We start from the raw sequence: 57,671 nt of genomic DNA, 5'->3' as shown, positions 1-57,671 counted from the left end.
AAAGCTTCAAAATAAAATGGTCGGGCAACTTCAAAAGGGTGAACTACGACCTGCATAACGTACTTGGTTTTTATGCACTACTGATAGCCTTAGTGCTTGCCCTTACGGGGATGGTATGGGCCTTTAAATGGTTCCAGGCCACTGTCTATGTAGTAGCATCCCGCAGTATTACACCGCCACAGCATAAAGAAGTACAATCAGATACTTTAGCACTGCCACTGGCCGGCAGCAATCCGCTGGATCTGGCTTATGCGACGGCAGTACAGCAGTTCCCCAAGGCCAAACGTATCAGCGTATTTGCCAGGGCGAATAGTAATACCGCCACCATCCGCATGTCTGCCTATTGGGGAAAGGAAACCTATTATGATAGGGATGATCTGCAATTTGACAAGAACACAGGCAAACTGCTCTTACACGAAACAGCGAAAGACAGGAACGCAGGTGAGAAACTGATCGGCATGAACTACGATATCCATGTAGGTGCCATTGCCGGCCTGCCGGGTAAGATCCTGGCTTTCTTCGCAAGCCTGATCTGTGCCAGCCTGCCTGTAACCGGCTTCCTGGTTTGGTGGAATAAAGGGAGGAAGGAAAAAGGTAGTAAACATCATAAGAAAAGAAAACAGGAGCAAGCTGCAAGTAAGTTGTATGTTAACAATAGCGGCGGATTAACAACGAATATTCCACCTGTCCGGAATAACTAACAAATACTTAAATATTATAAAATAGAAAAGCGTCTCCTCAATGGGACGCTTTTCTTTTGTTCGTGTTCTTATTGGGGTTAAGTCGTGGTATGACAGGCCGGATGGTGACAGGCAGCTCCTGCGCTTTATAGACAGTCGTAATTATTTTTCGGATGGCTCTTTTGTCGCACCTGTCGAAATATGCTTGTATGAATGCGGGGTCCATAATAGTAGGTATTAAATGTGATGAATAGCTCTATGGGCATTGTGTTAAGTCAAAGGTAGACAGCAGCGCAAGCCTCTACAATGGGAAATAACCGGGATCCAGGGAGGGCATTTTCCCCGGGTATATAAGTGGGATGCCCCATGTTTTATACTTGTGTGCTGTAAATCGATCGCAGGAAGTTATCTTGCTCTTATCAATCACCCTCACAACACCCCACAACATGAAAAAGAGCACTTATCTGTTTAGCATTGTATTACTGTTTTTCTTTGGTTTGATAGCTTGTCAGCAGCAGCAAAAATCTCCCACTACATCTGAAGCATCAGCTCATTCAACTGATATCAATGATGAGATCCGGCTTATTTGTGTAAACAAGGGCTTGCCCGAACGAGGTGCAACACTGCCTTATGGGCTGGCGGAGAAGTGCTTTAAGGAGTATGATTCCGTCATGAAAAAATACTGTTTTCTGCATGACACCGGCGAGGTGAGACGTGAAAATGATCCGCGTAATTTACCCGGAACTGCCAGACGGCGCCAAGTGGACTCGTTTCGCGTGATTACACGATCAGAAAGCTTTCTGGGAACGGATGTCATATGCTGGCTGGCTAAGCGTAGCCTGCTGGCACCGGATACGAGTAAGATAGTGACCGAACTGCGAATGGGCATGTATACTGAGGACTTCCTGGACAATGCTGCCTCTATATATGGAAAGGATCCGAAAGAATTAAAGAAGGATAAATTAGGAAGGGTAACAGTGTTTCTGGTACCTTATACCAAGAGCGGGAACAAACGGCTTCCACCTTCGGAGGTCTACGACTTCGGAAGTTTACAACCTTAAAATAAAAGGGTCTTTTGTGATGCTTGCCAATCACAAAAGACCCATATCTTTTACGTATATTGTTAATCCTGCACTACGGCCTCAAATACCTCCACCTTCTTCTGTAATTCTTCTGCCGGTGTACCTGTTAGATCAGCTGCTTTCTCCACATCAATGATCTCTTCTGCCAATAATCTGCATATCATCCTGTCAAAACGATACGTTTTCTCCTGGCCCGTATACATCCCTAACCCTATCTCATCAACATTATCTGCCAGCAGTTTAAAAAAGGCATTGGCATTTTTGCGGTCGATGATCTCTTTGAAGATCGCCTGTTGCATGATAGCCCGCATAGGTAGTCCGTACTGCTCTTTGATACAGATCAATTCCCCCGGCGCGATGGCCATCCGTTTGTTGCCTATCAATGTTTCCAAAGCATCCCCCGGCAACAACATCGCTGCTGCAAAGGTCTCACAGAGCTTATGCCTGTCTGCTTCTGCAGAGATGTTTAGTGCCAGCTGCCCCAGTTCATACATGGCTGCAAAACGTTTAATATCTGCCGGGCGATCCTTATGCAGCACTATCACTGGAATCTTTCCCACATAGGTGCTTAAACCATCAAAGATAGCCGGCGATGCTACCTGGATCACGCGTACGCCTTTCCCTTCCAGCATTTCCGTTACATTATGCAGCGCACCCCATCCCAGGTCCCATTTGTTCAGCAGTTTGGCAGCAACATCCACAGCTGCCAGTTCATCAGGCACCGGAATAGGCTTTACTGGGTTGGTGAACCTGGACCTGATATTGAGCAGGGTTTCTACCTGCAGATAGTGCTCCAGTATGTCTTTCACCTGTTCTTTGATACTCTCCAGCTGTTTGACAGGCAGGTTGCCTTTGCGCTCAAACTCGAATGCAGGCAGTTTGAAGATCGGCTGAGTGTCGAAATAGCTAAGCTTTACCGCTAATGTTTTTGAGAGAATCTGTAATATTTTGCGGGAAGGCAGCATAGCGCCTGCCTCGTATTTGCTCAGCGCCTGTTTGCTGACCATATGATTACTTTGATTAACGAGGTCCTGTAAGGACCAGCCTTTGATCTTGCGTGCCGCTTTTAATCTCTCTCCGAAATATTGCATAAATTAAAATTTAAGGGGCATCGATCTATTGTTGCCTGGTGAGCTCTGCGAGAGCCGTTTTAAATAACGTGTCTTTTGTTAACAGAACAGAACGATTAACCGGTTTGGCGGCAAACTTATAATTATTTGTTCAAAGAGAGAACGTACATCCGTAAATACTCAATAGGGACAGGTTGAAGATAATTTGAATATCTTTAAGTAAATACAACTTGCTGATGAAAAACCTGCATAATCTGTTGTTATGTGCAACACTGGGGCTTGTCGCCTGCAACCCGGGGGCCGGACCAGCCGGTACAGCCGAAGATTCTACCGCTATTAAAGCCATCGATTCAGCCGGATTGGCGCAGGATATTTCCGTGCTTGCCTCCGACGAATTCCAGGGGCGTAAACCCTTTACTATCGGCGAAGAGAAAACACTGGCATACCTCATAAAACGTTTTAAAGAAATCGGTCTGAAGCCAGGTAATGATACCAGTTATCTGCAGGAAGTGCCCATGGTGGAGATTAAATCCGTACCGGAAGGAGACCTGCGCATCACCGGTAAAAACGGTGATCTGCAGCTCAGTTACCTCGACCAGTACGTGGCAGGTACCAAACATGTGCAGCAACGGGTGGCTATCAATAACTCGGAAATGATATTTGCCGGTTTCGGTATTGTGGCGCCTGAATACAACTGGAACGACTATGCAGGACTGGATGTAAAAGGCAAAACGGTGGTCGTAATGGTCAACGATCCCGGTTTTTACGATAGCACCCTGTTCAAAGGCAAGACCCATACAATGACCTATTATGGCCGCTGGACTTATAAATTCGAAGAAGCTGCCCGGCAGGGTGCTGCGGGTGTCCTGATCATTCATGACGTATTACCTGCCAGCTATGGCTGGACGGTGGTGCGCAGTGGCTGGTCAAAGCCTAAACTGGACCTGCAAACCCCCGACGATAACAAGAGCCGCGCTACCATCGAAGGCTGGCTGACCCAGGAATCTGCCAAAAGGCTGTTTCAACTGGCAGGAGTGCCAGACAGTGTCATGAACCAGGCAAAACGCCCCGGTTTTAAAGCCGTGCCTTTAGGCGTGAATGCCTCCCTCGCATTGCAGAGCAAGATTCGGAAATCAGTGTCCCACAACGTGGCAGCCCTGTTGCCCGGTACGGAAAGGAAAAATGAGTACATTATCTACTCTGCCCACTGGGATCACCTGGGGATAGGAGAAGCTGTAAGAGGCGATTCCATCTACAACGGAGCGCTGGATAATGCCTCCGGTGTAGCTGGCCTCCTGCAACTGGCAACGGCCTTTTCCAGGCTGAAACAGGCGCCTAAACGCTCTGTGTTATTTCTGGCATTGACAGGAGAGGAACAGGGGCTGTTAGGCTCCGAATATTATGCCTCGCATCCTGTCTTTCCCATAAAATCGACCGTGGCAGATATCAATATGGACGTATTGAACTACTTCGGACGTACGAAAGATATTACCATCATCGGCAAGGGACAATCTGAGCTGGACGACTATGCCGCCCGGTCAGCAGAGAAACAGGGCCGCTTCCTGGTGCCGGAAGCCAATCCTTCCGGAGGCTGGTTCTTCCGCTCCGACCATTTCAATTTTGCCAAAGTGGGTATCCCTGCCTTATATCCCGGCAGTGGCGACCAATCCCTGGCCCACGATTCAGCCTGGGCGCCCGATCATAAGACTGTCTACGGACGGGATCATTACCATTCTCCATTTGATCAGATGGACAGCAGTTGGGAATTGTCCGGAATGGTGGAAGATGTTCGTTTCCTGTTTGATGTTGGTTTGACGTTGTCAAATGAGGATAAGTTCCCGCAATGGAAAGAAGGTTCTGAGTTCAAGTCGAAACGCTAGTGCTTAAACTACGATATAAAAATCCGGAAGTAGCCCCGTGTTGCTTCCGGATTTTTATTCGACCACAATGCATGTAGCCTGGCGATCGCTCATAGTCTGCCTCTTACTCATGCGTTCCCACCAGCGGTTGTATACAAAACGGGGGCTGTGCCAGGAAGTCATAGGCCTTATTCCCATAATGAAACAAGTTAGGATGTTGCCTGGCAGAAAATCCTTTTTTAATCGCAATATGCAGATCCGTATAACTGTTGATCTCTTCCTTTAGCACCTCCTGCACCTTGGCGGTGAACATACCATTACCCCATACTTCCATGGCCAGTTCATCATCCTGACAGGCGCCAAACTGCACCACATAGGCAGCTATATCCGCAGGACCGGCACTGAGTTGCGCCTGTATGCCATCATATTCACTTTTATGTGTGTTGTAGGTGCGTATTAAGACATCCAGCGGCGCTACACGGGCGCGGGTGTAGGTAACAGGATCCAACGTTGTTGTAACTGCTTCTGCTGCTTTAGCTACAGAACCAGAATGACAGCTATCAGAAAAGATGAGTATACGTACACCTGGTTTGAACTTACTGAAGCATTCAAATAGTTCGTCATCGATCAGCTGCCGGTCGTAGAGGCACCAGGTTTCATCAAAACCATCCATCTCCCCGAAGTTGTTGGTTTCATCCTGGTTGGCGTCTATGATAGATCCGCCGTGTCCTGAATAGGTAATCAGTAGTATGTCGCCCGCTTGCAACTGATCGGCCGCCTGCTGTAAGTGTTGTAACACATTGAGAGCAGTGGCGTCTTTGGTGAGCAGCGAATGGATAGATTGAAAGCCTGCCTTTTCAGCAATGGCCTTATATACTGCCACATCATTCTCGCAGGCGAAAAGTTCTCCATTCCAGCCTTCATAGCTGTCGGGGTTCACTGCATTCAGGCCGATATGCAACGCATAACTTTGTGGTGTCATTATTGAATGCTTTTTAGTTTGTTAATATTCTTAATGCTAAACTGCTGTGGTTTTTTCTTTACATTTTTGATACTGTCAGCGAAAGTCAGAATATGATTGATGGTCTTTCGCACCACATTCGGAGGGATCTGCAATCTGCTGGCAAGATCAGTGATATTAAGATCATCGTTCAGCTTATCAATGTAATACAGCAGTGTGCTGACCGTCTGGGATTTCAACAGCTTTTCTCCTATTTCTTCCGGCGTTATTTCGTCGCCAATGATCCTTTCCACTACATTGAAAATACTGTCTGTCAGTGAGCCTGCCAGCGTAGCATCCTGCAATTGTTTTTTGCTTTTGGGAAGGGGCGCCGGCAGATACGATGTCCACACCATATCGCAGTACAACTTATCAGTAATGTCTTCCAGAAAGCTGTCTTCCGCAATGATATCCGGATGTTTGATAGATGCCCTGATCACAGCACGCATGCCGGCCAGGAACATACAGGGCTCACTAAGCGTGACTTCCGGAATGGGGTCTTTATAATACTGTGCCGCCATTACCTGTAAGGCTTTGACATCAGGTGTATCCTCACCGAGGAGGGCCGGAAGATCCTGGGCAACGTTTCGGAACAGCAGCTCATTGTCAGTATCAGGACTGCTGAAATAGACATATGCGGCCAGCAGACCTTTCATGGGAGAAGTCCACTGTCCCTGCTCAAACTCCAGCAATACTTTTTCCGGCAAATGGTAAATGCCATTATGGAACTTGTGACGGAGTCCATCAATACGGTAATTGCCTTCATCATTGTTGATAAAACCATCTTTGCGGGGAGCTATAAAGACGCTCATGGAAGGGAAGATAGGACCATAACCGAAAGTCAGGAAGACCTGTGTCTGCCAGTATTTGTCTGATAGTCCCTGCAGGCTGTCACTGCTTTTAAATACCTGCAGGGGAATTTCCCTGGGGGGAATGTCATGGGCTTCTCCCTCATCATTTTCAAACTTATGCCCGCTGTAATGCAGGTAATAAATACCCACCGGCAGTACTGCATGAAAGGCCATCCAGCCGGTATCAGTATCTTCCCGGATATTGCTGCCCTGCAGCTGATATAATAGCTGCCGGTTTTTATCCAGCAATGAGAAGCCATCTCCCAGTGAATGCTGGTCAGTATTCAGTTCTTTCCGTTTATCCAGGTCTGTATACCGGAAAAAAAGAAATATGGCGCCACCTTCGGTCGTGTCTGTCTGTACGGTAGGCTCCAGACTATAATGTTCCGCATTGTGGGTATAATACTCGTGTGACGACTCAAAACGGTCGGCCACCACAGAAGAATATACAGGCGGTGTAGGGATCTCAAAACGGGTATCCTCCGTCAGCCGTACATGCTCTTTGATGATGTTGCCATCCAGTTTGAGCGTGATACTGTAAAGGCCCTGTGGCAACGTCAGATCCAGCTGTTCATATCCCCTTGCAATATCTTCGAGAAAACCGTTATACACTGTGAGATGTGCAAAGTCAGACATCACGCCAACGGCGGCAACGGTCAGTTTAAAGGTAGGGGTGTTAGAATTCATATATCATAGTTTTAAGGGTACCATCGATGGTGATAAAGGAGGATCTTTTGGAGATTTTATCTGTTATCTGGTGATAACCTTTGCCCAGCGGTATCAGCCAGGACTCACCGGCCTGCACGACGCCCGATTTGATATTACTCAGGTCGGGGCCGTCCAGCGAAATGTCTCCGCCGGCCTTGAATTGTATCGTTAACACGGTGCCGGGCGTTCTGCCGGTTTTATGGATCACATAATCCAGACCGTAACTGTTATTACGGATATCAGAGCGTACCGTTTGTGTATGGTTCCTTTCTTTGGCATATGTTTCCGTCTTCTCCCGCACATAGTCGAGGAAACTGGTGATAGTGATATCGCCGCTGTTGTTCACCGCGCCACCGTTCAGCGCTTCCAGCAAGGCCCTGGAGAAATAACCATGTACCTGCAGATTGCCATTTGCGTTCATCATACCTTCCCATGCAGGATTTTCATACTCTGAAGCATACATTACCACTGCCATCGTATTGGCGCCGCCGGGTCTTGGTCCGCCGAGCATAGAATGCAAAGGTTTGGTGTTGATCTTCCTGTCGCGGCAGCAGTCCAGGAAGAAATACACTTCCCTGAAAAGATCCTTCTCCACCAGTAGGTCCAGGTAGGCCTTAGACGAAAGGGCGGCATTATAAAAGCTGGGCGACCATATAGGCAGGCACATACCATTCACTTCCCAATTGGCCCCAAAGCCATGACCGGAGAAGTAAAAATAGAGGCGGCGCGCAGGTTTAGCCTCTGCCAGCAGAATAATATCTGATAGCGCTTTATCAATAGCCAGCTGGTCGGGTATATTACTGCCTGGAGCCGAAGGAATGAAAAAGACATGCTGCGGATGGAGATTCCCACCATCAGCTTTGATCAGCCAGTTCCTGAAACGGCAGGCATCTGTAACGGGAGCGTTTAATTGTGTTAAGCTGCTATAATGGCTGATGCCGACAATGATAGCATAATCCTGTTCATTAACAGGAAGTCCTTTGATCAGGTTCTCGTTGGTTATCTCCTCACAGGGCCCTGTAGTGGGAGCTAATGGTGCTTTGGAGACAAGTGATTTTGGGCTCATGGGGTCATGGTTTTTACTATTTGAATAATGTTAGCGCCGCATGGGAGGAAAAGCCAGTACGGTTTGCATAAAGTCATATACATGCGTTACTATCTGGGGTATATGATTTAAAAAGCGCGCTGTTAAAAAGAGTCAGTCTATATATCGTTCAAATGCCTGTTTCGTTGGGGTATATTCTGAATATAAAATTAAACTACTGGCACGATGTTAACAAGTTTAATTGACATATTGCAGTGATTTATGTATTAAGGATAAATTAGTTGTGAGGGGATGGAGGCAGTTGTAACCGGGTTTTAGAGGAGGGAATCAGCGGGTTGTCGGGTTCGTGGTGGCATAGTTTGGCCGTTATCGGTGTTATGCCCGCCGGGTGGGTATTTGCAATTGATCGTTATGTGTTTGCGTGGTGGTTGCCCCAGTTTGTATAGCCGGGTTATTCCGGTGATTGCGGCATCGTTGTTTTGGGGAGGCGGGGTAGGTAATTGTGTGTTGTTGTTTGTGTTGTGGTTGTCCTGTTGATTTGCGTCCTAACCCGGGTTGTTTCCGTTATTGGGGGCATCGTTGTACGGATGTCGTGTACGAATGTTTGGTAATTGTTGGTTGTTGTTTGGATTGCGGTTCCCGTTGTTGTTGCGGGGCGCGTTTTCCCCCGGTTGAAACCGGGGGCTACAAACACATGACCCCTACGGGGTCAACGTTCAAGGGGCCCCTTTGGTGGACAAAAGGTCAAAATTCATAAAGGGTACAGGGGTGTTTTTCCCGTGCAAAAACTTCTTTCTCCCGTATTTGTTATAGTCGTGTTGGAAATCCGTGGGGGCGTTCTAAATTGTGGCTGTTAAATAACCTCAATCACAATCTAAAACCCCACAACATGTCTACAAATTTTTTTAAACCAGATTTTTTGCGAGCTTCATCATCCCGGGAACGCTTCGTACCCCAAGGCCGGAGAATTTCTTATTCTCTTGCAGAAACGTGTATTTATAACTTCATTTCGGTTATGGGAGATCACGGCTTTAAGATAGATCCCGACTTGCTGTCTGTTAGACGTACAATTGAAGTATTGACGCGCCGGTTAACTGTTTATGAAGAATTCAATGAGCCTGAAATAACAGAATTCCTGGCAGAAGCCAGAGCCGCATTTGCTGTGACGCATCCCGGCCGGCCGGTGCTGACGAGGTTCGCGATGGGAATTTATCTGGATAATGTGCTAAGACATCCGTCTCTTGGCCTGAGTCCTGAGCAAATAGCTGAAAGGCAGGGCCGATTAACGATTTTTATTATTCCTTATGTAGATCCTAATGTGCTGGAAATCGAGGAACTGGTAAGTGCCAGGATAGGAGCTGCAGTTCCCCTCGCGGCTACAGCAGCTGCGCCGGTAATGGAAGCCGTAGCTCCGCAAGATCTTAAGTTCTTTGGCCCTGGCGACATCGTTTACGACTTTGGCGGTCTGCAACCCTGATAAACTATGATCATAGACTACTTTCAGTATTTCCAATTGTTAAGCCTCCTCGTAGCCATCATCTGCTATAGGGGGCTTAACGCCTGTAACCTGGTGCTGTTTATCCCTTTACTGCTGCTCACCAACGTCATTGAGCTGGTGGGAAGCAACTACCGGGCACTCGGCTGGGCGCATAACTATACCATGTACAACTGGTATATTATCTTGTCAACCCCTATAAATTTGTACCTGTATGGTCAGATGCTGCAGATCAGACAAAATGAGAAGCCCGTTTATGTGACAATCGCTGTCCTGTCCATGTTGTTTATTGTCCTGAATTATATTTTCCTGCAGGGACCTGGCCAGTTCAACAATATTTCTGTTGTTTTGATTGAAATCCTTAATATTGTTTTCTCTTGTTTCGTGTTATTGCGATTGGCGTTCAGGGGCGATGTGCTGGTTAGCATATTCAGAGAGCCTTATTTCTGGATCAGTGCCGCCAATCTGCTGTTTGGCCTCATTACCTTAGTGCTGCTTGGATTGCAGCAATATATCAGAAGTAATCATATTGTGATCGGTAAGGATAGCCTGTATCATGCTATTTTGCCTGTAGTAAACATTATTCTCTATTCCTGTTATTGCCTGGCGTTTATATTATGCAGGATGCAAATAAACAGATCATCATCATCATTATTGCAGTAATAGCGGTTTTGCTGTTTCTGGGTATTTTATTTCTGATAATGATCTGGGCATACAACAACAGGAAGCAACAGGTGGAAGTGGAAAAACTGCAGATGAAACACGATTTCGACAGACAGCTGCTGCAATCCACCCTGGAGATACAGGAAGAGACTTTTAATAACATCAGCCAGGAATTGCACGATCACGTAGGGCAGCTGCTCAGCCTTGCCAAAGTACAGTTAAATATCATGGAGCAGCGCGCAGAGCAGCCACCAGACAGCTTACAGGAAGTGAAGGCTACGATAGGACAAGCCATGACCATCCTGCGGGACATTGCCAAAGGACTTAGCACAGAAAGAGTACAGCTATTCAGCCTGGCGGGCAACATTGACCAGGAGGCAGAACGGATCAACAGAAGCGGAGCCACCCATGTGGTTTTTCGCCAGGAAGGCACTGAACGACCAATGGATGCACAGGGAAAACTGATCCTCTTCAGAATCATCCAGGAGGCCCTGCAGAATGTCCTTAAACATGCCGCAGCAGCAGAAGTGGTCATCACCTGTAAATACATGACAGACCTGCTGTATGTCAGTATTTGCGATAACGGAGCAGGTTTCAATGTAGAAGAAGCGCTCAGCAAAAAGAATGGATTAGGGTTACAACACATTACCAGCAGGGCCGCTGTACTCGGAGGACTTGCCAATATCACCAGCAGCGCCGGAAAAGGAACCATCATTACCATCACCATACCCCATGTATGAATTAACCGCACCTTATGTCTGAAACAAAATATATTGCCATTGTTGATGATCACACGATGTTCCGTAAGGGACTATCCATCCTGATCAACCTCTTTCCAGCTTATGAGGTATTATTTGAAGCCGCTAACGGTAAAGAACTGATCGACAGAATTGATCCGGAACACTTACCCGACATTGTATTGCTGGACGTTAATATGCCCGATATGGACGGCTACGCATCCGCGGAATGGCTGCGTACAAACCACCCCGATATCAAAGTACTGGCGCTAAGTACTATGGACGCCGAAACCGCCATCATAAAAATGATCCGTCATGGCGCCAAAGGTTACATCCTCAAAGACGCAGAACCCGCCGAGTTAAAACAGGCATTTGATGAAGTATTTACCCTGGGCTACTACTACAATGATCTGGTAACAAGAAAGGTGATGCAATCCATCACTCACCTGGTAGACGAGCATTCACCATTGAATGCCATTGTAAAATTGAGCGACCGTGAAATGGAATTCATGCGACTAGCCTGTAGCGAAAAAAGCTACCAGGTCATCGCCAGAGAAATGTTTGTAAGCGAACGCACAGTAGATGGCTACAGGGAAGCCTTATTTAAAAAGCTGAACGTCTCCACACGCGTCGGCCTGGTACTATATGCAGTAAAGAACAATCTGGTGGTGTTGTGAAACGATTGGAGTAATTTGCAGAAAATGCTTATTGTATGAACGGACGACCAGGCCTCAGTATCATCGAATCTATCAGGAAAAGACCAGTCATGTTTCTGGGAACGACCAACAGTTATGGCATCCGCCGGCTGTTGAAGATCGTATTAACAGAATACCTGGAGAGCGTCACCGGCATCAATACAATAGAAGTAACCTTCAATCCTGACAATCACATCAGTATAGTAATATCCGGCCTGTCAGAAGACGAATTGTCGCATGAGATTGCATTACTGCATCATGTCACATCCCCCAAGAATTATAAGATCGGCATATTGATAGGCGTCAGCAACGCATTCCTGTTAAGAATAGTGGCCAATCCGGACAGGCATGTACTGGCAGCACAGTCAGGTATATATGAGCTCTCCAATGCGGCCAGTTCACCTGAAGAAACAAATATCATCAAACTGGATTTTCAGCTGGATGAAGCAATATTCAAAGACAGTCATGTCTCCTACATTCCCATGAACATTATGTTCCAGCAGCTGGCATACCTGAACGCCGGCCTGAAGATCATCAGCGTCGATAACAGGGGAGAGCTGCAGCGTAATGTCTTCTATTTCAAAAAGGGATTAAAGGAACTATTCAATAACGTACTTGAAAAACATGATTATGGTAAAAAAGACTCCTGGCTGGCCATGGAGTTAAAAACTGCCATAAACGGTTACATCTACCACATCATCTTCAGATATCATCATATCTACACCAATTACCCTGAGCCCTACATCAGAGCTTTTGCCAACAATGACAGCACCAAATCGGGCGGTTCTCTGGTAGACGGTGTATTTAAGGGCCTGCAGGACGCAATTAAGGCAATAGGAAAAAAAGAAGGCGTAGAACTGAAAGCCTCCAGAAAGAAGATAGGCCGCCAATTGGTACTGATGGCATCCGTCAAAGGCGAGCCACTGGAATATGGCGACAGTACAAAAGAAAGACTGGATATGCCTGCCGTAAAAAGTGATGTGCGTAAATATGTAGGAAAGGTTGTCTATAAACATCTCGTTGCCCACGCCGGAGATAGGAAAAGGGTATTAGAGCGATTTAAGAAGGATTGAGAAGGGGCAATATATAGATAGGGATATAGGGAATAAGGCGGCATAGCTCTTATTGCACCTCTGGAAGTAGCAGCCGGTTTCAGGTAGGAAGCACTGGCCTTAGTTGTTTGAAGTCGCTGACACGCTTGACAGGAGTTTAATCTACATCCCAACGCTCAACACGACCCACAACGCATCATGCGTAAAAACTTCAAAGAACTACAGCCAGTGCTCCTACCTGAAACCGCGGCAAAACATCCATCCAAATTCCCAGCGATCCAATGCATTATATAAAGCAGCCAGTTCGCCTACAAAGAACTACACTATTTCAACAACGCAATTATCTTCTCAAATATCTCCGTATTCTCATACACCCCTCTGAAATCCAGCGAATGCGGCCCATAAGCAAACACCGGTACCATCACCGCACTATGATCATTACTACTGAAATGCCCGTCAACATATCCTTTCGCAATATTTCCATCGAGCAACGACAACCCACCCGTCTCATGATCCGCAGTAACGATCACCAACGTATGCCCATCCTCATCCGCAAATTTCATCGCCGCCCCAATCGCCTCATCAAAATCCATCATCTCAGTCGCAACATACGGCAGGTTGTTCACATGCCCGCCATAATCAATCTGCGCCCCTTCCGCCATAATGAAGAACCGATCACGCAATGTGCCAATGCTCTTTTCCAACGCATGAGCAAGGAACTTGCTCCGGCCCGCCATCATGGGCAACTCTGCCCGTTTGTCCAATACAAGGTATTTTGAAGCCTGCAAGGTATCCAGATCTTCCAGCCGGGTGCTAAACACATATCCCTTTTGCTGCAGCAGCGCTGGCATATTCATACCATCTTTACGCTGGTTAAAGTGTTTCGCACCACCACCGATCATAATGCTAACAGAACTGGAAAGAAAATCTGCAGCGATGGTATCTTCCAATGTTCTTTCTGGTACATGACCATAGAAAGCAGCAGGTGTAGCATCAGTGATATCTCCCGCGCTGATGAGGGCACTCTTGTAACCTTTAGGCGCGATGATATCGGGAATAGGATTGAGGCGCACACCGGTAGCATCTACGCCAATGTAACGGTTGTTCGTCTTACGCCCGGTAGCCATAGCAGTACCGCCAGCAGCAGAATCGGTGATATAGCTGTCGGAGGAATAAGTTTTAGAGAAACCGATATTACGCATCTGCAGGAGGTTCAGCTGACCACGATTGCCGGTGAACCCTGCATAGATCTGCGCAAGTCCCATACCATCACCGATCAGGAGAATGACGTTATTGACTTTAGTCAGACTATCATTGTTCACATAGCGGGCAGGATAGAGCGTATGCGGAGTGGCTGTGCCGTTATATTCAAGGCTTTTTCTGTTAGTGAGGAAGGAAGCCAGGTCTTCCACGAGGTCAGTACCGATGTAGTTTACCCGCATGTTCATCAGTGTCTTCCATGTATTCACATTATCAGCCGTACCCCAGAAACGCACTTTCTTATTCGCCTCATGTACGCTATCGATCCAGTGCTGCATTTTCTCGCGTTCCGCTTTCACGATCAGTCCCTTGCCATTCCAGTTAGTAAATGTTTTCAGATCGACACTGAACATCGGAATACGTTTAGCCTGCGCAGCAGTGTATTGTAATCCCCTTTTACCATCAAAATGGATGTAGGAAGGATACTGGTCCCACAGTCCGGGAACCGGCTGATCTCCGCTGATGGTGATAACGACAGTAGGTGTTTTAGTGATATCCGGATAGCGTTCCAGTATTTTTGTCAGGGCTTTTAAAGTAGGTATACCGCTGGTCTTAAAGTCGATCATCAGCTGTAAAGTGTCCTTACTATTTTTAAAAGCAGTACCCCCGTTTTTGCGTACCTGCTCCTGTAATGGCTGCAGATACAGCTTTTCCAGGGTACGATCAGGGCGGATATTCTCTTCATTGTGTGCAACGAACAATTGTCCATTCCGCTCAAAAACATCAGCCTCTATAGATCCATAATGACGGTAATAAGCTGTCAGAAAAGGAATAGGATGCTCATAATCGTTATGTGCATGAGCGCTCAAAGTAGTATAAGCACTGGTTTGAGCACCCGCGGTCAGGGCCGCGAAAAGTGAGAGGGAAAGAAAGGTAGACCTAAGCATGTGATCTCGAAGATTAAATATTAGAAGTTAAAAAATTAGGAATTAAGTTCCGGAATATTAATACTCCTGGTCCTTAATTCCTAATTATTAAATTGAAAAGATATTATTCCCAGCCGGCATTCTGTTTTACAACACCATTGCTGCTGGTCACTTCACTTCTTGGTACCGGCCATACATTGTGGATGGCAGGATTGAAGTTACGTGCAGGCCATATTTCAGCACCACTGTAGCCGTGTAATGGTTTAGCATAAGCCGCCTGTGCATCGCCCCAGCGCACCAGGTCGAAGTGGTGATTCGCCCACTCGCCAGCCAGTTCGGAACGGCGTTGTTTTTTCAGTTCGGTCATGTCTGCATTGGTCACATCTGTCAGACCAGCGCGATGCCTGATCATATTGATCTCTTTGTCTGCATTCTTGCCCTGCATCAATTCCGCTTCGGCTTTGATCAGCAGCACTTCTGCGTAACGGATCAGTGGCAGGTTCAGGTCTGTGGTCGGATGGTCTCCGTTAGGGCTCAGGTGAGCGCCGGCAGCATAAGAGAATGGCTCCATGTATTTACGGAACTGGTAGCCTGACAGGCTATTGGTAGAAGCATACTCTCTGGCTTCGCCATAAAAGGTGAACTGATCGCCTGGTTTCAGGATAGTCGCTTCCCTTCTTTTGTCGCCAGCTTCGTAAGAGTCATACAGTTCTTTGGTAGGCATATAATATCCCCAGCCATTGTATTTACCCCAGCCTTTGTTTTCCAGCATAACACCTGGCAGGATGCTACCCCAGCCGCTTGGGCCTTTTGAGTTGGAATATACTGACCAGATATATTCGCTTGTCCAGTTGTTGGCAATCGTGAATACATCTGCGAAGTTGTCCAGCAGTTTATGTTTACCACTCAGGATAACAGAGTCGGCATATTTCTCCGCATTGGCATAATCCTTTTTGTAAAGGAACATTTTGCTGAGGAATGCATAAGCCGCGGTTTTATGCGGACGACCATACAGATCGCTGCTATATTCATTGAAGTAAGGCAGCAGACTAGCAGCTTTCAACAATTCCTTCTCTACATACTCATATACCAGGTTCACGTTCGCAGCACGTGGAATAGGCTGGTCGCCGGTGAGGCTGTCGCGTTTTACAATAGGAACACCGGCACGTGCATCGCCATAAGTGTAAGCCAGTTCAAAGTACATCAGACCACTGAAGAAATATGCTTCTCCGAGAACACGGTTCTTCAGTTTTTCATCCATATTGATGGAAGGCACATGCATGATCACATCATTGGCACGTTTGATCACGATGTATCTCATCTTCCATTGTCCTTCGGTATAGGAACCACCAATGAAATTGCTGTTGAAGTTTTTGATATTATCGCCTTCTGCTTTTACACGGCCGGTTACCATGTCATCGCTGGCGTTGATGAACCACCAGTAGCCGCGGCCGTAGAAGTTCTCATCGTCAAACAGGTTGTACATGGCATTGGCGCCGGCGATGGCGTCACTTTCCGTTTGCCAGAAGTTGCCGGTAGTAGGCGCTCCTTCGGGAGTAATGTCCAGCTTTTTATTGCAGGCCGCCAGCAGGGAAAGACCTGCCAGGGAGAGGGTGATATGTTTTATTAATTGCTTCATTGTAATCGTCGTTTGTGTGTATTAGAAATTAACGTTCAGTCCGATCAGCACATTCTTAGCCTGTGGATAACGGCCTTTGTCGATGCCCAGTTCGTCCATACCCACTTCCGGATCGTAACCGGTGTATTTGGTAAAGGTGAACAGGTTGGTAGTGGTAACATACAATCTTACCGCACCGATATGTGCCTGGTTGGTCAGGCTGGTTGGTAAGGTATAACCCAGTGTGATGTTTTTGATACGCAGGTAGGAGCCGTTTTCTATATACCAGTCGGAAGTGTTACCGTAGTTACCGTTCTTGTCGGTAGAAATAATACGGGTTACATCTGTGTTGGTATTTGTTGGCGTCCATGCATTCAGGATACCGGTCAGCATGTTGTAATTGGTACCAATGCTGGGGTTCATGTTGGTATATTTCAGGGCATTGAACAGCTTATTACCCTGTACACCCTGTGCAAAGACGTTCAGGTCAAATCCTTTGTAGCTGGCATTCAGGCTGAGGCCATAACTGAAATCAGGGAATGGGCTGCCCACTACTTGTCTGTCGTTGTTGTTGATCACACCATCACGAACGCCATTTTTATCAGGCTGGTCGATAAATTTACGGTCGCCCGGTTTTGCGTTTGGCTGGATCAGTCCTCCGTCTTTGTTCACGTAGTTGTTGATCTCTTCCTGTGTCTGGAAGATGCCGTCAGTTCTGATCACGTTATAAGCATAGATCTCATGACCTACACGTGTTACGATCGGGTTCAGCGTACTACGTACGTTGATATTGGAAGAGGACACTACTTCGTTCAGACCAGGTTGCAGTTCGATCAGTTTATTCTTGATGGCTGTAGCGGTAGCGCCGATACCGAATGTGAAGTCTTTTCCGATTTTACCATTGTAGTTAATACCCAGTTCAATACCTCTATCACGTGCTTTACCCATGTTTTTGTACATGCCGGTGCTTACACCTGCAGTACTTGGCGGATCTACCTGCATGATCATTTTCTCCGTGTTCTTGATGAAGTAGTCGGCAGTGATGGACAGGCTGTTCTTGAAGAAGGCGAGATCTGTACCGAAGTTCAGCTGACGGGAATTGGCCCATGTCAGGTTAGGATTGGATAAAGCATCTTCTGCAAGACCTGTGGTTTGAGTACCGTTGGCGCCGGTGTATATATTCACTGATTTCAGATTAATGTTGATAACATTGGCAGGAAGACTTGCCAGGTTACCCAGCAGGCCATAGCTGGCGCGGACCTTCATGAAGCTGAGCACATCGTTCTTATGTAAGAAATCTTCTTCTGTCAGTACCCATCCGCCGGAAACAGAGTAGTAATTCTGGTAGCGGTTATGCGCACCTACGAGCGAGCTACCATCACGACGACCCAGTACCGTCAGGAGATATTTGCCTTTGTAGTCGTAGTTAATACGGCCCAGCATGGCTTCCAGTGCAGTCTGTGTTCTGCCGCTGGATGGTTTTGCCCAGGCGCCTGCGTTGTCAAAATAGCGATAAACATCCCGCTCATCGCCGAAAGCACTGGCAGATACATACAGAAAGGTATAGTCGTCGTGCTGATAGGTATAACCAGCTACAGCACTGATGTTGTGTACACCAGCAAATTGTTTGGTGTATGTTAATGTCTGTTCAGACAGGATGTTGGTGCCGTTGTCGATGTTTTGATTGAGCCCGTTACTGGTATTGATCTTACCGATCTCCAGTGCGCGGGTGGTGAAGGTTTTCTGATCACTGAATGATTTGGTAACTGAAAAGTTAGACCGGAATACCAGGTCTTTTGTCAGTTTTACCTCAGCGTAAGGATTGATGGCGATGTTGGTCACCGGTGTTTTGTCATCCATCCTTGTGAGGATCGCAACCGGATTGGCCAGATCTCCGTATGAACCGGCATAAGCGATCGGCATACCGCTGAACGCGCCTGTAGAAGTGTACGGCGTAATATTGCGTGGATAACCCAGTGCAGTAAAGATAGCGCCGGTATAAGGGCTGGTGGTGTTCGCACCATTGCCGTTATTGTAGGTAAAGGAGAGGTTCTCACCTATTTTCAGCCATGGCTTTATCTGTGCATCTGAATTCATGCGGAACGTATAACGCTCAGCATGTGTGTTCAGCAGGATACCTTCATTGCGACGGTAGCCAAAGCTCATATAATATCTGCTTTTTTCATTACCGCCTTTTACGCCGACATTGTAGTCCTGGATCTTACCGGTACGGAAGATCTCATCCTGCCAGTCTGTGCGTGTGATCTGTCCGTCAGGATATATGGTAGCATTAAAAGCATCTGCCGGCGCAATGCCTGCTGCAGTGTATGCGATGTTTTCTACATCAGCAAATTGCTTTGCATTCAGTACGTCCAGCTTTTTAGCTGCGAACTGCCAGCCGGTTTTCGCATCGAGAGTTACAGTAGCAGTACCTTCCTTTCCTTTTTTGGTAGTGATCAGTATCACACCGCCGGAAGCCCTGGCGCCGTAGATAGCGGCAGATGCATCTTTCAGTACGTTGATAGATTCTATATCATTCGGGTTGATAGGACCACCGTTGTAGATAGAACCATCTACGATATACAGTGCAGATTCGCCGTTGATACCACCCATACCACGCACATAAACAGTAGGATTCGAGGTAGGGTCGCCACCATTGTTCTGGATGATCACACCGGGTGCTTTACCCTGTAATGCTTCTGTAGCATTGTTCAGTGAACGGGACGTGAGTTTGTCCAGCTGAACATCTGCAACTGCACCAGATACGGTGGCTTTACGTTGAGTACCATAACCAACTACTACCAGCTGGTTCAGGTTAAGACTGTTCTCGGCCAGTACGATCTGAAAGCTACGTTGTGTACCAACTGCAATCTCCTGTGTTTTAAAACCGATCATGCTTACCACCAATACCAGGTTGTCATTAGCAGCTACGGACAGTTTAAAATGACCAGAGGCATCTGTACCGGTACCGGTATTGGTTCCCTTGACCATGACAGTAGCGCCGATCAGCGGACCATTATTGTCATATACCGCACCTGTGAGTGTGATCTTTTCTTCCGCTGGCTGCAGGGTATTAACCGGAGCAATGGAAGCGCTGTCATAGATCAATACGGTGTTGTACTTTTCTTCAAATTTAAGCGTGGATTGGCTCAGCAGGTCCTGCAGGATGCTGATCACTGATTTCTTCTGATAAGTGTTTGCACGCACCTGTATCTTTTGCAGTGCCGCTTCATCGTAAGCAAGGCTGATCTGCGCTTTTGATTCCAGTTGCTTCAGTGCATAGGAAAGACTGCCTTGCTGCACCTGGAAACGCTGCAGGATCTTTTGCAGTGCCTGTGCATTGGTATGCGAGGCGAAGGCGGTTGACGCCAGTACGAGCAACGCAAGTCCCGCGAGGAATGCTGAGCGAAGCCGTAGAGAGAATTGTAAAGTGTTTTTTTGCATATATTAAGGATTAAGGTAAAGGCATGCGTATGGCTGTTCCACCGGAATGGAAGCAGTCTGCGGAATGAAGGATTGGCATTAAGAACGGGGGAATTAAACCACAAAGGTCAATTCCTGATTGCCTTAATTAACCAGAAGCTGATCGTGCTGCATACTGAAATGAATTTTTGGTCTGTAACTGATTTTTTCAATAATGTCCAGGACTTCCTGCAAAGTCATTGTAGCGGGAATGTGCAATGTGTAATTCCCCTGATGTACGTCCAATGCTGTGGTAGCTGTGATACCGTATTGATTTTTTATGGTTAGTAGTAGATCCTGTAAAGTGGCATTGCGTAGTATGATCTCTCCTTTTGTCCATGCCAGTAGGTCGTTGGCCGCAACGCTGTCCTGCTTTACAGCTTGTTCACTGAATGTTAGTCTTTGTGATGGCCCCAGGGTAGCCGTTTTTGTGCCCTGGCGTTCTACCTGCACCTTGCCGGTAGCAACTGCAACTCTCGATATATGCAGGGCGTTGCTGGCCTCTACGGTAAAAGAGGTGCCCAGTACAGTAGTGCGTACACCACTGTTATCTTCAACGCTGAATGGCCTTGTGTCTTTTACGACATCAAAGAAGGCCTTGCCCTCGGTCAGCTTAACCGGCCTTGCATTGGCCGGGAATTGCGCAGGATAATGAATCGTACTGTAAGGCCCTAGTACTGCTACTGTATTATCCGGCAGTACGATCTGCTGTAATTGTCTGCCGGTATTTTTTACTGTCTTCCAGTCAATGGAAGTGTGTGACAATTGCCGGGAAGGACGTGTAAGATACTGTTGTGTGAAATACCCTCCGATAATGAGCGGGACCACTATTGCTGCTACTCTGGCGATACGCAGTCCTATGCGGCGGGGGCGGATAGCGGGATCAGGCCATATCTGCTGCTGCATGTTCTCTTTGATCTGCTGCATCTCGGTAGCTGATAGTTTGGGTACATCGCTGTCCCGTTCCAGGGCATCCAGCCATGCAGATAGAAGTGCTTCTTCTTCCGGGGTGCATTCGCCCTGACGGAATTTTTCCAGTAGTGCTAATAGTGTCCCTTTGTCCAAACTGTTCTGTGGTTTATAGTAAGACACGGGAAATGTGTGTTTTAACTATTGGACCACCCGGCGTTAACAATTCGGTAATATAAAGATTAGCCGGCGATGGTCTTCCAGCCATTCCGCAGGCGTTGCATGGCAGTATTGAGCTGGTTCCGGATAGTTTGTGGGGAGGTACCCAGCTTACAAGCGATCTCGGCTACCGAGAGGTCTTCCATCCTGTGGAGATAGAACACATCTTTCATTTTACCGGGAAGACGGTTGATGGAGAGCAGCAGTTGTTGTTCGGTTTCTTTAAGGTGCAGCTGATCGGAGGAAGAAGGCGCATTGGTATCAAGTACCTGTGTGAAGATGTCGACGTGTTTCTGATAGACGTGCTCGTCGCGGAGGGCGTTGAGCAGCCTGTTTCTAAGCGCGCTACGAAGATATGGCAGGATGGCAGTTACATCGGGCAGGACGTCACGTTTTTCCCAAAGATGGATAAAGAGGCCTTGTACACTATCCTGAGCCAGGGAATGGTCCCTGGTGATCTTACAGGCATAGGTGAAGAGCGGTTCCCAGTATTCTTCGAACAGCTGGCGGAAGGCAGTTTCATTGCCTGTCCGGATGGAACGCCATAAAGTGTATTGACCTTCTTTTGACATAGAATAACGTGTCACAAAGTTATTGGTTGTTATGTACTGCTGTAGCTGCTCTAAATTATGAAATTGTTAAACAGGGTGTAATACAATAAAAAAAATCCCGGGTTATTTACCCGGGACAAATAAGTTAGGTATATAGGGGAATTCATTACATGGCAGCCAGTTGTACTTTCTGCTGCAGTTCAATTACATTGTCACGGAATGTATTGTCAGTATCCATCAGGTCTTTTACAGTCTGGCAGGAGTGGATGACAGTAGTGTGATCGCGTCCGCCAAAATGTTCCCCGATGGTCTTAAGAGAATTCTTGGTAAATGATTTAGCCAGGTACATGGTGATCTGCCGTGCCTGTACTATTTCACGTTTACGTGTTTTCTGTAACAACTTATCGTAAGGCACATCGAAATATTCGCATACCATTTTCTGTATGCTCTCGATGGTGATCTCTTTGGAAGAGGTCTTTACGAAAGATTTCAGTACACGTTTCGCCAGTTCCAGATCGATCTCTTTTCTGTTAAGAGAGGACTGGGCCAGCAGGGAGATCAGTGCGCCTTCCAGTTCACGTACGTTGTTCTGTATATTATATGCAACATACTTTACAACTTCTTTTGGCATTTCCAGACCATCGTTACGCATTTTCATTTCAAGAATTTCCATACGTGTTTCGAAGTCCGGCATCTGCATGTCAGCGCTTAAGCCCCAGCGGAAACGGCTCAGCAGTCTTTCCTGTAAACCGTCCAGATCTTTTGGCGGTTTATCTGAAGTTAAGATAAGTTGTTTACCGGATTGATGCAGATGGTTGAAGATGGCAAAGAATGCATCCTGAGTTTTTTCTGCACGCGCAAAAAATTGTATATCATCTACGATCAATACATCTATTAACTGATAGAAGTGAATAAAATCATTGATGATACTATTCTTGGAGTGATCAATAAACTGATTGATGAATTTCTCAGCACTTACATATAATACAGCCTTGTTAGGATGAATGCGTTTTACTTCATTTCCTATTGCCTGGGCAAGGTGGGTTTTACCAAGACCAACACTACCATATATCACCAAAGGATTGAATGATGTACCACCCGGTTTTTCAGAAACAGTTTTACCAGCTCTGCGTGCTACACGATTACAGTCACCTTCAATAAAAGATTCCAGCGTATAGTGCGGGTTCAGTTGTGAATCGATCTGTACGCGTTTGATGCCTGGAATGACAAAAGGATTCTTTACAGGATTCTGTATGGTTAACGGAAAATCTACCTCGCTGTCCTTCTTGCTGTTTGTAAACTGTCCAGGCATGTTTACTGTTTTCGGATGCTGGTGAGGAGTACCGTTTTCCACCACAATGCGATACTCAAGTCGTGCCTCTTTTCCCAGTTCGCGTTTGATAGTTTTTCCAAGCAGTCCCACATAGTGCTCTTCCAGGTATTCATAAAAGAATTGGCTAGGCACTTGAATGGTTAAAACATTGTTTTCAAGCTGGATGGGTTTAATGGGTTCAAACCAGGTTTTAAATGGCTGCCATTCCACAATATCCCTAATTATATTAAGACACCTTTCCCAAACTTGTTCGCAAGTTTTATTCATTGAGCTATTGTAAATTAATGTTGTTCTTAAATTAAGGATTGTTCTCGAATTGTAAATCTTATCAACGTGGGGGGCTGATAGATTTTCAGACAGGACGACGAATATCAGTAGAAAATGTTGAAAAAAAAAATTTATCTCCCCTTGTTTTTGTTTCTCTGATAACAGTTTGTCGCCTCTGTTTTTCGCTGTTTTTATTCTCTTTTTTGACCTAGTTTTTTTGTCATTTTAACATGATGAAAGTCAGTACTGCACTGCTTTGATAGCCAGGCTTTTCCAGTTGACGTTAACTTGTTTGTCATAGATATGTGTACTTACTGATAAAATACTATAGTATACAACTACAAGCTACTTTTTGATCATTAGAAATGATCGCTCCGAATGTTAATAATTCCATTGCGGGGGTGCAAAACTATGTTAGTAATTGCATTTAAAAAAATGTCCTTTAGGTTAGCAAATACCATGCAAAATTATTATATACGCGCCCGCACGTTGTGAGACTTCTTTTATAACTGTCTGTTTTAAATTTTATTGCGTGGGACTTCTGCTAAAAAGCCTATCTTTGGCCCTCTGAACAGCTAAAAATTTTTATATGAGTTTTGAAATAACCGGAAAACTGATCGTGAAGTATAATACGATGCAGCGTAGCGAAACCTTTAAAACCAGGGAGTTCGTTATCGAAAAGTCTGATGATATCAATGGCCGCGTTATAAACAACTACATCAAGTTCCAGGCGGTGCAGGACAGAACTGCTATCGTAGATCGCTTCAATGAAGGTGAAACCGTGAAGGTTTACTTCAACATCAAAGGCACCCGCTGGGAAAAGGACGGCAGGGTGAATTACATCACAAACCTTGATGCATGGCGCATGGAATCTGTTGTGGCAGGCGGATCTTCTACAGACTCAATGCCTAATTACAATACTTCCCAGGAAGTATCTTCCGGAGGTGCTCAGGCTGATGATCTGCCATTTTAATGCCCTGACAATAACAACTCGTTAACAAAATAACTGGAAACGGATACCTGAAATACGGGTATCCGTTTTCAATTGTTAGGATAACTACCTAACCATTGTCCATATGATTCAACAACTCTCTCTCAAATTGTTGCCTTCCCAGGCGGCTTCCGACACCACCATTATCGGGGAGGCTGCTGCTGCTCTTGGTGTAAAGTCTTCCGCCATCACCGGCTTCCATCTGCTCAAACGCTCTATTGACGCCCGTTCCAGGCAGGTTTATTTCATGCTTACTATTAAAGTGTTCGTGAATGAGCCTTTCCAGGAAAGGGAACGTATCATACCCATATATGATATATTGCCTGCAAATGCGCCCCAGGCAATCATTGTAGGCGCAGGCCCTGCAGGTTTGTTCGCAGCGCTTCGCCTGATAGAAGCAGGTATCAGACCCATAGTACTGGAGCGTGGTAAGGATGTACGGGCAAGACGGAGAGACCTTGCTGCATTAAATAAGACAGGAGTTGTTAATCCCGAGTCCAACTACTGCTTCGGTGAAGGTGGCGCCGGTACTTATTCTGACGGTAAATTATATACACGCTCCAATAAACGTGGCGACATAAACCGTATACTCAGCATCTTTGTCCATTTCGGTGCCACCGAAAAGATCATGTATGATGCACACCCCCATATAGGTACTAATAAATTACCACATATTATTGTCGCTATGCGTGAGCAGATCATCAATAGCGGTGGTATGGTACTATTTGAACAAAAAGTAACTGATATTTTAACCAGGAATAATCAGGTAACGGGTGTGAGCACCGCCGACGGACAAACCTTCTCCGCATCGCAGGTAATCCTGGCTACAGGCCACTCTGCAAGAGACATCTTCCGTTTGTTGCATCAGAAAAATATTTTTATCACTGCCAAGCCATTTGCATTGGGTGTGCGTGTAGAACATCCGCAGGCATTAATTGACAGTGCACAATATCATTGTCCGACGAGAAATGAGTACTTACCCCCAGCCAGCTATAGTCTTGTTGAGCAGGTGGAAGGAAGAGGCGTGTTCTCTTTCTGTATGTGTCCCGGTGGCATCATTGCGCCAGCATCGACAGACCCCGGAGAACTCGTCGTAAATGGATGGTCTCCTTCAAGACGAGATAACCCCTACGCTAATTCCGGAATGGTAGTCACCGTTGATGAAACTGACTTTGCACCTTTTGCAGATAAAGGGCCGCTGGCCGCTATGTATTATCAGCAGATGGTAGAGCGCGATGCCTTTACTGCCGGCGGCGGACAATTTGTTGCGCCCGCTCAACGGATGACCGATTTCGTGCACAATAAGCTTTCTGCAACCTTACCTCCCTGCTCTTATTTACCTGGTGTAAACAGTGCTGATCTCCGTGATGTCCTGCCCGTTAGTGTACACCAACGACTGGCTGCCGCCTTTAAAGCGTTTGGCCGTAAGATGAAGGGATATTATACTGCTGATGCTATTCTTGTAGCTACAGAGTCCCGCACTTCTTCTCCTGTACGCATCCCCCGTGAAGATGATACGCTGATGCATCCCCAGATCAGCGGCTTGTACCCTTGTGGTGAAGGAGCCGGATATGCAGGCGGTATTGTGTCGGCCGCTATGGATGGAGAACGGGTAGCAGAGCGGATTGTGGCTTTCTATCACGCATAGTATCCGTTTTATCACACTTTTTAAAAAAGTGTAAAAGGGATAACTATCATTGCCGAAAGTTTTATCCTTATGAACCAGCTAAGAAAAACAGAACTAGGTGTTGCAACAGGGCTTTTCCTGTTGATCATATTCTCTCTTTTATATAAGAGCGTCTCTTATAACGTATTTGAGCTGCAACATGAATATGGTGAGAAGTTCGCCAGATATCACCAGGTATTCGATTATTATAAACATTACCTGTTACCATTGCTTGCACATATTACAGTTGTATACCTCGCTTTCCTGAGTGTAAACACCTGGGTCATTCCCTCATTCTTTGAGAAAGGACGTTGGCAGATGGGCGTGCCCTTATTAATAATCACCTGCGGGGCGATATTCCTGACGATAATGGTCGCCTCTACCTGGTATAACGGCTATTTGTTTGGCGTATACAAAACTGTACGTGGTGTACACATGCATTGCGCAAAATCAGCTTTTATCATTACAATTTTTTACGCCACCTTATACGCATTATATTATGCTGTAAGGTATCTATACTTTCAGCAACTACACCCCAGGATCTCTAAGAAGCCATGGTTCAACCAGGTGATCGTGGAGCTGATCACTATGCTGCTTTTGCTGGCAGCAATTACCCTGATATTACCGGGGAGAAGAACGATTGAAAAAGGTGTTTTTATGTTTTTCATTGGTTTGTACTATGGCAGTACATATCACATATTACAGTATCGCCTGCTTCCCCGTTACCGCCTTCATCAGAACCTCCGTATATTGATAAGAGATACAGCATTTGTCTCCATATCAGTTTTAGCGCTGCTCCCACTCTTCTGGATCATAGATCACCATATCCAGGCGCAGGCATTACTGGCGTTCTGCTTTGCTTTATATGCCGGTTCCCTGTTTCTGGTGCTGCCATTATCGTTGTGGATCTTTAACATGCGGCAGTCCCGCGATAATACCATCCTCGGATTACGTAAGGCGCTTGATCAGTCTGAAACAGGACTTGACTTTTTACGCTGGCAGATCAATCCGCATTTTCTCTTCAACGCATTAAATACTTTATATGGAACTGCATTGGCGGAAAAAGCATCTTCTACCAGCGAAGGCATACAGAAACTGGGCGATATGATGCGGTTCATGTTGCATGATAATTTGCTGGAACGTATATCTCTCACCAAAGAAATAGCTTACCTGGAAAACTACATTGCACTGCAACGCTTACGTGCACAGGGAGCGCCGGACATACACATCGAGATCAATATAAATGATGCCCATTGCGATCATGAAATAGCGCCGATGCTACTGATCCCTTTCGTGGAGAATGCGTTTAAACATGGCATCAGCCTGCGCAGCAAATCGCGTATTACAATATCTTTATCCTGCACACCAGATAAGATCTATTTTGATGTATATAATACCGTACACGCCAACAGGGCCGTTGAGGTAGAAAAAGACAGCATGGGAATCGGATTGGTCAATGTACGGCAGCGTCTGACATTGTTGTATCCCGATAAGCATGAGTTAAACATCCGGGAAACAGCTACCGAATATTTTGTACATCTTACCATTGAAATAGTATGAGGTTAACTGCGATTGCTATAGACGATGAACAGGTAGCGTTGTCCGTCATACGTACACATGCTGCACAGGTTCCTTTCCTGGAGATCAAAGGTTATTTCACTGATCCGTTCAAGGCACTGGAATACCTGCAACTGGAAAAAGTAGACCTGCTTTTCCTCGACATACGCATGCCCGACATCTCCGGTCTGGAACTCATGACCACCCTGCCTGGCGGACCTATGGTGATATTTACCACTGCTTACTCCGAACATGCGGTGCAAAGTTTTGAACTGGATGCACTCGACTACTTACTGAAACCATTTTCTTTTGAACGCTTCCTGAAAGCATGCAACAAAGCAAAGGGGTTGCAAGAGCTGATACAACAACGTCAGAAATCAGATGTGCCTGCTCATATCATGATCAAGAGTGGTTATGAACAATATAAGGTTCCGTTTGATGATATCCTGTACCTGGAGAGTGCCGGTAATTACATCAGTTTTGTATTGAAAGATAAACGCATCCTTTCCCGTCTGTCCATGCAGGAAGCCCTGGCCCTGTTGCCACCAGATAAGTTTACCCGTGTACACCGGTCATTCATCGTAGCAAACAACAAAATTGAAAAAGCAGACAGGAACTGTCTGTACATCGGCCAGGTGCCTGTCAGCATCGGCGCAGCCTACGCCCACGCAGCAGAGAGCATATTGAGGTAATTTCCCTTTCTCTCATATTATTTTTTTACATTTATTCTATGAACCTCATAGAAATAAAACATCTGCGTAAATACTATGCCACTCACAAGGCAGTAGACGATATCAGTTTTGTTATTCCCAAGGGCAGCATATTCGGATTACTGGGTCCTAATGGCGCTGGTAAAACAACATTGCTGCGCATGATCACTGGTATCTTTTATCCTGATCAGGGGGAGATATTGTTCAACGGGCGTCCTTTCGATCCCCGCACAGACATCCATTCCATCGGTTATATGCCGGAAGAAAGAGGGCTCTACAAGAAAATGAAGGTGGGCGAACAGGCCTTATACCTGGCACAGCTGAAAGGAATGTCGGAAAAGGATGCAAAAAATAAGATCAAATACTGGTTCGATAAATTTGAGATCAACACCTGGTACAATAAAAAAGTGGAGGAACTGAGTAAAGGGATGCAGCAAAAAGTGCAGTTCATTTCCACCATTATGCACAGCCCGGAATTGCTGATACTCGATGAACCATTTTCCGGACTTGATCCTATCAACGCCAATCTTATCAAGCAGGAAATATTTGACCTCAGCCGGAACGGTACCACCATTATTTTTTCTACCCACAGAATGGAGCAGGTGGAAGAAATATGCGACCGTATCGTACTAGTAAACCAGGGGAAGAAATTGCTGGACGGTGAAGTAAAACAGATCAAACAGGATTTCAAGCAGCATCTGTTCCGCATAGGCGTAGGTGTCATGCCTAACTTCGCACAGATGGCTACCTATCATTTTTCGATCATCAAACAGGAGGGACTTGCTTATACTGTGAAGCTCAGCGAAGGCAGTACAACCAACGATATCCTGATGCATTTCATCAGGCAGGAAATACCTGTTACCTATTTCCAGGAAATACTACCTTCCATCAATGAGGTATTTATTCAGCAGGTCACTTCGATGACGAATGCAGCAGTAGGCTCTGCCAATGAAAGTCAACCTGCTTATTCCTGATCTGGTCATTCCTAACCGCTGAAAATTCGTTATTTCTAACCCGTTACTCCTAATTTCTATGAACAAAATCTGGCTGATAATAAAGAGAGAATTTATGACCCGCGTAAGGAAGCGCTCCTTCCTGGTAGTAACACTACTGGTGCCGCTGTTCTTTGCCGCGATGGTAGTGATCCCTATTCTGATCGCAACAAATACAAAAGAAGAGAAACGTATTGCCGTGATAGATGACAGCCATCTTTTCATGAACCGTTTCCCCGACGATAAAGGCGTATACTATAAATACCTGTTAAATACCAGTGTGGATTCATTTCAGCATAAATACGCCGACTATGGTTACGCTGGTCTGCTCTATATTCCGGAACTGGACATTGACCGTCCGTCCGGCATCACTTACTACAGCAATGCACAGCCCGGCCTGGCAGTTGAAAGTCGCCTGACGCGCCGCGTGAATGATCTGATTGAAGAAGAACGGCTGAAGAAAGTGAACATAGATGCCAACCAGTTGAAAGCTGTGAAATCTGATATCAGCATTGATTTCAAAACAGGGGAGGAGGGCAAGAAGGGAAGTTCTGCGGTTGCCTACGGTGTTGGATATGCCAGTGGGTTTATCATTTACATTATCCTTATGTTTTTCGGTATGTCGGTAATGCGTGGTGTGATGGAGGAAAAGGTGAGCCGTATAGCAGAAGTGATGATCTCCAGTGTAAAACCTTTTCAGCTGATGATGGGAAAGATCATCGGCATAGCAGCGGTTGGATTGCTGCAATTCCTGATCTGGGTAGTGCTGATTATTTGTGTGCAGCTGGTGTTACCGTTGTTCCTTTCAGGCGACACTGTAAGCGCCATGAGTGAAGGTGGCGCTATGATGCAAAGCTCCAGCAGTGCTGCTGCCATGGAAGCAATGGAGAAGATCCAGTTCGTAGTGGGAAGTGTTAACTGGACAGTTGTGATCACCTGCTTCATCTTCTACTTCCTCGGAGGATACCTCTTCTATTCGGCTTTATTTGCAGCGGTTGGTAGTCTGGTGAATGAAGACCCTACCGATGCACAGGCATTGACATTTCCTATCACATTACCGATTATCATTGGTATTATGGTGATGATATCTTCTGTACAAAACCCAACAGGCCCATTGGCATTCTGGGGAAGTATTATTCCATTTACATCACCCATGGTGATGATGGCGCGCATACCTTACGGCGTGCCCGGCACAGTACCTTACTGGCAGCTGGGATTGTCAATCAGCCTGCTTATAGCAGGGTTCCTGTTCACCACGTGGATGGCAGGCAAGATATACCGTACGGGTATACTGATGTATGGAAAGAAGATCACGTGGAAAGAGGCGATTAAATGGATTGGGAGGAAGGCGTAAATAAATATTGATAGTTAATGAATCTAAGAAAGTTATTCGGACTCGGCAGACAGGAACCAAAGGCCGGTATTCACGCTGTATCATTTTCTGACCTTGGCTGGAAGAAGCGGGCACAGAATGCTGATGAAATATCATGGGTGCATCCTTCATTTCCGGCGGTGCTTTCAATCAATTATTTTGAGTTGGCGCCAGATGTACCCTACGATAGCCCTGTAGAAGAACTGAGGAATTTTTACCGCCCAATGGTAACCCAAAGCGGTGGTGGGCTTATTCAGGTAGACATAACAGATATACACGGCGTACGCTGTATTGAAACGATATTCAAATTACCGCGTGAAGAAAGAGGCGTGCTTTACATTGGGGCTTTGACAATTCCTTTTGAGGATCGAAGCTATGTGATCAAGGTCCAGGCGATTGAACAGGGAGCAACCGGTATGCGGGAAGCGATGATCAGTCCTCAGTTTATGGCAGCAGGCACGATTTCAATTGATGATGAAACAGGACGTATTCTTGGCTGGGCTGCAGATCCCTATGATAAAACCGTCACTGAAGGATTTCTCATGAATCTTGCAGAAGCTGCGCATTATGATGCTCAATTCCCTAACCATCCCTTAAGTTTAGTCAGGGCTAAGCTGGAAGAGATAATTAGAAGTGTCAGGCTAGCGCCTGAGTTATTGCAGGGAATTTAGCGGCATAGATTGCTTCTCGTTACATTAAACTCATCCCATATTTCTTTAACGATATCTCCGGCAGGTTTAAGTGTATGTATCAATGCACTTACCTGCCCGATTTCGAGTTCCCCTTCCTCGAGGTTGCCTTCAAACATACCTGTCTTTGCACGTGCACGTCCCAGCATGGCTTTTAATACTTCCGGATCAGCGCCGTTATCTTCAGCTGCCTTCACCGCTTCAAAAAAGGTATTCTTCAGCAATCTTACGGGTGTAAGCTTTTTCAGGGCCAGCATGGTATCTCCCTCCTTAGCCTCGAGTACAGCCTGTTTAAAATGAGGATGTGAAGATGCTTCAGGAGAAGCTACAAACCTGCTGCCCACCTGCACGCCTTCCGCTCCTAATGCAAACGCCGCCGTCATGGCTCTGCCAGACCCAATGCCGCCGGCAGCAATAACGGGTATCTGCACGTTCTCACATACAGCAGGGATCAACACCATTGTCGTCGTTTCTTCGCGACCGTTATGTCCACCAGCTTCAAAGCCTTCCGCAACTACTGCATCTACGCCGGCTGCCTCGCTTTTGGCTGCAAACAGAGCGCTGGATACTACGTGTACAACGGTGATACCGGCTGCTTTCAATGTGGATGTCCAGGTTTTAGGATTGCCGGCAGAAGTGAATACAACGGGTACCTGTTCTTCTATGACAATATCGATCAGTTTATTAATGTCCGGATATAACAGCGGAATATTGACACCAAACGGTTGTGTGGTTGCCTGTTTGCATTTCTGAATGTGCTCCCTCAATACTTCAGGATACATGCTGCCTGCACCAAGCAGGCCCAATCCGCCTGCATTACTTACTGCGCTGGCTAATCGCCAGCCACTGGCCCAGATCATGCCAGCCTGGATAATCGGATACTGTATGTGGAATAGTTGCGTGACGCGGTTCATGGGAGTGAAAATAAGCTATAGAAACAAATATAAGTCAAAGCATATTTTTAGACGAAAAATGATTTGGTTTAAAAGTTGAACATTTTGTTTATTTGGTGTAATATTGCAACTAATTAGTTGTTTTGTTGATTCCAATAAATACTTATGGATATATCCCAAAAAGTTCTTTCATTTCTGCAGGAGTTTAAAACAAAAATGAGTATATGGGGCGTAATATTTAGAGATGACAGAGGAAAAAATGTGCAATGTTTATTGGAATTGGATATTACACCATTATACAGAAATGAGATCTTAAAAGGATTGGAATTGGAGGACTATAGTGAAGGCCCATTGGATGAAAAGCTATATGGAGGTACAGAAATGTGGGTTTTTGGAAAAATGATAAAACGACAGGAAGTGTATATAAAAATTAGTATGGGTGTAAATGGAACTAATGCGATATGTATATCATTTCACCTGGCGGCCCATCATATGAATTACCCCTTTAAAAAACGATAATATTATGAAAAGTCCATTCACCGGAGGCAAAGTGCGACTAATACAAGAAACCCGCAAGCTGGAATATCGCAAAGAGGCATTTGATATCGTGTATCATTATTACCTGTGTGAGGATAGTGGAGAACAATTTACTACTACAGAACTGGATATTCTAAACGTTAATCAGGTACATAATACATACCGGGCAAAATATGGTATTCCATTTAAAGATGAAATCCGGAACATACGTGAGAAATATGCGTTAAGTGCTGCTAAAATGAGTGAAGTGCTGGGTCTTGGAGCTAACGTCTACCGGAATTATGAAAGCGGCGAAATGCCAAGCGTAGCTACAGGACGAATGATAAGAATGGCTGAAGATGCAACTGAATTTAATAAGCTGCTAGACCTGTCTAAAAACTCGCTGGAACCTCATGAATTTGAAAGAGTGCAGAAAAAGCTGCAACGGGTTCCAGCAGAAACAGATGCAGCTGCCTCTTTAATGCAGGGGTATATATTTCCCAACAAATACCCTGATGAGTTCAACGGCTACCGGAAAGGAAATTTATTAAAGATTGGCTACATAACACGATATTTTGCGCATTTGATTAGTCCTTTTGTCACAGGAATGAACAAATTGTTGTTTTATGCAGATTTCAGCCATTATCAACATTATGGTCGCAGTATAACCGGAATTTCATACCGCGCCATAGAGTGGGGACCGGTCCCGCAAAATTATGGTGCTATGTATAATTTTCTGTTCAATGAACATTATATTGATATAATAGAAAAAGAGGTTGGGGAGCTGATTTCGTGGAAAGGTAAAGTAGACCTGGCACAGGAAGCCAGTCTCTTTGATGAAACAGAAATTGGTACAATAACCAAAGTGGCAAAAAGATTTGGAGGAAAAACCACCAGGCAGATCGTAGACATCAGTCACAAAGAAACTGCCTGGAAGGAAAATATCAAACAGAAAGGGCTTATCAGTTATAAATACAGTTTTGAACTAAAACATTTCTGATCTATCCTTTCATCCCAGATCAATCTCCGTATTATCCCCGATATTCAAACTCTGGCTCAAACCACGAATATTCGCATCACTACCGATCAATGACGACTTCAACACCACCTCATACAAATTACTGAACGATCCGATAATCGAATCCTTCACGATCGAATAGTTAATCACCGTATTGTCACCGATTGCCACATTAGGCCCGATAATGGAGTTTTTGATATTACAGCCCTCTGCAATACTCACCGGAGGGATAATGATCGTATTCTCATAAGGAAAGCCATTGCCGGGCATTTTATATTTACTCAGCAGGATCGCGTTCGTTTCCAGCAGCGTTTCCTTGCGGCCGCAATCAAACCAGTTACTTACCTTGAAGGTTTTGAAGGTGACGCCATGCTCTATCATACACTGGAGGGCGTCTGTCAGCTGAAATTCGTCGTGCGACTTCTTCTGGTTCAGGATATTCTGTTCCAGGCAATCGTATAGCTGTGCGGTTTCCTTTATTTTATAAACCCCTACAAGGGCCAGATTGGACTTAGGGATCTGTGGTTTTTCCACCACCCGGATGATGTTGTGGTCCTCATTCAATTCAGCCACACCGAAATTACGGGGATCATCTACTTTCTTCAGGCCGAGCATAGACACAGGTGCGGCGATCAGTTCCTGGAAGTTGCCTTCACAGATAGTGTCGCCCAGTACGATCAGTATCTCATCATCCTGCACTACCTGCCTGGTCAGCAGGATGGCGTGCCCTGTACCTTCACGACTGTTCTGCTGCACAAAGTGACAGGTCAAATGCGGATATTTCTTTTGTACGTAGTGCTGGATCTTCTCACCCAGGTATCCTATGACAAACACGAATTCCGTAATACCAGCTTCCGCCAGCTGATCAATGATGATACTTAATATAGTTCTGCCCGCAAGGGGAATCAATGCTTTCGGCTGTGTATATGTATGAGGACGTAGCTTGGTGCCAGCACCGGCTACAGGTATAATGGCCTTCATGTACGCAGGTTAGTTTAAATGATCCGTCTCGTTCTCGTACGAGGGCGTGAAGGTAGAACAAAAAATGAAAATAGTCCATAGGGACAACAGGAACAGTTGCCAGGAGCTTGAACTATCGTCTATGGACGATGGACTTTTCTAGTATTTATAACTATGTTAATGTGTTTTTGTAGCGAAAAAATCTACCTGGTATCCTTTATTCACTATGCACTATTCGCAAATTCGATTACCTTTGCACCAAATTTTCAACGTACATACAATGCAAAGAGATCTGCAAATATTTAATATCATCGGCCAGGAGCTGGAGCGCCAGCGTCATGGCATTGAATTGATTGCATCGGAAAACTTTACCAGTCTGCAGGTAATGCAGGCTATGGGTACCGTGCTGACCAACAAATATGCGGAAGGCTATCCGGGACGTAGATATTATGGTGGCTGTGAAATCGTAGACCAGAGCGAACAACTGGCTATTGACAGGGCTAAGCAGATCTTCAAGGCAGAATATGCAAACGTACAGCCACACTCCGGCGCGCAGGCAAATGCTGCCGTAATGCTGGCTATACTGAAACCAGGCGATAAGATCCTGGGACTGGACCTGAGCATGGGCGGTCACCTCACCCACGGCTCTCCGGTAAACTACTCAGGTAAGTTATATCAGCCATTCTCTTATGGTGTGAATAAAGAAACCGGCCTGATAGAGTACGATAAAATGGAAGAGATCGCGCTGAAAGAAAAACCTCAACTGATCGTGTGTGGTGCTTCTGCTTACAGCCGTGACTGGGATTATAAACGCATCCGCCAGATCGCTGATCAGGTAGGCGCCTTCGTAATGGCAGATATCGCGCATCCTGCTGGTCTGATCGCTAAAGGATTACTGAACTCTCCGTTCGAACATTGTCATTTCGTAACTACCACTACCCATAAAACATTGCGTGGTCCTCGTGGTGGTCTGATCATGATGGGTAAAGACTTTGAAAATCCATTCGGTCTGAAAACACCAAAAGGTGAGATCCGCATGATGAGCTCACTGATCGACACCGCTGTATTCCCGGGTATTCAGGGCGGTCCGCTGGAGCATGTAATTGCTGCTAAAGCAGTTTCTTTCTTCGAGATCCTGACTGACGAATACGATGTATACGCAAAACAGATCATCAGAAACGCTCAGGCAATGTCTAAGGCATTCGTTGAGAAAGGTTATGAGATCGTGTCTGGCGGTACCGACAACCACCTGATGCTGATCGACCTGCGTAATAAGAACATCTCCGGTAAAAAGGCAGAACAGGTGCTGGTAAAAGCAGACATCACAGTGAACAAGAACATGGTGCCTTTCGATGACAAATCTGCTTTCGTGACTTCCGGTATCCGCGTTGGCGTACCAGCTATCACCACCCGCGGTATGAAAGAAGAGCACATGCCACAGGTAGTATCCTGGATCGATGAATTGCTGATGGATGCTGATAATGAAGCGCTTATCACCAAAGTAAGAGGTTCAGTGAACGACTTTATGAAACAGTTCTCACTGTATCCTGAATTGTAGTCAATCAGGAATAAGGATAAAAAAGAAGCGCCTCACAATCCGTGAGGCGCTTCTGTTATTTTATACGGGTAATATCTATTTCCTCTCCTTCATTGATGGACTTCGCAAAGTTCCGGATATCCTCATTCCGGATCTTTTTAAACCCGACGACGGTCTTTCCCATCCTGGGAATGAGTGAAAACCCCCAGGCCTGGAACATCTGGTCGCTGATATCAGAATGACAAAGGGGCATCCCGTTCACCGGATCAAAAACTACCGGTACATGCACTTCCATGCTGGGCGCATTACGGTCGAAAGTGGAGAATACACCTGCAGGTACATAAGCCACTACCGCGCTATCGTATACGTCCTTGCGGATCAACCCTTCCAGTTCCTCCTGGTTCACATAACGGATGGGGTAGGGATAGTCCTGCTTGGCTGTCTTGGCCTCAAACGTTTCGTCCAGCCATTCCTTACACAACACCAGGGTCTTACCTTTCATCAGCACCGCATTGTGTTTGATCTCTTTCTGCAGAATGGTGGAAGATTTGCCGTCCAGCTGCTCATTAAAGACAAAGGTGGCCAGGCGCAGACCTACCGCCAGATCAACAAAATCCGGGAACCTGTCAGACATGTTCTGGATGTAAAAAGGATACTGAAGGTCATTTTCTATAAAGGTCATATTAATGACCGGGATGCTGAGATCTTTACTATCCTTCTGCCATACGAGGGCGCTGGTATAGGTACGCGTGTATTTGGAATAGCGGCTTTTTACGCCAGGCTTGACATGCAAAGACTGACAATCCATCACAATGCTGCTCCTGTCATTCTTCTTGCGGATTCTTTCAATTTCCTTTTCTGTTCGCACTTCAATAGTTGCGTTGCCGTTCACTGTCCAGAATTGCCTGACTGCTTCAGGGAAGTCCTGATTTAACTGTTTGATAGCCTGCTTATATGCATTTGCCATTTCAGGCGAACTACGGGCGAGTTGCTTTAAGATCTTCTTATCAGGTTTTTCTTTCACCACCAGGACCCTTGTCCTTTTTTTCATCTTCTCCAGGTCTTTCGTTTTTACGAACTGCGCGGATGCCGTAATCGCTGAAAATAAAAGGCTTAAACAAAGCAAGGCTGCTATAGGGCCTTTCATAGGAGTTATTTTTAGTTTAAACCACAAGCAAATATAACCTATTAAAAAGTTTTAATGTATAGAAATGCTTCTACAATAGCAAGATGTTGATAACTAAACGTTAAGACCCTGAAAAGTACTTATCCGAGGGAGTAGTTTTCTGCCCCCTCCATAATTTTTTTTGGAATTATGGAAAAAAGGTTCATACATTTACAGTGTACTAGATATGTAGTACACTAAATCACTAAGCTATGATATCCATCCAGAATCTCTCATTTAGCTACCGCAAGAACAAACCCCTCTTCGAGAATCTGAACCTGCAACTGGAAGCTGGCCACATCTACGGTTTACTGGGCAAGAATGGAGCCGGTAAATCCAGCCTGCTAAAGCATATGGCCGGTTTACTATTTCCACAGCAAGGCCATTGCAATGTGATGGGCTTTGAAGCCCGCTACCGGCAACCGGCTTTTTTGCAGAACCTGTTTATGGTCCCTGAAGAATTTTACCTGCCACAGGTACACATCAAACGATATCTTAGTACCTATGCTCCTTTCTACCCTCATTTCGACCGCAAAGCGTTTCATAACTACCTGGAAGAATTCCACATTCCGGTAGACCAGCGACTAACCGAAATGTCTTACGGACAAAAAAAGAAAGTGCTGATCAGCTTTGCCCTGGCCACTAATACGAAAGCATTGATACTGGACGAACCTACCAATGGCCTGGACATTCCCTCCAAAAGCCAGTTCCGTAAAGTGATCGCTGCTGCCGTAAGCGATGATAGATGCATCGTGATATCTACTCACCAGGTGCGCGATCTGGATAACCTGATTGACAGCATCGTGATCATCGATGATCATAAGATCATCTTCCGCCAGAACGTAGAAGCAGTTACCGACAGGCTCTGTTTTAAGAACGTAACGAATATGGCTGATGCCAGGAATGTACTGTTCTCCGATAGCTCCATCCGCGGACATGCCATTATCACACCAAATGAAGGTGCAGAGCACAGTCGCATTGATATGGAACTGCTGTTCAATGCTGTACTGGAAAAACGTGAAAGCATCTCTCAAATCTTTAACTAACACTGTAACTCCTTATGCAAACAAATAACGTTTTTAGTGCAGGCCGTTTTGGCCTCTATATGCGAAAGCATCTGGTCGACAATTACCGCATCTATGGTATGTCAGTAATTGTTTTGACAGTGTTGTTGATAACAATACTGCTATTCAACTTATCCGACAATTTCAGGGTACAACCTGCCATCAGCAGATTAATACCCATGTATTTTATGGGATTGTTCACAACAGGACTCATCTTCACAAGCCTTTCCTTCAGTGAGCTGTCTAATAAACAGCAGGGAATAGATTACCTCTTATTTCCGGCTTCACAACTGGAGAAATATCTGAGCACATTACTGGTGACGACAATAGGTTTCCTGGTGCTCTATCATATCGCTTTTTATCTCGCTTATCTTGGTATAGACGCGATCCTGGCACGGAATACCGGCCAACATATGAAAAATGATCTTGGTCAGGCATTTGCGGATGATCATCTGGTGTACTTCTACTACGCATGGTTATTCGCACAAGCTGTCATGTTGCTGGGTGCTGTTTATTTTCAGAAGTATAGTTTGATCAAAACAGTATTCCTCTTTGTGGTGTTCCTGCTGTCGCTCTACTTCCTGAATATGCTCTTCTCTTATGCCTTCTTTGGCAACCGCATGGTTAGCTGGAACGCTCATTTCCCATTCATCGGCATTAACATAATGTTGGGCGAACATCCTTCACAATACGAGCCCCAGACACACAAATTCCTGATGTTGCCATCATCAATGAGAGACGGGTTGTTATTCTTCGCGAAATACCTGCTCACGCCTATGATCTGGACCTTGGGATACATGCGGCTAAGAGATAAAGAGATGTAATTAAGGTTATGCCCGTTTAAAAAAATTGTTTATGGAATTCAAAGAATCACAAGCGATTTATCTCCAGATCGCAGATCATATGTGTGAACAGATATTGTTGGATAAGTGGAAGACGGAAGATAGAATTCCTTCTGTGCGCGAGCTGGCAGTGCAGCTGGAAGTGAACCCCAATACTGTTATGCGCACCTGTGAATATCTGCAGCAGTACGAGATCATCTATAACAAAAGAGGGATCGGTTACTTCGTGGCTACCAACGCAGGAAAGAAAATAAAGCAACTGAAGAAAGAACGCTTCCTGGCCAATGAGCTGCCACAGTTCTTCCGCAATATCTACCTGCTGGATATCGAACTGGATGAATTAAAAACACACTACGAGAAATATAAAAAATCTCATTTCAGATAATTTATTAAAAAGAAATTTATGAAGACCAGTAATAAATTATTACTCTCTTTCGTGGGACTGATCGTGTTGCTGATGCTGCTCTCCGATACAGTGATGTGGGCAAATTATAAAAGAGGCAAAAGCGGAGATGGTTTGCTGACTGATGATAATAATAACAGCAAAGAACATAAAATTGCTGTCAACGCATTCAAAGTATTGAAGATAGAGGGCACATCGAGCGACCGTCTGACTGTAGACAGCGACGAAAAATATCAGATCTCTTTTTGGGGTGAAAAAGACCAGCGGTTCGATTATCGCACTCAAAATGATACGATGTTTATCAAATTGAAAGATGGCGAGCACTTTACGCTGCAATGTCCGGCATTGCAGACAGTGATCTTATCTGAAGGAACAGGCATCTCTGTGCGGGAGTTTAAACTCCCTTCCCTGAACATACTGGCAGGTAAATCATGTCGTATTGAACTGATCGATATGAACGTGAATGTACTGGATGTAACAGGCGGGGAAGAGAATGAATTTATAGCAATGGGTAATAAGAGCCTGGTTGATTCCATCCACCTGCAATTAGGGAAATCCAGCGTGTTAAAGTCATACGAAGTGCCTTATGGCCGTGTATCAATGGCTGTAGACAGCCTGCGGGAACTGGAGTTGAGGGGCGAATCTTTAACCAGCATGAAACAGATCAAATAAACATCTTCGATAACGAAAGACAAAAAGGCTATGTTGATAGAGGCCCGCTTTCCAGCAGGCCTCTTTTCTTTAAATATTAACAATACAATTAGGTAATGAAAAAGGCCAGGATATGCATCCCGGCCTTTGTAATATCATATAGTTGTTGTTATCAGAATTGAGTGGCTAAATAGGCCATTGTACCTATACCTACTTCAATAGCGCTTTCATCCACATCGAAGGTAGGCGTGTGTACACCGGAAGTGATGCCACGTGCTATATTACCTGTACCCAGTCTGAAAAAGCAGGCCGGTACGATCTGGGAATAGAATGCAAAATCCTCTGCTCCCATACGCACCTCCGTATCCTCCACGTTAGGCAATCCCAGGTACTCTTCCGCCAGGGAACGTGCTTTGCCGGTCACCGCTTCATTGTTATACAGGCAGGGGTAGCCTACCAGTATCTCAATATCTATTTCGGCGCCCATGGCATGGGCCAGTTCTGTAGCCTGTTTTTTGATGATCTCATGGGCTTTGAAGCGCCAGGTTTCATCCATGGCACGGAAGGTGCCCATCAGTTTTACCTCGCTGGGAATAACATTAGTCGTATAACCGCCGTTGAAAGCGCAGATACTCAGTACAGAAGGGGAGAAGGGATTATTGTTACGGCTGATGACCTGCTGTAAGCTCACCACCAGGTGAGATGCCACCAGGATGGTATCTACCGTAAGATGAGGTAATGCCGCATGACCGCCCTTACCCTTGATGGTTATATAGATCTCATCTGCGCTGGCCATATATTGTCCTGCTCTGAAACCCAGTTTACCGGCTTCCATAGACGGCTGCACGTGCATGCCCAGGATAGCGTCGGGGCGCGGATTTTCCAATGCGCCTTCCTGTATCATCAGACTGGCTCCTCCCGGATGTTTCTCCTCACCGGGCTGGAACAATACTTTGATGGTTCCCTCAAATTCATCCTTCAGCTGCTGCAGAATGCGCGTAGCACCCAACACGCAGGTAGTGTGCACGTCATGTCCGCAGGCATGCATGACACCGGTATTGAGCGATTTATAAGGCACATCATTGGCTTCCGTGATGGGAAGTGCGTCAATGTCTGCCCTTAAGGCGATGGTTTTGGAAGATGGATTTTTTCCAGCTATAGTAGCGATAATACCGGTTCCGGCAATACCAGCTGTATAGGATACTCCAAATTCATCCAGTTTCTGTTGCAGGAATTTGGATGTTTCATATTCCTGGAAGGATAATTCAGGATGGGAGTGGATGTGACGGCGGATAGCAACGAACTCCGGCGCATACTGCTGCGCCAGTTCTTTAATACGATTCTTCATTCCCGGCTTCTTTCTCTGGTGACACATTAATGATGGCTGGTACTACAAATACGCCGCCCGGGAAATTGTCAGAGAGTTTTTCCCTTAGTTCGGCTGCCTCTTCCCTGCTTTTAAAGTCACCCACGCGCACCTTGAAATAAGGCGCCTGGTAATCCATATAAGTGCGGTAATCGGGATATAATTGCATTACACGGGCCTTTATATCGTTGGCCTCATTTCTTTTGTTGGTAGAGATAACCTGTACCCTGAATCCCGGCTGATTACGGATGGCCAGGGTATTGATGTAGATCTGCTTCCTGATCAGCAGGTCGAGGCGAGGGTCTTTTACCACCTTCACACCACCTGTGCTGGCTATTGGCGCTTCCTGGGCAATGGCCAGGCCTCCGATCAGCAATCCGGAGAATAATAATATTAAGTGTTTCATATTCATCTGTTTAGGCGGATAATTACGAGGGGCAGTACCCTGCCATTATCGTAACTATTCTTTCATGAGTGCCACTCCATTGCTAGTCCCTATCCTCGTGGCGCCAGCGTCAATCAGTTCCTTAGCAAAGGCAAAGGTACGAATACCGCCGGAAGCTTTTATCTGAATATTTGCCGGCAAGTTGGCCCTCATCAGGTGTACGGCAGCAACGGTCGCTCCCTTTTCCGCATACCCGGTAGAGGTCTTTACAAAATCTACCTGGTATTTAGCATACAGCTGGCAGCACTGTACGATCTCTTCTTCCAATAATATGCCACTTTCAATGATCACCTTGATCACCTTCTTATGGTTGCGGACGATCGGCATAATGGTCGCGATCTCTTTCTCCACATATTCCCAGTCCTTATTCCGGATGGCCAGTATATTGGCTACCATATCAATCTCGTCTGCTCCATCTACAATGGCCAGCACTGTTTCTGCTACCTTCGCTTCGATAGCAGAATAACCGAAAGGGAACCCCGTAACGGTAGCCACCTTTGTCGTTGTACTACCTACAAAGGTCTTCGCCAGTTTTACAAAAGGTGGAGGAATGCATACTGCGGCAAAGTCATATTCCACCGCTTCCATACAGAGCTTCTTAATGTCTTCCAGTGTCGTCGTTGGCTTGAGAACGGTATGGTCTATGTATCTGTTGAGTTTCATTGTGACAGGTTTCGGCCACGAAAGTAAGGGAAATCCGGAAATCGGGTAACGGGAGGGGTACAATATTAACAGATCAGGCAGCACTGGACAGCGCTGCCTGAAACATCATGTATACCGTATAAAAAATGCGATGCGTTATCGATGCCGGAACCGCAGTTGTACACCCTCGCCGGCTTGCCTGCTGCTGTAAGGGTTCTCCTCAAATAATGCTCCATACAATACCAATGATCCCAGCATTCTACCCGTACAGGGGTGGATGGTACGGCCTGCCAAAGACTGCGAAACAGCATAAGCTGTGTAAGATTTTTTGGGTCATGTTTTACTGTTTATTGAAGTGTTAAAAGACTCCCGCCGCCAATGCCGACTGGCTGTTTCTGAATGGATATACCAATTCTCCGGTGGAGGGGTCGATGTAAGAAGTGCCCGGTCTGATCATAGTCACTGATGATACTGGTGTATAGAAATATCTCGGGAACAGATATACCCGTGCATACATAGAATCACCAGGAGAGAAGTAAGGCGCCAGTAATGACTTCTGAGTATAGATTGACTGGTACTCCATCTTGAACAGGTAGTCTCTGTCACTGACATTTGCATGTTTGGAAAAAAAGACCAGATAATTCTGGTTGGCCATCGAGAAGTTTGAAGGCGTTGTTGTGAATCTGAAGCTAATGTAGTCAGGTGATATAGGCTGGCCAAACCAGGCCGAATCAGGAAGGTTCTGTGTGGCGATCTGTACGATCGACACTTCCTGTACGGTGGTATTCAATGTACCACCGGAAATATGTGTCTGACCAAATACCTTCATCTCACCAAAACCGCTACGGCTATAGGTCAGATTATAGGTGCCTGTGCTGATGCCATTGAACCGGTAGTAGCCGGCTGTATCAGCCATTGTTTCAAGTGTAGAATCAGCGCTCAGATGTAAAGTTATTTTGACACTATCCACCGGCCATATTGGAACTGTAAATTGATTGAAAGTAAATACCCTTCCAAGGATAGAAGAAGTGTCAGCACCGGGCGGCTTTTGCCCCGGAGGTCCGGGAAGTCCTTCAGGACCCGCAGGACCTGTAATATCCCAGTTTACGCAGGCTGTCATAAAAAGACAGCAGGACAACACTAATATTATCTGTTTCATATAAGGCTATTCTTCAATGTAAGTAATGATGGTTTTAATGGAATCTCCCAGATACGGATACGGGATCTGAGCACCACTTGTATAGTCAAGCCATGGTTTGTAGGCGGTGGCTGGTGGCGCTGCAGCTGCAGTCACGTAGAGTTGAGTGCCTGAGGGAACCGTGGTGATGGGGAGTTGGAAAGTCGCTATTGCTCTTCCGGTAACTCCATCAATGTCCGATATCCATTGCGCCGGAACGTCAAAAGCTAACCTACCGTCGCCCGGAACGGCAGATCTGTCAAGGAAGAACCTGAAACCAGATACCAGTTTACCCGGAGGCTTTGGCCATTCAAATACTGCCTGCGCATTCACACGGATAACGTTGGAACTGATATCAATGAGGGCCTGGGCGGTTATAGATACGAATCTGGTCGTTATAGGCTGACTCATAGAGGTAGTGCCCGTGAATTTGTCTATTTCCCCGCCCGCGTGTTTTACATACATATGTAAGGAATCATAGCCCGCTTTTGATATGCTGATGTCATAATTCCCCGGCGGTACATCACTGAGAATGAAATACCCGGTACTGTCTGTATAAGCCCTGAAAACGCTGTCAGCATTATACGTCTGTACCAGCACACTGTCCTTTTCGACTGTGAAGAGTAGCGCGCCGAACTGATCGCGGAATTCAATATACCCTGTAATATTTCCAGGTGGCCATGTATATGGTGGGCCATCGGGTCCTTTAGGACCGGGAGGTCCCTCTTTAACGCATGCCATGATCAGGCATAGAAAGAACGAGAGGAATATAATATTTTTCATGTGGATGAATTAATAATGAATGATGGTGTTCCTGGTTGCGTATACCTGGCATTATTTCAAACGGAAGTTTCGTAGCAATGGATAAATGCCATCATTGCTTTGTCTTCTTGCCCCAAACGGAGGTGAGAAGTCCCATGGCGACAGGCCAAAGGAGCCCAGTATCGGACTTGTACAGGGGTATATTCTTTTGCCCCGTTCATCTATGTAGTTAATATCTTTGGGGTTGTCAAATGCCAGCGAGAAATAGATGGTATTTGCCTTGGCCAACACGGTGTCTGAGTATATCGTATACGGAGAAATTTCTGAGCCGAAATATTCGTAGGGATAGTTGTCTATTGGTATATAATCCCGCTGAGTGGTGACAAAGTCTGTCTTGGGCGACCCATGAACAGTCATATATAATACCAGCGCCGCAGGTATCTGCATGGGAGCCTGAAACGTTGCGTAGGGGTAGATCTCATGACGGGTAGGACTTCCGAAGCCCATCCACGTAACGTAGTTTGGCGGCGGACCATAATAGATCTGCCCTACATCCGCATTAGCCACCTGCGTAGCCTGTGCCCCGCCCGGATGCAGTTGCCGGATGATACGGTATGTACCATAACCTGGCTTACTGTAAGAGAAGTTATACCGACCCGCTGGCACCTGGCTAAAGTTGTAGTCACCGCTGGCATCAGTAGTGTCTTTCAGATCGGTGGAATCAATTGTTACGATCACGCCTGAATGATCGGCAAGGGCTTTTCCCGTTGAATCGTACACGATCACGCTGCCCCTGATATCACCGCTGAGAGGGACGTACATTCCCGTATCACCAGGCGGCCCGGGAGGTCCTTGCAGGTCTTCTCTTGTACACGAGAACAGTGAATAAAGTGCTACCAGACAGCATAAGCTGAAGAGGATTTTGGAGGTCATACATTAAGAGGTTAATCGAAGTGTTCAAACAGATATTACCATGACATTGCATCCTTGAGTCATATAACTAAATCGTATTGTGTCCTACATATATTCCGGCGGTAAAAGGCCAACGTGAAACTTATAACAGCAATAAACGCTGCTTCATGATGATAAGGTTAATAGAAAAATAAATTACTGATTACTGGGGTTGAATTGATGATTTTTTGAGGTTGATCTTTAACGAGTATTCTTGAGCCATTCTTTGGTTCTACATAGCAATAGCGAATTCGCTTAATCAAATCTACGCAAAAAAACCTTTCGTCTGTCGGGAAATGAAAAAAAATCTGAAGCGTTGACGAAGACAGGCTACAGGTAAGTAATAAAGATGTCCCGGTAGTTACCTTTTCACTTTAGCACCTGTGCGTGACGTCGGCGGCTCTTCAAATATTTTGCCGGTGCATGGATATATTGTACGCCCCTCTTCATCTATGTAATGAATGTCCCTGACGTTGTCAAATGCCAGGACTGCTTTGAGATATGGTGAATTGTGCAGGATCGGGTGGACCGCTACATAAGGCTGAAATGACTCGGTTTGGTAGGCCATATTCCCTTCGGGAATAAAGGCATTAGTATATCTGATGTTGATGACGAAGTTTGTTGAAGAAATTTCCGGCTGATTACTGATATACAATACGGTGGGCGCAGGAATACGAAAGGGAGCGGCAAATTCAGTATATGTGAATCGCTCGGTGCTATTGGGCCCTCCCAGTGAAATGATGGTGTAAAGCGTTACCGGCGGACCATCGTAGATCTTACCTACATCTGCAGTATCCAGACGCGTGGGTTGTGACCCGCCAGCATGCTGCTGGCGAATGATACGATAAGTACCATAACCTTCTTTCTTAAATGAAAAATTATATATGCCGGCAGGCACACGGTGGAAAACGTAAGCGCCACTGGCATCAGTGAGCGTTGACCGGTTCGTGGAATCTATTATCACCTGTACACCGGAATAATCGCTAAGCGGCCTTCCCAGTGAGTCATACACGACTACTTTACCAGTGATGTCTCCTTTACGTTTCAGGTCATCTTTAGTACATGATGATATTGAATAGAATGCTATCAGACAGCATAAGCTGAGGATGATTTTGGTGGTCATACATAAGAGGTTTTAGTTACCTGTGAAATGGATGCATAATTACAATAGCCTTGCGTGGTGGTATATCCTGGCGTTGGCAAATCGGGCAGTTACTACAACCGCAAGCCCCGCCGCGTGACGAATTATGAGAAATAAAAACTGTTGATAATGGGGTCGTATGATCCTTTGAGGTGAATCTTATAGTGTCTTTATACCATGCTGGTTGTCGCCAAAAGCAATAAGACTGACGTGTAACCAAATCTACCAAAAAAACGCTAACAAAAGGGAAAAATATTCAGGTATACAAATGAAAAAGGGCCTGTATCATATATTGATACAGGCCCTTTCTTTATATCTCTACGGAATTAGAGATCTTTTCCGTGACATTGTTTAAACTTCTTACCGCTTCCGCAAGGACAAGGATCATTCCTGCCAACTTTCGGACCTGCTTTCACGGGTTCCTGTTTTGCCGGTTCAGCATTGGTGGCATATTCTTCTGCTACCATCGTATGACCGTTACTGCTTTCGAATTCCTGATGAGAAGCACGCATACGGCTCATATCAGTCTTTTCTTCATGCCCTTCACGGATCTGTGGTTGCGCAGGACGTTCCTGCACCTGTTGCTGCTGCTGCTGAGGAGGACGATTGTCTTCCTGAACAGGAATACCAGATCTGCAGAGGAAGGAAACGATCTCACGGCTGGTTTCTGCATTCAGGTCTTTGAAGAGGTTGAATGCTTCGAATTTATAGATCAGCAATGGATCTTTCTGTTCGTATACGGCTCCCTGAACGGATTGTTTCAGGTCGTCCATAGCACGCAGGTGTTCTTTCCACGCATCGTCGATCAGTGAAAGCGTAATGCTGCGTTCCAGTGCATTGATAGTTTCGTAACCTTTGGTGTCTACTACCTTCTGCAGATTAGCCAGCACGTTCATACCTCTCTTGCCATCAGTGAATGGGATAGAGATATTCTCGATATGATGTCCCTGTTCGCGGTAGATCTGCTCAATAACCGGCAGTGTGTTCTCCGCAAGTTCAGTTGTTTTACGCTCGTAGCTTTCTTTCGCCTGCTGATAGAGACGGGTAGCGAGTGTATTGATATCTACACGGGCCAGGTCTTCCTGGGTGATGTCGGTATCGATAGCAAAGTTGACGATCACATCCACTTTGAAGGCTTCATGATCACCGGAATCCTTGTGAGTGGTCACCAGGTTTTCTGCCACATCGTAGAAGGCGTTGTCGATGTCAATAGCCAGACGTTCGCCAAACAGGGCGTGATTACGTTTGTTGTAGATCACAGTACGCTGTTTGTTCATTACGTCATCGTATTCGAGGAGACGCTTACGGATACCGAAGTTGTTCTCTTCTACTTTACGCTGTGCTCTTTCGATAGATTTGGTGATCATGCTGTGCTGGATCACTTCTCCTTCTTTATAGCCCATACGGTCCATCAGACCGGCAATACGGTCGGAACCGAACATACGCATCAGGTCATCTTCCAGAGATACGAAGAACTGTGAAGTACCGGGATCTCCCTGACGACCTGCACGACCACGTAACTGACGGTCTACACGGCGGCTTTCATGGCGTTCAGTACCGATGATGGCAAGACCACCAGCTTCTTTCACACCAGCGCCGAGCTTGATATCCGTACCACGACCCGCCATGTTGGTAGCGATGGTCACAGCGCCGGCCAGACCAGCCTCTGCTACGATCTGTGCTTCACGTGCGTGCTGTTTCGCGTTCAATACATTGTGCGGTACCTTTTCGAAGGTGAGCATCTTGCTCAGCAATTCGGATACCTCTACGGAGGTGGTACCTACCAGTACCGGACGGCCAGCAGTCTGCAATACCTTGATCTCTTCTATAACAGCTTTGTACTTATCGCGTTTGGTTTTGTACACCAGGTCTTCCGCATCCTTACGGGTGATCGGCAGGTTGGTTGGAATGGTTACCACATCCAGCTTGTAGATCTCCCAGAACTCACCTGCTTCTGTGGTAGCCGTACCGGTCATACCTGCCAGTTTGTGATACATACGGAAGTAGTTCTGCAGGGTTACGGTAGCGAAGGTCTGTGTGGCGGCTTCTACTTTCACATTTTCCTTTGCTTCGATTGCCTGGTGCAGACCATCGGAGTAACGACGGCCATCCAGGATACGACCTGTCTGCTCGTCTACTATTTTCACTTTACCTTCCATCACTACATATTCCACGTCTTTATCAAAGAGGGTATATGCTTTCAGCAACTGCTGAACGGAGTGGATACGGTCTGATTTCTGAGCGAAGTCCTGCAGGAGCGCTTCTTTGCGGCGAAGCTTTTCATCTGCGGATTCTTTGCTCTTTTCTATCTCTGCTATCTCGGAACCAACGTCAGGCATGATGAAGAAGTGAGGGTCTTCACCGGCTTTGGTGATCAGACCGATACCTTTTTCAGTCAGGTCAACGCTGTTATTCTTTTCGTCGATAGTGAAGTACAGTTCTTCATCTACTTTTGGCATTTCACGTTGCTGATCTGCCAGGTAGTAGTTTTCAGCTTTCTGCAACAGCACTTTTATGCCAGGTTCGCTGAGGTATTTGATCAGGGCGCTGTTCTTTGGTAAACCACGCCATGCACGCATCAGGGCCAGACCGCCGGTTTTCGGATCGTCTTTGCCTTCAGCGATCAGTTTTTTAGCTTCGATCAGGAACTGGTTGGTTGCTCTGCGCTGTGCTTCCACCAGCTGCTGGATACGTGGCTTCAGTGCGTAGAACTCCTGTTCTTCCCCACGCGGGATAGGACCGGAGATGATGAGCGGGGTACGCGCATCGTCGATCAGTACGCTATCCACCTCATCGACCATAGCGAAGTGGTGTTTACGCTGTACCATTTCGTCAGGGCTATGCACCATATTATCACGCAGGTAGTCAAAGCCGAACTCGTTATTTGTACCATAGGTAATATCCGCCAGATACGCATTACGGCGTTCAGGGGTATTAGGCTGGTGTTTATCGATACAATCTACTGTAATGCCGAGGAATTCGAAGATAGGGCCGTTCCATTCGGAGTCACGACGGGCCAGGTAGTCGTTCACAGTTACCACATGCACACCTTCACCGCCCAGGGCGTTCAGGTAAGCAGGGAGGGTAGATACGAGGGTTTTACCTTCACCCGTAGCCATTTCAGAGATTTTACCCTGATGGAGCACGATACCACCTATGAGCTGTACATCATAGTGGATCATGTTCCAGGTAACAATATTACCGGCTGCACTCCAGCTGTTCTTCCACGTCACATTGTCACCTTCTATAGTGACATAATCCTTTTTCACTGCCAGCTGCCGGTCCAACGGGGTAGCCGTAGCCGTGATGGTGGCATTCTGTGAAAAGCGGCGTGCAGTTTCTTTTACAACGGCGAAGGCTTCAGGCATGATCTCCTTCAGTACTTCTTCCAGTTGCGTATCACGATCTTTCTTTAGTTTATCAATCTCCTGATAGATAGTGTCTTTCTCTGCTACGTCATGTACATTTTCAGCCGCAGCTTTCTTTTCGGCAATGGTACCGTCGATTTTTGACAGATGCGTACTGATACGCAGGCGGAACTCCTGCGTTTTGTTGCGCAGCTGGTCTACAGGAAGGGATTGCAGTTTTTCAAACGCTTCATTGATCTGCCTCACCAAAGGCTCGATGGCTTTGATATCTCTCTCCGACTTGTGCCCGCCAAAAAGTTTAGTTAAAAAACCTAACATGTTGTGTTTATTACGAATGATTGTTAAAACAGTTGTACAGTCAACGGACGAAATAGCCCCATCCTGCTTGACTACCTTACCCAAATATTGTGCTTATGCAACATCGGATGACAAGCTGTCAGACTGAAACCCGGTTTTGGCAAGGCCTGTAAAATTATGAATTATTTGCACATAGTGAAGGCTAAATGCCGTATTATGGCAGCAGGAAGGCAATTTTAAGGGGAAAGCAGCAGGGCTGGGCCGTTTCAAAGGCTCTAACGCAGGTATAGGCTGCAAAAAAGCCGCCCTGACTGAACAGGACGGCTTCGAATGTTAAAATACTGTTATTTAATCCCACCAGAGAAATAAACGCCTGGTTTGCAGCATTTCAGCGGCCAGGTTTTCTACCGTTTCAGTGCCCTGTTCGGTCAGGTCAGGGCAGAATGCAGCTACTTCGTTCGCAAATGAGAGCGAGGCAGGGGCTGTAAGTCTGAGCAAATGTACCTCCACCCAGTCGGCGTCTGCTCCCGTGATCTCAAAAGGTTGTTGTTCGTACCATTCATGCAGTTTCAACATGATGCTGTCATTGCTGATGTTGTAATTCGCTCCCGTAGTAGCCCGGAATTTTACGATATCGAATTGATCCTTGCTTTTCAGGACTGCAAATTTATCGGGAGTAGTACCAAAATTTTCTTCCGATTTAAACAGCAGATATCCCTGCTTTTTTAATGATGTTCTGAGCTGCTCATAATGTTCCGCATTATCTGCATTCACTTCATACTCGAATTGCAGCGCCTCTCCCAGTTTTGTGTTGTCGATCGCCTCGTCTGTAGTAGGTTTTAATCTGTTAATGCTGCCTGATACTGTTTCTCTTAGTGCGTCAATAATTGCATGGTCGTAATGCATTGCATCTGCCAGTGCGTAGTCTTTTGTCGATGAAGGAAATTTCTGTTTTCCGGATACGCCACAACCACACAACACTGTTGCCAGCGATAAGGATAATAGGATTCTACTCATAGGATATTACTGAAATATTAAATAAAAGTACAAAATGTTTACATAGCGGACTGATGAAGAATTGTCACTACGCATTGTGTCGCTTTCGTATTTTCAGACAGAACGGCGGTCGGGTATCAGTAAAGTCAATCCTACACCTTCACAATAAAAATTCTTCCGTACCAGCACAGTGTATTAAAGCGAAAATGGAAGGCTGGAAACAAGGTAAAAGTGGAAGAAATAGCTGTGTAAAGCGTAATTTGCACAGCTGTAAAGTCCATACTGAATTTACAATCACCTGTAAAGCCAATCCTGATCCTCACCTTAAAAACTGTAAAGTTCCCCTGTACTAAGACTGACTAAGACAATTGCCGTTAAGGTTCCGCTTTGATACCGCTAATCCTACGTTAATCTTACGTTCATGAACGTAGGATCAACGTAGGATTAGCGGTATCAAAGCGGTATCAAAGCGAGCCAAAACCGGGAAAAAGTAAACTTTCAGGACTAAGAGAGGGGGCACTTGAGTTGCATATAACTAGCATATGACTAGCATATACCTCCGATAATCTTCCGATCGAATCGGAGGATTATCGGAAGTATATGCTAGTCATATGCTAGTCACATGCAGATCATATGCAGGAAACATGCAAGGGTTTCTGAAGTAAAAGAACATTTTTTGTTGACCGGATTTCTGAATGGTGCACCCTTATTTTGGCGTCTTATGGACATGGTTTAGGGTCCTACGGACCTGGTTCAAAGTGTCGGCAATAATTGGGCTAACATTGCATCAGCAATCGCGATCAACCGGTTTACAGCCGGACCAGGAGAAGGCGCCTCCTATGGAAAATTCTGCACCTATAGTGCCGCAATAACAACCGAACGTGTTTCCATGTCCAACCTAAAGGCATAGATGCGTCGGGGATGCGACATGTATACGGCATGTTTAAAGCGTATTTTGGGCAAAAGAACAGCCTGGTATATGAGCTGAGAGAACAAGCAGAGACCAGGCAGAGAAGACGGAGAGAACAAGCAGAGACGACACAGCGCGGGCAGAGATGAGATCTCCGCAATAAACCGGGGAACAGAACGCCGATCGGCTCCGCTAAGTGCCGTGTGTAGCGGGGGGTAACCCCGGGCTCGTACGGTTTCACCCCCCGGTGCGTTTGTAACCGGTTTTAACCCCGAATGACAACACACCGGGAAACAAAACAACCCTGGACGAACAAGCAACGAACAAGCAACGAACTAGCAACGAACTAGCAACGAACAAGCGACGGCGAAGCAAGGATCAAACATTACTCAGGAGCGAACCCATCACCCAGAGAATTGCCCCGCCTTTTCACCCCCTCAGGCAGATGATCCGCGCAGGGGAGGGGAGCAGTCCAGCAAAGTCCGTTAGGCGTTGTATTCACCGGAAAAGGCGCATTGTGCTGAATGATTTCCATGGGTGCATAAGGCACGGGCATTAACAGGATGCCATTGGACGGCGTTACAGAGATCATCTTCTCCCTGACAAACACTTGATGCAGATGATGGCGCAATACCAGTGTGCCGGCCAGGAACAGTAATGTAACACAAAAAACAGGGATACGAACCTGCCGTAATTGCAGTTTCGGAAAGCAGAGTATAGCCGTCAGTATTGCCAGGGGAGCGAGGTAGCTGTAGCCGAAGCGGGGATCCGGAGCCTGTTTCAGCCAGAAGCAGCAGCCGAGTATTAAAAAGACGTAAAGGGGAACAAAACCTGCAGGCAATTGCTTACGACGGATAAATACCAGTACCGGCGATGCGAGCATAGTCAATACCAGCAGTTTGTCATAAATACGCAGGCTATGCAGGAACCAGGTGCTGAATCGCTGTAAAACACTCTCGGAAAGATAGCGGGGGATATCTGATATACGGTAAAAGGCAAAGACCGTAATATCCAGCCGGGTAGAACGTATCACTTTTGTTGGTACTGCCCATCCGGTATGAAAGAAGTCCGGCATTTCCATGGGAAAAAGCAGGTAACCGGAAAGAATGACATTCCTGATTAACCAGGGCGCCACTGCCACGATGCCGATGCCACAAAGGGCCAGTAACTGCGCATAATTTTTCTGACGTAATACCTGCCAGTACATCAGCACTGTAAGTACGAGTATGGGAATGGAAGAAACTTTGACCGTCAGCAGGAAAATAGGCGCCAGCAGCATGAACACACCATTGTTGCTTTGAAGCGGAGATGTTCCTGTTGCGCTTTTTTCCAGCCAGCTCACAATGACAAGGCAGCTGATATAATATGTCGCTGTATCTGCAGCGGGAGCAATAATATAGTAAGCGCCAAACTGCGGCATATTGACCATCACCAGCAGGCCAGCTTTCAGCAAGGCAATGAAGTTGGCATCCTGCTTACGGGGCAGCAGGTATAAGACGGTCAGCAGGTACAACACACCATTCAGGCGGTTATCAGCAATACCATTCAGCCAGGAAAAGTTGAACACAGCTGAAAGCACGTGCCAGTGTGAATTATAACCAAAGCGTTCATGCAGGTTGGCCAGTCCGGGTACTGTTTTATAACGCTGCATCCATTTGATGAACTGTGCATAATACAGCCCTTCGTCGTAGGTAAAAGGCTGCTGTGCCGACAGGTACAGTACATATATGATGGCGGCGAAGACGAGCAGCTGCCTGGTTTTGCCGGCACTGCGTGCCTGTTCTGCATAATCCGACACCAGCCTGTGTAAGGCAGTACGCTGGAACATATAGCAAAACAGTCCGATAATGAGTAGTATACCATGTGCCAGACCGGCCAGTGGCATAAAGACAGACAGGCAGGAAGCGATGACAGTAATGGCAAAAAAGCCATTGAGTGTGATGAGGGCGAAATGAGGTTGTGCGGGTATGTTTTTCAGTATCCTGTTATGTATAAATTGCTGCAGCGTATATCCATAGAGGAATGACAGTATAACGATATACAGGAATTTTATTAACAGGAATAACATAATAATGGAATGATAAGATGATGTATTGGATTACTTGTTGATCTGTACAACTTTCTTCTGCCTGGAGAAGATATTGTACTTCAGAATGCAGTAAATGGCACGGAAACCGTCTTTATAGTTGATCTTTTTTCCTTCCGCATAAGTACGGCCGTAATAAGCAATACCTACTTCGTATATACGAATGCCTGGTACACGGCTGATCTTCGCGGTTACCTCCGGCTCAAATCCGAAACGGTTTTCCTTCAGTTCGATCTGTTTGATAACGGAGCTGCGGAACAGTTTATAACAGGTCTCCATATCTGTCAGGTTCAGATTGGTGAGCGCATTGGAAAGGAAGGTGAGGACCTTGTTTCCGATGGTATGCCAGAAGAAGAGGATACGGTGAGGACCGTCTCCCATGAAACGTGAGCCATATACAACATCTGCCACACCTTGTAACATGGGTTTCAGCAAGCGGTTATATTCTTCCGGGTTATATTCAAGGTCAGCGTCCTGTATAATGGTGAAGTCGCCGCTGGCCTGCTGGATACCGGTACGCAGGGCAGCACCTTTGCCTTTATTTACTTCGTGACGTACGTATTGCAGCTTCACGTGCGGATAGGCCGCGCGGAAACGTTCTACTTCGCCACCCGTGTTGTCTTTTGAATGATCATCTACCACCACCAGCTCTTTCTGCACGTCACCGTTCAGCGTTACAGCCTGCACCCTTTCAAGGATATCGTATATATATCTTTCTTCATTGTAAGCCGGGATGATCACGGAAAGCAGTTGTGACATAATGACAATTTTCTTAATAGCTGCGGCCATTTAGCCGTAAACGTGTGCAAAGAAGCGAAAAAAGTATGTAGAAAAAAAATATTAATAGGTCAGCTCGTTTGGAAAAAAAAATTATTTATTAACGACCATTTAACACTATCATTTGTTACAACACTTTACCTTTACATTATTAGGGTTTTCATAGGATAGTAAAACAAGAGCCGGATAGTCTTATTTGGCTCTTTATTTTTTTATAAATAGTTGTTTCTTAGTCTATTGTTTATCTTTCTCTTATTTGTTATTCATCACCCAAATAACGCTTCCCTGTATACTAAATGGTGTCAATTGTAACACTTTCGTAGGACAAAAGTAGCCAATTTTGTAGGTAGTTCTACCTAATACCTTCACGAAAATATCACACGAAAATGTGGCGGGAGTTTTCTACATTTAAGGTTTTTGCCGGCAGGTAGGACGGTATGTACGTTATGAACAGATGCCCGAAAGGGTGTATTATCGTGCTCATGGATACTTCCAGCGATTGTAGCGGTAAATACCTGAAGCCCGTTGTCCATTACAATGCGACGGGGCGGTATTACCGGCGGACAGAAGCGACAGCCAGCGATAGAGGCAGCGGGATGATGCCGGCAGCTTTCGTATTTAAAAAATGTACAGGTCAGACTTTTCATGCTGGAGATGGTGAAAAACCCTCATGCTGATTGCATTTTTGCGTATTATATTGATTGTTGCCTGTACTTTTTTATATATTAGACGGCGGAAAAGCTCCTTTCCTGCTTCTTCCACGTTAAATGTCTTAAAGACAACTCAAAACCTATAAAGAATAAAACGTTTTGCCAATGAACCGTAAGTTAAGAATGGGAATGATCGGAGGCGGTAAGGATGCCTTCATCGGAGCAATTCACCGTATTGCTGCCAATATGGATGGACTGATCGAATTGAAAGCTGGTGCCCTGAGTGTAAATCCTGAAACGGCCCTGGAGTCTGGAAAGATGTTATTCCTGGACCCTGCCCGCACGTACACTGACTTTAAGACCATGCTGGAAAAAGAGGCTGCATTACCTGCGGATGAAAAGCTGGACTTTATCACCATCGTAACACCCAACTTCGCACACTTTGAGCCTGCGATGATGGCGCTGGACAAAGGCTTTAACGTAGTGATCGAAAAACCGATCACCTTTAATCTCGATGAAGCCAAACAATTAAAAGCAAAGGTAGAACAGACCGGTCTCACCCTGCTGCTCACACATACTTACACCGGTTATCCCCTGGTGAAACAGGCCCGCCGTATGGTGGCTGAAGGCGCCCTGGGCAAGATCCGTAAGGTATGGGTGGAATATCCGCAGGGATGGCTGAGCAGACCTACAGAAAAAGACAGTGCCGGCGCTGCCTGGAGAACTGACCCTAAACGTTCCGGTAAAAGCGGATGTTTCGGTGATATCGGTACCCATGCTGCTAACCTGGCGGAATATATCAGCGGACTGAAGATCGAAAAACTTTGCGCTGACCTCCATATTATGGTAGAAGGCCGTGGCCTGGATGATGACGGCGCAGTACTGCTCCGTTTTGACAATGGCGCTGCAGGTGTGCTGATGGCATCTCAGGTAGCTGCTGGTGAAGAGAATGCGCTGAAAATCAGGGTATATGGTGAGAAAGGCGGACTGGAATGGGCACAGCAGGAGCCTAATACCCTGCTGGTAAAATGGCTGGACAAACCTGCTGAAATATATCGCGCTGGTGGCAACTACGGCGGCTACCAGAGCAGCTATGCGATTCATAATACCCGTACTCCGGGTGGACATCCTGAAGGATACCTGGAAGCATTCGGTAACCTGTACCGCAACTTCGCGCAGACACTACAGGCTAAACTGGATGGAAACACCCCGGCTCCGGAATCACTCGATTTCCCAGGCGTAGACGAGGGTATCCGTGGTATGGCATTCATCGACAACGTGGTTCGTTCCAGCCAGAGCACTGAGAAATGGACAACGTTTGAAATCTAAACCAATAAAGGCACGTATGAAAACAATTAAAGGACCTGGAATTTTCCTGGCGCAGTTTCTCGGAGACGCTGCGCCTTTCAATAGCCTGGAGAGCATCTGTAAATGGGCGGCTGGATTAGGATTTAAAGGCGTACAGATCCCGACCTGGGACTCCCGTATGATAGACCTGCAGAAGGCTGCCGAGAGCAAGACCTATGCAGACGAGATCAAAGGTATCGTAAATGCTGCAGGACTGGAGATCACCGAGTTGTCCACGCACCTGCAGGGACAGCTGGTGGCAGTACATCCTGCATACAATGAACTGTTTGATGGTTTTGCTCCTGCCG

48 protein-coding genes (2 of these 48 only partly in view) are annotated in these 57,671 nt (G+C 46.1%); 24 read left to right on the top strand and 24 right to left on the bottom strand.

All coding sequences use genetic code 11. The annotated features are described in order from the left end of the window. Together L3C95_RS27185 and L3C95_RS27180 are read left to right on the top strand one after the other, a co-directional pair. Nucleotides 1–701: the 3' portion of a PepSY-associated TM helix domain-containing protein gene (locus tag L3C95_RS27185; RefSeq protein WP_236392747.1), read on the top strand. The gene continues 595 nt to the left of window position 1, outside the view; 701 of the gene's 1,296 nt are visible here — the last part of the coding sequence; its start codon lies beyond the left edge, outside the window; the stop codon is at nucleotides 699–701. 425 nt (nucleotides 702–1,126) lie between these two features. Then, nucleotides 1,127–1,741, top strand: a complete 615-nt coding sequence (locus tag L3C95_RS27180; RefSeq protein WP_236392745.1) for a hypothetical protein — start codon at nucleotides 1,127–1,129, stop codon at nucleotides 1,739–1,741. A gap of 62 nt (nucleotides 1,742–1,803) precedes the next feature. Here the strand turns inward: L3C95_RS27180 and L3C95_RS27175 are convergent, their stop codons facing one another. Continuing rightward, nucleotides 1,804–2,853 carry a helix-turn-helix domain-containing protein gene (locus L3C95_RS27175; protein WP_236392743.1) on the bottom strand — a complete coding sequence of 350 codons (1,050 nt, stop codon included), beginning with the start codon at nucleotides 2,851–2,853 and terminating at the stop codon, nucleotides 1,804–1,806. 215 nt (nucleotides 2,854–3,068) lie between these two features. On the opposite strand from L3C95_RS27175, the gene L3C95_RS27170 reads away from it, so the two are divergent. Beyond that, complete coding sequence (locus L3C95_RS27170; protein ID WP_236392742.1) at nucleotides 3,069–4,712, top strand: M28 family metallopeptidase; 1,644 nt, start codon at nucleotides 3,069–3,071, stop codon at nucleotides 4,710–4,712. A gap of 103 nt (nucleotides 4,713–4,815) precedes the next feature. On the opposite strand, the gene L3C95_RS27165 is transcribed toward L3C95_RS27170, so the two are convergent. The 3 genes from L3C95_RS27165 to L3C95_RS27155 are packed head-to-tail and all read right to left on the bottom strand — an operon-like array spanning nucleotide 4,816 to nucleotide 8,316. After that, entirely contained in the window at nucleotides 4,816–5,673 is an 858-nt protein-coding gene (locus tag L3C95_RS27165; protein WP_236392740.1) for a caspase family protein, read from the bottom strand. Continuing rightward, a complete protein-coding gene (locus L3C95_RS27160) occupies nucleotides 5,673–7,229 on the bottom strand; it encodes a hypothetical protein (protein ID WP_236392738.1) in 1,557 nt (518 codons plus the stop codon). Before L3C95_RS27160 ends, L3C95_RS27165 begins: the two co-directional genes overlap by 1 nt. After that, nucleotides 7,219–8,316: a caspase domain-containing protein gene (locus L3C95_RS27155; protein ID WP_236392737.1), complete on the bottom strand. Its 1,098-nt coding sequence runs from the start codon at nucleotides 8,314–8,316 to the stop codon at nucleotides 7,219–7,221. Before L3C95_RS27155 ends, L3C95_RS27160 begins: the two co-directional genes overlap by 11 nt. A gap of 994 nt (nucleotides 8,317–9,310) precedes the next feature. On the opposite strand from L3C95_RS27155, the gene L3C95_RS27150 reads away from it, so the two are divergent. The 5 genes from L3C95_RS27150 to L3C95_RS27130 are packed head-to-tail and all read left to right on the top strand — an operon-like array spanning nucleotide 9,311 to nucleotide 12,958. Next, nucleotides 9,311–9,772 carry a hypothetical protein gene (locus L3C95_RS27150; RefSeq protein ID WP_236392736.1) on the top strand — a complete coding sequence of 154 codons (462 nt, stop codon included), beginning with the start codon at nucleotides 9,311–9,313 and terminating at the stop codon, nucleotides 9,770–9,772. Between the two features lie 6 nt (nucleotides 9,773–9,778). Then, nucleotides 9,779–10,453, top strand: coding sequence for a hypothetical protein (locus tag L3C95_RS27145; RefSeq protein WP_236392734.1), 675 nt, complete (start codon nucleotides 9,779–9,781; stop codon nucleotides 10,451–10,453). After that, a complete protein-coding gene (locus L3C95_RS27140) occupies nucleotides 10,408–11,193 on the top strand; it encodes a sensor histidine kinase (RefSeq protein WP_236392731.1) in 786 nt (261 codons plus the stop codon). Before L3C95_RS27145 ends, L3C95_RS27140 begins: the two co-directional genes overlap by 46 nt. 14 nt (nucleotides 11,194–11,207) lie before the next feature. After that, on the top strand, nucleotides 11,208–11,867 hold the full coding sequence (locus tag L3C95_RS27135; RefSeq protein WP_236392729.1) for a response regulator transcription factor: 660 nt from the start codon (nucleotides 11,208–11,210) through the stop codon (nucleotides 11,865–11,867). 35 nt (nucleotides 11,868–11,902) lie between these two features. After that, nucleotides 11,903–12,958, top strand: a complete 1,056-nt coding sequence (locus L3C95_RS27130; RefSeq protein WP_236392727.1) for a hypothetical protein — start codon at nucleotides 11,903–11,905, stop codon at nucleotides 12,956–12,958. A 302-nt stretch (nucleotides 12,959–13,260) separates the two neighbouring features. On the opposite strand, the gene L3C95_RS27125 is transcribed toward L3C95_RS27130, so the two are convergent. The 6 genes from L3C95_RS27125 to dnaA all read right to left on the bottom strand — a co-directional run bounded on the left by L3C95_RS27125 (nucleotide 13,261) and on the right by dnaA (nucleotide 23,422). Beyond that, nucleotides 13,261–15,084 carry an alkaline phosphatase gene (locus L3C95_RS27125; protein WP_236392723.1) on the bottom strand — a complete coding sequence of 608 codons (1,824 nt, stop codon included), beginning with the start codon at nucleotides 15,082–15,084 and terminating at the stop codon, nucleotides 13,261–13,263. Between the two features lie 103 nt (nucleotides 15,085–15,187). Further along, a complete protein-coding gene (locus L3C95_RS27120; RefSeq protein ID WP_236392721.1) occupies nucleotides 15,188–16,702 on the bottom strand; it encodes a RagB/SusD family nutrient uptake outer membrane protein in 1,515 nt (504 codons plus the stop codon). A 21-nt stretch (nucleotides 16,703–16,723) separates the two neighbouring features. After that, on the bottom strand, nucleotides 16,724–20,125 hold the full coding sequence (locus L3C95_RS27115) for a SusC/RagA family TonB-linked outer membrane protein (protein WP_236392719.1): 3,402 nt from the start codon (nucleotides 20,123–20,125) through the stop codon (nucleotides 16,724–16,726). Between the two features lie 123 nt (nucleotides 20,126–20,248). Further along, complete coding sequence (locus tag L3C95_RS27110) at nucleotides 20,249–21,235, bottom strand: FecR family protein (RefSeq protein WP_236392718.1); 987 nt, start codon at nucleotides 21,233–21,235, stop codon at nucleotides 20,249–20,251. Between the two features lie 59 nt (nucleotides 21,236–21,294). Next, the gene (locus L3C95_RS27105) at nucleotides 21,295–21,843 is read right to left on the bottom strand and encodes an RNA polymerase sigma factor (protein ID WP_236392716.1); all 549 of its coding nucleotides are present in this window, start codon (nucleotides 21,841–21,843) and stop codon (nucleotides 21,295–21,297) included. A 145-nt stretch (nucleotides 21,844–21,988) separates the two neighbouring features. After that, nucleotides 21,989–23,422 carry a chromosomal replication initiator protein DnaA gene (dnaA, locus tag L3C95_RS27100; protein ID WP_106601812.1) on the bottom strand — a complete coding sequence of 478 codons (1,434 nt, stop codon included), beginning with the start codon at nucleotides 23,420–23,422 and terminating at the stop codon, nucleotides 21,989–21,991. 589 nt (nucleotides 23,423–24,011) lie between these two features. On the opposite strand from dnaA, the gene L3C95_RS27095 reads away from it, so the two are divergent. The 7 genes from L3C95_RS27095 to L3C95_RS27065 all read left to right on the top strand — a co-directional run bounded on the left by L3C95_RS27095 (nucleotide 24,012) and on the right by L3C95_RS27065 (nucleotide 31,381). Then, complete coding sequence (locus L3C95_RS27095) at nucleotides 24,012–24,395, top strand: DUF3127 domain-containing protein (RefSeq protein ID WP_106601811.1); 384 nt, start codon at nucleotides 24,012–24,014, stop codon at nucleotides 24,393–24,395. Nucleotides 24,396–24,498: 103 nt separating this feature from the next. Beyond that, nucleotides 24,499–26,061: an NAD(P)/FAD-dependent oxidoreductase gene (locus tag L3C95_RS27090; protein WP_236392714.1), complete on the top strand. Its 1,563-nt coding sequence runs from the start codon at nucleotides 24,499–24,501 to the stop codon at nucleotides 26,059–26,061. A 69-nt stretch (nucleotides 26,062–26,130) separates the two neighbouring features. After that, complete coding sequence (locus L3C95_RS27085; RefSeq protein WP_236392712.1) at nucleotides 26,131–27,639, top strand: sensor histidine kinase; 1,509 nt, start codon at nucleotides 26,131–26,133, stop codon at nucleotides 27,637–27,639. Continuing rightward, nucleotides 27,636–28,328, top strand: coding sequence for a LytR/AlgR family response regulator transcription factor (locus L3C95_RS27080; protein ID WP_236392710.1), 693 nt, complete (start codon nucleotides 27,636–27,638; stop codon nucleotides 28,326–28,328). Before L3C95_RS27085 ends, L3C95_RS27080 begins: the two co-directional genes overlap by 4 nt. Before the next feature lie 38 nt (nucleotides 28,329–28,366). Then, a complete protein-coding gene (locus L3C95_RS27075) occupies nucleotides 28,367–29,320 on the top strand; it encodes an ABC transporter ATP-binding protein (protein WP_236392708.1) in 954 nt (317 codons plus the stop codon). A gap of 58 nt (nucleotides 29,321–29,378) precedes the next feature. Further along, the gene (locus tag L3C95_RS27070) at nucleotides 29,379–30,692 is read left to right on the top strand and encodes an ABC transporter permease (protein WP_236392706.1); all 1,314 of its coding nucleotides are present in this window, start codon (nucleotides 29,379–29,381) and stop codon (nucleotides 30,690–30,692) included. A 17-nt stretch (nucleotides 30,693–30,709) separates the two neighbouring features. Continuing rightward, nucleotides 30,710–31,381, top strand: a complete 672-nt coding sequence (locus tag L3C95_RS27065) for a hypothetical protein (protein WP_236392704.1) — start codon at nucleotides 30,710–30,712, stop codon at nucleotides 31,379–31,381. On the opposite strand, the gene L3C95_RS27060 is transcribed toward L3C95_RS27065, so the two are convergent. Continuing rightward, entirely contained in the window at nucleotides 31,378–32,313 is a 936-nt protein-coding gene (locus L3C95_RS27060; RefSeq protein ID WP_236392702.1) for an NAD(P)H-dependent flavin oxidoreductase, read from the bottom strand. The two genes, L3C95_RS27065 and L3C95_RS27060, sit on opposite strands and share 4 nt — an antisense overlap. Before the next feature lie 144 nt (nucleotides 32,314–32,457). Here L3C95_RS27060 and L3C95_RS27055 point away from each other — a divergent pair, with 144 nt between their 5' ends. Both L3C95_RS27055 and L3C95_RS27050 read left to right on the top strand, forming a co-directional pair. Beyond that, nucleotides 32,458–32,811, top strand: a complete 354-nt coding sequence (locus L3C95_RS27055; RefSeq protein WP_236392700.1) for a hypothetical protein — start codon at nucleotides 32,458–32,460, stop codon at nucleotides 32,809–32,811. A gap of 4 nt (nucleotides 32,812–32,815) precedes the next feature. Continuing rightward, nucleotides 32,816–33,808 carry a type II toxin-antitoxin system antitoxin SocA domain-containing protein gene (locus L3C95_RS27050; RefSeq protein ID WP_236392699.1) on the top strand — a complete coding sequence of 331 codons (993 nt, stop codon included), beginning with the start codon at nucleotides 32,816–32,818 and terminating at the stop codon, nucleotides 33,806–33,808. Nucleotides 33,809–33,817: 9 nt separating this feature from the next. On the opposite strand, the gene L3C95_RS27045 is transcribed toward L3C95_RS27050, so the two are convergent. Further along, nucleotides 33,818–34,807, bottom strand: a complete 990-nt coding sequence (locus L3C95_RS27045; RefSeq protein ID WP_236392697.1) for a sugar phosphate nucleotidyltransferase — start codon at nucleotides 34,805–34,807, stop codon at nucleotides 33,818–33,820. Between the two features lie 259 nt (nucleotides 34,808–35,066). On the opposite strand from L3C95_RS27045, the gene glyA reads away from it, so the two are divergent. Further along, nucleotides 35,067–36,344, top strand: coding sequence for a serine hydroxymethyltransferase (glyA, locus tag L3C95_RS27040; protein WP_236392695.1), 1,278 nt, complete (start codon nucleotides 35,067–35,069; stop codon nucleotides 36,342–36,344). Between the two features lie 55 nt (nucleotides 36,345–36,399). Here the strand turns inward: glyA and L3C95_RS27035 are convergent, their stop codons facing one another. Beyond that, a complete protein-coding gene (locus L3C95_RS27035; RefSeq protein WP_236392693.1) occupies nucleotides 36,400–37,470 on the bottom strand; it encodes a hypothetical protein in 1,071 nt (356 codons plus the stop codon). A 230-nt stretch (nucleotides 37,471–37,700) separates the two neighbouring features. On the opposite strand from L3C95_RS27035, the gene L3C95_RS27030 reads away from it, so the two are divergent. Genes L3C95_RS27030 through L3C95_RS27015 form a run of 4 tightly spaced genes read left to right on the top strand, consistent with a single transcriptional unit; the run spans nucleotide 37,701 to nucleotide 40,469 of the window. Continuing rightward, nucleotides 37,701–38,534 carry an ATP-binding cassette domain-containing protein gene (locus tag L3C95_RS27030; protein ID WP_236392691.1) on the top strand — a complete coding sequence of 278 codons (834 nt, stop codon included), beginning with the start codon at nucleotides 37,701–37,703 and terminating at the stop codon, nucleotides 38,532–38,534. A 14-nt stretch (nucleotides 38,535–38,548) separates the two neighbouring features. Next, the gene (locus L3C95_RS27025) at nucleotides 38,549–39,376 is read left to right on the top strand and encodes a hypothetical protein (RefSeq protein ID WP_236392689.1); all 828 of its coding nucleotides are present in this window, start codon (nucleotides 38,549–38,551) and stop codon (nucleotides 39,374–39,376) included. A 31-nt stretch (nucleotides 39,377–39,407) separates the two neighbouring features. Further along, complete coding sequence (locus tag L3C95_RS27020) at nucleotides 39,408–39,779, top strand: GntR family transcriptional regulator (protein WP_236392686.1); 372 nt, start codon at nucleotides 39,408–39,410, stop codon at nucleotides 39,777–39,779. Between the two features lie 18 nt (nucleotides 39,780–39,797). Then, nucleotides 39,798–40,469 carry a hypothetical protein gene (locus tag L3C95_RS27015; protein ID WP_236392684.1) on the top strand — a complete coding sequence of 224 codons (672 nt, stop codon included), beginning with the start codon at nucleotides 39,798–39,800 and terminating at the stop codon, nucleotides 40,467–40,469. A gap of 151 nt (nucleotides 40,470–40,620) precedes the next feature. On the opposite strand, the gene L3C95_RS27010 is transcribed toward L3C95_RS27015, so the two are convergent. The 11 genes from L3C95_RS27010 to L3C95_RS26960 all read right to left on the bottom strand — a co-directional run bounded on the left by L3C95_RS27010 (nucleotide 40,621) and on the right by L3C95_RS26960 (nucleotide 55,348). Further along, nucleotides 40,621–41,796: a M20 family metallopeptidase gene (locus L3C95_RS27010; protein WP_236392682.1), complete on the bottom strand. Its 1,176-nt coding sequence runs from the start codon at nucleotides 41,794–41,796 to the stop codon at nucleotides 40,621–40,623. Next, the gene (locus L3C95_RS27005) at nucleotides 41,780–42,220 is read right to left on the bottom strand and encodes an SPOR domain-containing protein (protein WP_236392681.1); all 441 of its coding nucleotides are present in this window, start codon (nucleotides 42,218–42,220) and stop codon (nucleotides 41,780–41,782) included. Before L3C95_RS27005 ends, L3C95_RS27010 begins: the two co-directional genes overlap by 17 nt. A gap of 54 nt (nucleotides 42,221–42,274) precedes the next feature. Next, nucleotides 42,275–42,922, bottom strand: coding sequence for a deoxyribose-phosphate aldolase (gene deoC / locus L3C95_RS27000; RefSeq protein ID WP_236392679.1), 648 nt, complete (start codon nucleotides 42,920–42,922; stop codon nucleotides 42,275–42,277). A gap of 337 nt (nucleotides 42,923–43,259) precedes the next feature. Further along, nucleotides 43,260–44,060 carry a carboxypeptidase-like regulatory domain-containing protein gene (locus tag L3C95_RS26995; protein WP_236392677.1) on the bottom strand — a complete coding sequence of 267 codons (801 nt, stop codon included), beginning with the start codon at nucleotides 44,058–44,060 and terminating at the stop codon, nucleotides 43,260–43,262. A 6-nt stretch (nucleotides 44,061–44,066) separates the two neighbouring features. Next, the gene (locus L3C95_RS26990; protein ID WP_236392675.1) at nucleotides 44,067–44,861 is read right to left on the bottom strand and encodes a carboxypeptidase-like regulatory domain-containing protein; all 795 of its coding nucleotides are present in this window, start codon (nucleotides 44,859–44,861) and stop codon (nucleotides 44,067–44,069) included. 51 nt (nucleotides 44,862–44,912) lie between these two features. Beyond that, nucleotides 44,913–45,773, bottom strand: a complete 861-nt coding sequence (locus L3C95_RS26985; RefSeq protein ID WP_236392673.1) for a carboxypeptidase-like regulatory domain-containing protein — start codon at nucleotides 45,771–45,773, stop codon at nucleotides 44,913–44,915. A gap of 379 nt (nucleotides 45,774–46,152) precedes the next feature. Further along, a complete protein-coding gene (locus L3C95_RS26980; RefSeq protein WP_236392671.1) occupies nucleotides 46,153–46,914 on the bottom strand; it encodes a carboxypeptidase-like regulatory domain-containing protein in 762 nt (253 codons plus the stop codon). Nucleotides 46,915–47,258: 344 nt separating this feature from the next. After that, nucleotides 47,259–50,618 carry a preprotein translocase subunit SecA gene (secA, locus tag L3C95_RS26975; protein WP_236392669.1) on the bottom strand — a complete coding sequence of 1,120 codons (3,360 nt, stop codon included), beginning with the start codon at nucleotides 50,616–50,618 and terminating at the stop codon, nucleotides 47,259–47,261. A gap of 327 nt (nucleotides 50,619–50,945) precedes the next feature. Then, nucleotides 50,946–51,614 (bottom strand): DUF4253 domain-containing protein, encoded by a 669-nt coding sequence (locus L3C95_RS26970; protein ID WP_236392666.1) that lies wholly within the window; start codon nucleotides 51,612–51,614, stop codon nucleotides 50,946–50,948. 1,274 nt (nucleotides 51,615–52,888) lie between these two features. Further along, nucleotides 52,889–54,571: an LIC_10190 family membrane protein gene (locus L3C95_RS26965; RefSeq protein WP_236392665.1), complete on the bottom strand. Its 1,683-nt coding sequence runs from the start codon at nucleotides 54,569–54,571 to the stop codon at nucleotides 52,889–52,891. 30 nt (nucleotides 54,572–54,601) lie between these two features. Next, nucleotides 54,602–55,348, bottom strand: a complete 747-nt coding sequence (locus L3C95_RS26960) for a glycosyltransferase family 2 protein (protein ID WP_236392663.1) — start codon at nucleotides 55,346–55,348, stop codon at nucleotides 54,602–54,604. Nucleotides 55,349–56,181: 833 nt separating this feature from the next. Between L3C95_RS26960 and L3C95_RS26955 the strand changes: the two genes are divergently transcribed. Both L3C95_RS26955 and L3C95_RS26950 read left to right on the top strand, forming a co-directional pair. Beyond that, entirely contained in the window at nucleotides 56,182–57,345 is a 1,164-nt protein-coding gene (locus L3C95_RS26955) for a Gfo/Idh/MocA family protein (RefSeq protein WP_236392660.1), read from the top strand. A 16-nt stretch (nucleotides 57,346–57,361) separates the two neighbouring features. After that, on the top strand, nucleotides 57,362–57,671 hold the 5' end (the start) of the coding sequence (locus tag L3C95_RS26950) for a sugar phosphate isomerase/epimerase family protein (protein ID WP_236392658.1). It continues 743 nt past the right edge of the window; only the first 310 of its 1,053 coding nucleotides appear in the window; its start codon is at nucleotides 57,362–57,364; its stop codon lies beyond the right edge, outside the window.

It is taken from the genome of Chitinophaga filiformis (assembly GCF_021646545.1).
GTDB lineage: Bacteria > Bacteroidota > Bacteroidia > Chitinophagales > Chitinophagaceae > Chitinophaga > Chitinophaga filiformis_A.
This window is presented reverse-complemented; position numbering and strand designations above follow the sequence as displayed.

What these genes read in the sequence shown, in the direction of transcription:
- L3C95_RS27180 (WP_236392745.1), top strand. Translation starts at nt 1,127, where the DNA reads ATGAAAAAGAGCACTTATCTGTTTAGCATTGTATTACTGTTTTTCTTT.
- L3C95_RS27175 (WP_236392743.1), bottom strand. Translation starts at nt 2,853, where the DNA reads ATGCAATATTTCGGAGAGAGATTAAAAGCGGCACGCAAGATCAAAGGC.
- L3C95_RS27170 (WP_236392742.1), top strand. Translation starts at nt 3,069, where the DNA reads ATGAAAAACCTGCATAATCTGTTGTTATGTGCAACACTGGGGCTTGTC.
- L3C95_RS27165 (WP_236392740.1), bottom strand. Translation starts at nt 5,673, where the DNA reads ATGACACCACAAAGTTATGCGTTGCATATCGGCCTGAATGCAGTGAAC.
- L3C95_RS27160 (WP_236392738.1), bottom strand. Translation starts at nt 7,229, where the DNA reads ATGAATTCTAACACCCCTACCTTTAAACTGACCGTTGCCGCCGTTGGC.
- L3C95_RS27155 (WP_236392737.1), bottom strand. Translation starts at nt 8,316, where the DNA reads ATGAGCCCAAAATCACTTGTCTCCAAAGCACCATTAGCTCCCACTACA.
- L3C95_RS27150 (WP_236392736.1), top strand. Translation starts at nt 9,311, where the DNA reads ATGGGAGATCACGGCTTTAAGATAGATCCCGACTTGCTGTCTGTTAGA.
- L3C95_RS27145 (WP_236392734.1), top strand. Translation starts at nt 9,779, where the DNA reads ATGATCATAGACTACTTTCAGTATTTCCAATTGTTAAGCCTCCTCGTA.
- L3C95_RS27140 (WP_236392731.1), top strand. Translation starts at nt 10,408, where the DNA reads ATGCAGGATGCAAATAAACAGATCATCATCATCATTATTGCAGTAATA.
- L3C95_RS27135 (WP_236392729.1), top strand. Translation starts at nt 11,208, where the DNA reads ATGTCTGAAACAAAATATATTGCCATTGTTGATGATCACACGATGTTC.
- L3C95_RS27130 (WP_236392727.1), top strand. Translation starts at nt 11,903, where the DNA reads ATGAACGGACGACCAGGCCTCAGTATCATCGAATCTATCAGGAAAAGA.
- L3C95_RS27125 (WP_236392723.1), bottom strand. Translation starts at nt 15,084, where the DNA reads ATGCTTAGGTCTACCTTTCTTTCCCTCTCACTTTTCGCGGCCCTGACC.
- L3C95_RS27120 (WP_236392721.1), bottom strand. Translation starts at nt 16,702, where the DNA reads ATGAAGCAATTAATAAAACATATCACCCTCTCCCTGGCAGGTCTTTCC.
- L3C95_RS27115 (WP_236392719.1), bottom strand. Translation starts at nt 20,125, where the DNA reads ATGCAAAAAAACACTTTACAATTCTCTCTACGGCTTCGCTCAGCATTC.
- L3C95_RS27105 (WP_236392716.1), bottom strand. Translation starts at nt 21,843, where the DNA reads ATGTCAAAAGAAGGTCAATACACTTTATGGCGTTCCATCCGGACAGGC.
- dnaA (WP_106601812.1), bottom strand. Translation starts at nt 23,422, where the DNA reads ATGAATAAAACTTGCGAACAAGTTTGGGAAAGGTGTCTTAATATAATT.
- L3C95_RS27095 (WP_106601811.1), top strand. Translation starts at nt 24,012, where the DNA reads ATGAGTTTTGAAATAACCGGAAAACTGATCGTGAAGTATAATACGATG.
- L3C95_RS27090 (WP_236392714.1), top strand. Translation starts at nt 24,499, where the DNA reads ATGATTCAACAACTCTCTCTCAAATTGTTGCCTTCCCAGGCGGCTTCC.
- L3C95_RS27085 (WP_236392712.1), top strand. Translation starts at nt 26,131, where the DNA reads ATGAACCAGCTAAGAAAAACAGAACTAGGTGTTGCAACAGGGCTTTTC.
- L3C95_RS27080 (WP_236392710.1), top strand. Translation starts at nt 27,636, where the DNA reads ATGAGGTTAACTGCGATTGCTATAGACGATGAACAGGTAGCGTTGTCC.
- L3C95_RS27075 (WP_236392708.1), top strand. Translation starts at nt 28,367, where the DNA reads ATGAACCTCATAGAAATAAAACATCTGCGTAAATACTATGCCACTCAC.
- L3C95_RS27070 (WP_236392706.1), top strand. Translation starts at nt 29,379, where the DNA reads ATGAACAAAATCTGGCTGATAATAAAGAGAGAATTTATGACCCGCGTA.
- L3C95_RS27065 (WP_236392704.1), top strand. Translation starts at nt 30,710, where the DNA reads ATGAATCTAAGAAAGTTATTCGGACTCGGCAGACAGGAACCAAAGGCC.
- L3C95_RS27060 (WP_236392702.1), bottom strand. Translation starts at nt 32,313, where the DNA reads ATGAACCGCGTCACGCAACTATTCCACATACAGTATCCGATTATCCAG.
- L3C95_RS27055 (WP_236392700.1), top strand. Translation starts at nt 32,458, where the DNA reads ATGGATATATCCCAAAAAGTTCTTTCATTTCTGCAGGAGTTTAAAACA.
- L3C95_RS27050 (WP_236392699.1), top strand. Translation starts at nt 32,816, where the DNA reads ATGAAAAGTCCATTCACCGGAGGCAAAGTGCGACTAATACAAGAAACC.
- L3C95_RS27045 (WP_236392697.1), bottom strand. Translation starts at nt 34,807, where the DNA reads ATGAAGGCCATTATACCTGTAGCCGGTGCTGGCACCAAGCTACGTCCT.
- glyA (WP_236392695.1), top strand. Translation starts at nt 35,067, where the DNA reads ATGCAAAGAGATCTGCAAATATTTAATATCATCGGCCAGGAGCTGGAG.
- L3C95_RS27035 (WP_236392693.1), bottom strand. Translation starts at nt 37,470, where the DNA reads ATGAAAGGCCCTATAGCAGCCTTGCTTTGTTTAAGCCTTTTATTTTCA.
- L3C95_RS27030 (WP_236392691.1), top strand. Translation starts at nt 37,701, where the DNA reads ATGATATCCATCCAGAATCTCTCATTTAGCTACCGCAAGAACAAACCC.
- L3C95_RS27025 (WP_236392689.1), top strand. Translation starts at nt 38,549, where the DNA reads ATGCAAACAAATAACGTTTTTAGTGCAGGCCGTTTTGGCCTCTATATG.
- L3C95_RS27020 (WP_236392686.1), top strand. Translation starts at nt 39,408, where the DNA reads ATGGAATTCAAAGAATCACAAGCGATTTATCTCCAGATCGCAGATCAT.
- L3C95_RS27015 (WP_236392684.1), top strand. Translation starts at nt 39,798, where the DNA reads ATGAAGACCAGTAATAAATTATTACTCTCTTTCGTGGGACTGATCGTG.
- L3C95_RS27010 (WP_236392682.1), bottom strand. Translation starts at nt 41,796, where the DNA reads ATGAAGAATCGTATTAAAGAACTGGCGCAGCAGTATGCGCCGGAGTTC.
- L3C95_RS27005 (WP_236392681.1), bottom strand. Translation starts at nt 42,220, where the DNA reads ATGAAACACTTAATATTATTATTCTCCGGATTGCTGATCGGAGGCCTG.
- deoC (WP_236392679.1), bottom strand. Translation starts at nt 42,922, where the DNA reads ATGAAACTCAACAGATACATAGACCATACCGTTCTCAAGCCAACGACG.
- L3C95_RS26995 (WP_236392677.1), bottom strand. Translation starts at nt 44,060, where the DNA reads ATGAAACAGATAATATTAGTGTTGTCCTGCTGTCTTTTTATGACAGCC.
- L3C95_RS26990 (WP_236392675.1), bottom strand. Translation starts at nt 44,861, where the DNA reads ATGAAAAATATTATATTCCTCTCGTTCTTTCTATGCCTGATCATGGCA.
- L3C95_RS26985 (WP_236392673.1), bottom strand. Translation starts at nt 45,773, where the DNA reads ATGACCTCCAAAATCCTCTTCAGCTTATGCTGTCTGGTAGCACTTTAT.
- L3C95_RS26980 (WP_236392671.1), bottom strand. Translation starts at nt 46,914, where the DNA reads ATGACCACCAAAATCATCCTCAGCTTATGCTGTCTGATAGCATTCTAT.
- secA (WP_236392669.1), bottom strand. Translation starts at nt 50,618, where the DNA reads ATGTTAGGTTTTTTAACTAAACTTTTTGGCGGGCACAAGTCGGAGAGA.
- L3C95_RS26970 (WP_236392666.1), bottom strand. Translation starts at nt 51,614, where the DNA reads ATGAGTAGAATCCTATTATCCTTATCGCTGGCAACAGTGTTGTGTGGT.
- L3C95_RS26965 (WP_236392665.1), bottom strand. Translation starts at nt 54,571, where the DNA reads ATGTTATTCCTGTTAATAAAATTCCTGTATATCGTTATACTGTCATTC.
- L3C95_RS26960 (WP_236392663.1), bottom strand. Translation starts at nt 55,348, where the DNA reads ATGTCACAACTGCTTTCCGTGATCATCCCGGCTTACAATGAAGAAAGA.
- L3C95_RS26955 (WP_236392660.1), top strand. Translation starts at nt 56,182, where the DNA reads ATGAACCGTAAGTTAAGAATGGGAATGATCGGAGGCGGTAAGGATGCC.